This window comes from Nocardia sp. NPDC050175, from assembly GCF_044459885.1.
GTDB lineage: Bacteria > Actinomycetota > Actinomycetes > Mycobacteriales > Mycobacteriaceae > Nocardia.
This window is the reverse complement of record NZ_JBITJI010000005.1, coordinates 503286-558804: the sequence shown is the minus strand read 5'-3', so window position 1 is coordinate 558804 and position 55519 is coordinate 503286. Positions and strand designations below refer to the sequence as shown.

The 55519-nt window shown below is 66.8% G+C and carries 57 protein-coding genes; 24 read left to right on the top strand and 33 right to left on the bottom strand.

Annotation, left to right across the window (positions count from 1 at the left end; genetic code table 11):
- Positions 1–198: 198 nt before the first annotated feature.
- The 6 genes from ACIBK2_RS20360 to ACIBK2_RS20335 form a co-directional block, all read right to left on the bottom strand.
- The gene (locus tag ACIBK2_RS20360) at positions 199–1500 is read right to left on the bottom strand and encodes an MFS transporter (RefSeq protein ID WP_396969234.1); all 1302 of its coding nucleotides are present in this window, start codon (positions 1498–1500) and stop codon (positions 199–201) included.
- Between the two features lie 323 nt (positions 1501–1823).
- Positions 1824–3233 carry a nitrilase-related carbon-nitrogen hydrolase gene (locus ACIBK2_RS20355; RefSeq protein ID WP_396969069.1) on the bottom strand — a complete coding sequence of 470 codons (1410 nt, stop codon included), beginning with the start codon at positions 3231–3233 and terminating at the stop codon, positions 1824–1826.
- A gap of 75 nt (positions 3234–3308) precedes the next feature.
- Positions 3309–3977 (bottom strand): response regulator, encoded by a 669-nt coding sequence (locus ACIBK2_RS20350; RefSeq protein ID WP_396969068.1) that lies wholly within the window; start codon positions 3975–3977, stop codon positions 3309–3311.
- Positions 3974–5137 carry a sensor histidine kinase gene (locus ACIBK2_RS20345; protein WP_396969067.1) on the bottom strand — a complete coding sequence of 388 codons (1164 nt, stop codon included), beginning with the start codon at positions 5135–5137 and terminating at the stop codon, positions 3974–3976. The genes ACIBK2_RS20350 and ACIBK2_RS20345 overlap by 4 nt, the downstream gene beginning before the upstream one ends.
- Positions 5138–5229: 92 nt before the next feature.
- The gene (locus tag ACIBK2_RS20340) at positions 5230–5622 is read right to left on the bottom strand and encodes a hypothetical protein (protein WP_379288080.1); all 393 of its coding nucleotides are present in this window, start codon (positions 5620–5622) and stop codon (positions 5230–5232) included.
- Positions 5623–5717: 95 nt separating this feature from the next.
- The gene (locus ACIBK2_RS20335; protein ID WP_396969066.1) at positions 5718–6284 is read right to left on the bottom strand and encodes a TetR/AcrR family transcriptional regulator; all 567 of its coding nucleotides are present in this window, start codon (positions 6282–6284) and stop codon (positions 5718–5720) included.
- 100 nt (positions 6285–6384) lie between these two features.
- Here ACIBK2_RS20335 and ACIBK2_RS20330 point away from each other — a divergent pair, with 100 nt between their 5' ends.
- The gene (locus tag ACIBK2_RS20330) at positions 6385–6822 is read left to right on the top strand and encodes a hypothetical protein (protein WP_396969065.1); all 438 of its coding nucleotides are present in this window, start codon (positions 6385–6387) and stop codon (positions 6820–6822) included.
- An 85-nt stretch (positions 6823–6907) separates the two neighbouring features.
- On the opposite strand, the gene ACIBK2_RS20325 is transcribed toward ACIBK2_RS20330, so the two are convergent.
- The 6 genes from ACIBK2_RS20325 to ACIBK2_RS20300 all read right to left on the bottom strand — a co-directional run bounded on the left by ACIBK2_RS20325 (position 6908) and on the right by ACIBK2_RS20300 (position 12274).
- Positions 6908–7309: a PaaI family thioesterase gene (locus ACIBK2_RS20325; protein ID WP_396969064.1), complete on the bottom strand. Its 402-nt coding sequence runs from the start codon at positions 7307–7309 to the stop codon at positions 6908–6910.
- Between the two features lie 36 nt (positions 7310–7345).
- Positions 7346–8569 carry an MFS transporter gene (locus ACIBK2_RS20320; protein ID WP_396969063.1) on the bottom strand — a complete coding sequence of 408 codons (1224 nt, stop codon included), beginning with the start codon at positions 8567–8569 and terminating at the stop codon, positions 7346–7348.
- Between the two features lie 75 nt (positions 8570–8644).
- On the bottom strand, positions 8645–9811 hold the full coding sequence (locus ACIBK2_RS20315) for a transcription termination factor Rho, short form (protein WP_396969062.1): 1167 nt from the start codon (positions 9809–9811) through the stop codon (positions 8645–8647).
- Between the two features lie 367 nt (positions 9812–10178).
- The gene (locus tag ACIBK2_RS20310) at positions 10179–10871 is read right to left on the bottom strand and encodes a hypothetical protein (RefSeq protein WP_396969061.1); all 693 of its coding nucleotides are present in this window, start codon (positions 10869–10871) and stop codon (positions 10179–10181) included.
- Positions 10872–11125: 254 nt separating this feature from the next.
- Entirely contained in the window at positions 11126–11875 is a 750-nt protein-coding gene (locus ACIBK2_RS20305; RefSeq protein ID WP_396969060.1) for an SDR family oxidoreductase, read from the bottom strand.
- 27 nt (positions 11876–11902) lie between these two features.
- Positions 11903–12274 carry a hypothetical protein gene (locus ACIBK2_RS20300; RefSeq protein ID WP_396969059.1) on the bottom strand — a complete coding sequence of 124 codons (372 nt, stop codon included), beginning with the start codon at positions 12272–12274 and terminating at the stop codon, positions 11903–11905.
- On the opposite strand from ACIBK2_RS20300, the gene ACIBK2_RS20295 reads away from it, so the two are divergent.
- From ACIBK2_RS20295 to ACIBK2_RS20280, 4 genes are all read left to right on the top strand, one after another.
- Complete coding sequence (locus tag ACIBK2_RS20295; RefSeq protein WP_396969058.1) at positions 12273–13043, top strand: sigma-70 family RNA polymerase sigma factor; 771 nt, start codon at positions 12273–12275, stop codon at positions 13041–13043. The genes ACIBK2_RS20300 and ACIBK2_RS20295 overlap by 2 nt on opposite strands.
- Before the next feature lie 143 nt (positions 13044–13186).
- Complete coding sequence (locus ACIBK2_RS20290) at positions 13187–14701, top strand: N-acetylmuramoyl-L-alanine amidase (RefSeq protein WP_396969057.1); 1515 nt, start codon at positions 13187–13189, stop codon at positions 14699–14701.
- Between the two features lie 75 nt (positions 14702–14776).
- Positions 14777–15820, top strand: coding sequence for a CobW family GTP-binding protein (locus ACIBK2_RS20285; RefSeq protein ID WP_396969056.1), 1044 nt, complete (start codon positions 14777–14779; stop codon positions 15818–15820).
- 203 nt (positions 15821–16023) lie between these two features.
- Positions 16024–16215, top strand: a complete 192-nt coding sequence (locus ACIBK2_RS20280) for a hypothetical protein (protein ID WP_396969055.1) — start codon at positions 16024–16026, stop codon at positions 16213–16215.
- 4 nt (positions 16216–16219) lie between these two features.
- Here the strand turns inward: ACIBK2_RS20280 and ACIBK2_RS20275 are convergent, their stop codons facing one another.
- The 4 genes from ACIBK2_RS20275 to glp form a co-directional block, all read right to left on the bottom strand.
- Positions 16220–17227 carry an AraC family transcriptional regulator ligand-binding domain-containing protein gene (locus ACIBK2_RS20275; protein WP_396969054.1) on the bottom strand — a complete coding sequence of 336 codons (1008 nt, stop codon included), beginning with the start codon at positions 17225–17227 and terminating at the stop codon, positions 16220–16222.
- A gap of 89 nt (positions 17228–17316) precedes the next feature.
- Positions 17317–17751 (bottom strand): molybdenum cofactor biosynthesis protein MoaE, encoded by a 435-nt coding sequence (locus tag ACIBK2_RS20270; protein WP_396969053.1) that lies wholly within the window; start codon positions 17749–17751, stop codon positions 17317–17319.
- Entirely contained in the window at positions 17738–18781 is a 1044-nt protein-coding gene (gene moaCB, locus ACIBK2_RS20265) for a bifunctional molybdenum cofactor biosynthesis protein MoaC/MoaB (protein ID WP_396969052.1), read from the bottom strand. Before moaCB ends, ACIBK2_RS20270 begins: the two co-directional genes overlap by 14 nt.
- 24 nt (positions 18782–18805) lie before the next feature.
- Positions 18806–20053, bottom strand: coding sequence for a gephyrin-like molybdotransferase Glp (gene glp, locus ACIBK2_RS20260; RefSeq protein WP_396969051.1), 1248 nt, complete (start codon positions 20051–20053; stop codon positions 18806–18808).
- A gap of 139 nt (positions 20054–20192) precedes the next feature.
- Here glp and moaA point away from each other — a divergent pair, with 139 nt between their 5' ends.
- From moaA to ACIBK2_RS20225, 7 genes are all read left to right on the top strand, one after another.
- Positions 20193–21251, top strand: a complete 1059-nt coding sequence (moaA, locus tag ACIBK2_RS20255) for a GTP 3',8-cyclase MoaA (RefSeq protein WP_396969050.1) — start codon at positions 20193–20195, stop codon at positions 21249–21251.
- Complete coding sequence (locus ACIBK2_RS20250; protein ID WP_379288052.1) at positions 21244–21486, top strand: MoaD/ThiS family protein; 243 nt, start codon at positions 21244–21246, stop codon at positions 21484–21486. The genes moaA and ACIBK2_RS20250 overlap by 8 nt, the downstream gene beginning before the upstream one ends.
- Before the next feature lie 106 nt (positions 21487–21592).
- The gene (locus ACIBK2_RS20245) at positions 21593–21988 is read left to right on the top strand and encodes a DUF1003 domain-containing protein (protein ID WP_396969049.1); all 396 of its coding nucleotides are present in this window, start codon (positions 21593–21595) and stop codon (positions 21986–21988) included.
- A 96-nt stretch (positions 21989–22084) separates the two neighbouring features.
- On the top strand, positions 22085–22792 hold the full coding sequence (locus tag ACIBK2_RS20240; protein WP_396969048.1) for a YciI family protein: 708 nt from the start codon (positions 22085–22087) through the stop codon (positions 22790–22792).
- A gap of 2 nt (positions 22793–22794) precedes the next feature.
- Positions 22795–24042, top strand: coding sequence for an RNA polymerase sigma factor (locus tag ACIBK2_RS20235; RefSeq protein ID WP_396969047.1), 1248 nt, complete (start codon positions 22795–22797; stop codon positions 24040–24042).
- A 141-nt stretch (positions 24043–24183) separates the two neighbouring features.
- A complete protein-coding gene (locus ACIBK2_RS20230) occupies positions 24184–24807 on the top strand; it encodes a methyltransferase family protein (RefSeq protein WP_396969046.1) in 624 nt (207 codons plus the stop codon).
- A gap of 134 nt (positions 24808–24941) precedes the next feature.
- Positions 24942–26423 carry a M28 family peptidase gene (locus ACIBK2_RS20225; protein ID WP_396969045.1) on the top strand — a complete coding sequence of 494 codons (1482 nt, stop codon included), beginning with the start codon at positions 24942–24944 and terminating at the stop codon, positions 26421–26423.
- Here the strand turns inward: ACIBK2_RS20225 and nadE are convergent.
- Both nadE and ACIBK2_RS20215 read right to left on the bottom strand, forming a co-directional pair.
- On the bottom strand, positions 26420–27247 hold the full coding sequence (gene nadE / locus ACIBK2_RS20220) for an ammonia-dependent NAD(+) synthetase (protein WP_396969044.1): 828 nt from the start codon (positions 27245–27247) through the stop codon (positions 26420–26422). The two genes, ACIBK2_RS20225 and nadE, sit on opposite strands and share 4 nt — an antisense overlap.
- A 22-nt stretch (positions 27248–27269) precedes the next feature.
- Positions 27270–27893 (bottom strand): TetR/AcrR family transcriptional regulator, encoded by a 624-nt coding sequence (locus tag ACIBK2_RS20215; protein WP_396969043.1) that lies wholly within the window; start codon positions 27891–27893, stop codon positions 27270–27272.
- A 125-nt stretch (positions 27894–28018) separates the two neighbouring features.
- Here ACIBK2_RS20215 and ACIBK2_RS20210 point away from each other — a divergent pair, with 125 nt between their 5' ends.
- The 4 genes from ACIBK2_RS20210 to nrdE all read left to right on the top strand — a co-directional run bounded on the left by ACIBK2_RS20210 (position 28019) and on the right by nrdE (position 31858).
- Positions 28019–28588 carry an NAD(P)H-dependent oxidoreductase gene (locus ACIBK2_RS20210; RefSeq protein WP_396969042.1) on the top strand — a complete coding sequence of 190 codons (570 nt, stop codon included), beginning with the start codon at positions 28019–28021 and terminating at the stop codon, positions 28586–28588.
- Between the two features lie 391 nt (positions 28589–28979).
- Positions 28980–29213 carry a redoxin NrdH gene (locus ACIBK2_RS20205; RefSeq protein WP_069163300.1) on the top strand — a complete coding sequence of 78 codons (234 nt, stop codon included), beginning with the start codon at positions 28980–28982 and terminating at the stop codon, positions 29211–29213.
- 33 nt (positions 29214–29246) lie between these two features.
- Positions 29247–29714, top strand: a complete 468-nt coding sequence (gene nrdI / locus ACIBK2_RS20200; protein ID WP_379322183.1) for a class Ib ribonucleoside-diphosphate reductase assembly flavoprotein NrdI — start codon at positions 29247–29249, stop codon at positions 29712–29714.
- A 38-nt stretch (positions 29715–29752) separates the two neighbouring features.
- On the top strand, positions 29753–31858 hold the full coding sequence (gene nrdE, locus ACIBK2_RS20195) for a class 1b ribonucleoside-diphosphate reductase subunit alpha (protein ID WP_379288037.1): 2106 nt from the start codon (positions 29753–29755) through the stop codon (positions 31856–31858).
- Between the two features lie 7 nt (positions 31859–31865).
- On the opposite strand, the gene ACIBK2_RS20190 is transcribed toward nrdE, so the two are convergent.
- Positions 31866–32465: a hypothetical protein gene (locus ACIBK2_RS20190; RefSeq protein ID WP_396969041.1), complete on the bottom strand. Its 600-nt coding sequence runs from the start codon at positions 32463–32465 to the stop codon at positions 31866–31868.
- 413 nt (positions 32466–32878) lie between these two features.
- Here ACIBK2_RS20190 and ACIBK2_RS20185 point away from each other — a divergent pair, with 413 nt between their 5' ends.
- Positions 32879–33277, top strand: coding sequence for a VOC family protein (locus ACIBK2_RS20185; RefSeq protein ID WP_396969040.1), 399 nt, complete (start codon positions 32879–32881; stop codon positions 33275–33277).
- Positions 33270–34157 carry a sigma-70 family RNA polymerase sigma factor gene (locus ACIBK2_RS20180; RefSeq protein ID WP_396969039.1) on the top strand — a complete coding sequence of 296 codons (888 nt, stop codon included), beginning with the start codon at positions 33270–33272 and terminating at the stop codon, positions 34155–34157. The genes ACIBK2_RS20185 and ACIBK2_RS20180 overlap by 8 nt, the downstream gene beginning before the upstream one ends.
- A 44-nt stretch (positions 34158–34201) precedes the next feature.
- On the opposite strand, the gene ACIBK2_RS20175 is transcribed toward ACIBK2_RS20180, so the two are convergent.
- The 13 genes from ACIBK2_RS20175 to ACIBK2_RS20115 form a co-directional block, all read right to left on the bottom strand.
- Entirely contained in the window at positions 34202–35047 is an 846-nt protein-coding gene (locus ACIBK2_RS20175; protein WP_396969038.1) for a hypothetical protein, read from the bottom strand.
- Between the two features lie 4 nt (positions 35048–35051).
- Positions 35052–36452 (bottom strand): Si-specific NAD(P)(+) transhydrogenase, encoded by a 1401-nt coding sequence (gene sthA / locus ACIBK2_RS20170; protein WP_396969037.1) that lies wholly within the window; start codon positions 36450–36452, stop codon positions 35052–35054.
- A gap of 473 nt (positions 36453–36925) precedes the next feature.
- The gene (locus ACIBK2_RS20165; protein WP_396969036.1) at positions 36926–37918 is read right to left on the bottom strand and encodes an LLM class F420-dependent oxidoreductase; all 993 of its coding nucleotides are present in this window, start codon (positions 37916–37918) and stop codon (positions 36926–36928) included.
- Between the two features lie 123 nt (positions 37919–38041).
- Positions 38042–38980 carry a TauD/TfdA dioxygenase family protein gene (locus tag ACIBK2_RS20160; protein WP_396969035.1) on the bottom strand — a complete coding sequence of 313 codons (939 nt, stop codon included), beginning with the start codon at positions 38978–38980 and terminating at the stop codon, positions 38042–38044.
- Positions 38981–39091: 111 nt separating this feature from the next.
- Positions 39092–39418 (bottom strand): 4Fe-4S dicluster domain-containing protein, encoded by a 327-nt coding sequence (locus tag ACIBK2_RS20155; protein ID WP_396969034.1) that lies wholly within the window; start codon positions 39416–39418, stop codon positions 39092–39094.
- Positions 39415–40995: an FAD-dependent oxidoreductase gene (locus ACIBK2_RS20150; RefSeq protein ID WP_396969033.1), complete on the bottom strand. Its 1581-nt coding sequence runs from the start codon at positions 40993–40995 to the stop codon at positions 39415–39417. The genes ACIBK2_RS20155 and ACIBK2_RS20150 overlap by 4 nt, the downstream gene beginning before the upstream one ends.
- A complete protein-coding gene (locus ACIBK2_RS20145) occupies positions 40992–42332 on the bottom strand; it encodes an LLM class flavin-dependent oxidoreductase (protein WP_396969032.1) in 1341 nt (446 codons plus the stop codon). The genes ACIBK2_RS20150 and ACIBK2_RS20145 overlap by 4 nt, the downstream gene beginning before the upstream one ends.
- Positions 42333–42361: 29 nt before the next feature.
- Positions 42362–43240, bottom strand: coding sequence for an ABC transporter permease (locus ACIBK2_RS20140; RefSeq protein WP_396969031.1), 879 nt, complete (start codon positions 43238–43240; stop codon positions 42362–42364).
- A complete protein-coding gene (locus tag ACIBK2_RS20135) occupies positions 43233–44084 on the bottom strand; it encodes an ABC transporter ATP-binding protein (protein WP_396969030.1) in 852 nt (283 codons plus the stop codon). Before ACIBK2_RS20135 ends, ACIBK2_RS20140 begins: the two co-directional genes overlap by 8 nt.
- Positions 44081–45163, bottom strand: a complete 1083-nt coding sequence (locus ACIBK2_RS20130) for an ABC transporter substrate-binding protein (protein ID WP_396969029.1) — start codon at positions 45161–45163, stop codon at positions 44081–44083. Before ACIBK2_RS20130 ends, ACIBK2_RS20135 begins: the two co-directional genes overlap by 4 nt.
- Positions 45164–45461: 298 nt before the next feature.
- A complete protein-coding gene (locus ACIBK2_RS20125; protein WP_396969028.1) occupies positions 45462–46196 on the bottom strand; it encodes an IclR family transcriptional regulator in 735 nt (244 codons plus the stop codon).
- Between the two features lie 92 nt (positions 46197–46288).
- Positions 46289–47020, bottom strand: a complete 732-nt coding sequence (locus ACIBK2_RS20120) for a class I SAM-dependent DNA methyltransferase (protein ID WP_396969027.1) — start codon at positions 47018–47020, stop codon at positions 46289–46291.
- A 66-nt stretch (positions 47021–47086) separates the two neighbouring features.
- Positions 47087–48487, bottom strand: a complete 1401-nt coding sequence (locus ACIBK2_RS20115; RefSeq protein ID WP_396969026.1) for a glycosyltransferase — start codon at positions 48485–48487, stop codon at positions 47087–47089.
- Between the two features lie 307 nt (positions 48488–48794).
- Between ACIBK2_RS20115 and ACIBK2_RS20110 the strand changes: the two genes are divergently transcribed.
- The 6 genes from ACIBK2_RS20110 to ACIBK2_RS20085 all read left to right on the top strand — a co-directional run bounded on the left by ACIBK2_RS20110 (position 48795) and on the right by ACIBK2_RS20085 (position 54305).
- Positions 48795–49385 (top strand): DJ-1/PfpI family protein, encoded by a 591-nt coding sequence (locus tag ACIBK2_RS20110; RefSeq protein WP_396969025.1) that lies wholly within the window; start codon positions 48795–48797, stop codon positions 49383–49385.
- Between the two features lie 62 nt (positions 49386–49447).
- On the top strand, positions 49448–49957 hold the full coding sequence (locus tag ACIBK2_RS20105; protein WP_396969024.1) for a hypothetical protein: 510 nt from the start codon (positions 49448–49450) through the stop codon (positions 49955–49957).
- A 279-nt stretch (positions 49958–50236) separates the two neighbouring features.
- A complete protein-coding gene (gene mgtE, locus ACIBK2_RS20100; protein ID WP_396969023.1) occupies positions 50237–51595 on the top strand; it encodes a magnesium transporter in 1359 nt (452 codons plus the stop codon).
- Between the two features lie 252 nt (positions 51596–51847).
- Positions 51848–52924, top strand: a complete 1077-nt coding sequence (gene mraY, locus ACIBK2_RS20095; RefSeq protein ID WP_396969022.1) for a phospho-N-acetylmuramoyl-pentapeptide-transferase — start codon at positions 51848–51850, stop codon at positions 52922–52924.
- A 162-nt stretch (positions 52925–53086) separates the two neighbouring features.
- Positions 53087–53614 carry an RICIN domain-containing protein gene (locus ACIBK2_RS20090; RefSeq protein WP_396969021.1) on the top strand — a complete coding sequence of 176 codons (528 nt, stop codon included), beginning with the start codon at positions 53087–53089 and terminating at the stop codon, positions 53612–53614.
- 217 nt (positions 53615–53831) lie between these two features.
- Positions 53832–54305 carry a hypothetical protein gene (locus tag ACIBK2_RS20085; RefSeq protein ID WP_396969020.1) on the top strand — a complete coding sequence of 158 codons (474 nt, stop codon included), beginning with the start codon at positions 53832–53834 and terminating at the stop codon, positions 54303–54305.
- Between the two features lie 98 nt (positions 54306–54403).
- Here the strand turns inward: ACIBK2_RS20085 and ACIBK2_RS20080 are convergent, their stop codons facing one another.
- Positions 54404–55459 (bottom strand): helix-turn-helix domain-containing protein, encoded by a 1056-nt coding sequence (locus tag ACIBK2_RS20080; protein WP_396969019.1) that lies wholly within the window; start codon positions 55457–55459, stop codon positions 54404–54406.
- Positions 55460–55519 lie beyond the last annotated feature (60 nt).

The following is a 55519-nucleotide window of genomic DNA, read 5'->3' as shown; positions in this document are numbered from 1 at the left end:
AGGACGCCGGTAGGCCAGGCAAGTCACTTGCGATCACGACCCCGGCAACCCACCGGGCCGGAATTCGAATTAATCGAGTCCGGCCATTTACCGGGCGAGGTCTGTTCCCGAATCGAACGAAATTAAACCCGTGAATCGCGAATAATTGGCAGGGCACGGACGTGGCAAAGACGCTCTGCCATGTCCATGCAATGCCGGTTATGGGGCTACGGCGGCCTTGTGGGGCAGCAATGAGTCCAGCGAGAGGTCGTCGCCCGCGTCGGGGACCTCCGTGCCGCGCAGCGACGTGCCCGCCGTCTCGCGCAGGAAGCACCAGGCGACCAGGCCGACGAGGCTCGCGCCGACCATGTAGGCGGCGGGGAACAGCGACCAGCCGGTCCATTCGATCGCGGCCTCGTTGACCAGCGGAGCGGTGCCGCCGAAGGCCGCGGTGGACACGTTGTAGGCCAGTGCGAAGCCCGCATAGCGGACCTGCGTCGGGAAGATCGCGGGGAAGGTCGAACTGATCGTCGACAACTGCGGGACGTACAGCAGGCCGAGCACGATGAAGCCGGTGATGGCCCACCCGGTGCCCTGGCCCATCAGCCAATACATCGGGATGGCGAGCAGGCCGAGGCCGACCAGCGAGAACAGCCACATCGGGCGGCGGCCCACCCGGTCGGACAGCTGGCCGAAGAACGGCAGCACCAGCATCATCACCGTCTGGCCGATCAGCATCATGGTGGTGGCGGTCGACTCGTCCATGCCGATGGTCTTCTGCAGGTAGGTGGGCTGATAGGTGAGCAGCGTGTAGTTCACGACATTGAGGGCGACGACCAGCCCGGCCATGGTGAGCAGCTCGCGCCGATAGGTGGTCACCAGCTCGCGCAGGCCACGCAGGCCGCCGGGCGGATGCTGCTTGTCCTCCTCGGCGACCTCGCTGAACACCGGGCTCTCGTCGAGTTTCGAACGCAGGTACCAGCCGACCAGACCAAGCGGAACGGCGAGCAGGAACGGGATGCGCCAACCCCAGCTGTGCATCGCGTCGGAGCCGAACGCGAGCTGGCAGACGAGCACCGTCGCGGAGCCGCCGACAAAGCCTGCGAGCGTGCCGAATTCGAGGAAGCTGCCGAGGAAACCGCGTCGCTTGTCGCTCGCGCATTCGGCCAGATAGGTTGCGGCGCCGCCGTATTCACCGCCGGTCGAGAAGCCCTGCACGACGCGCAGCGAGATCAGTAGGATCGGCGCGAGCACGCCGACCTGAGCGTGCGTTGGCAGGATGCCGATGGCGCCGGTGGCCGCGGCCATCAGCAGAATCGTGGTGGCCAGCACGGCTTTTCGGCCGATCCGGTCGCCGAGCGGGCCCCACACCATGCCGCCGAGCGGGCGCAGCAGGAACGAGACCGCGAAGCCGAGCATGGTGCCGAGCGTGCCGAGATTCCCAGGGAAGAAGGCATCGGTCAGGTAGGTGGCCGTCGCGGCGTACACCCCGTAGTCGAACCATTCGGTGGCATTGCCCATCGCGGAAGCGGCGACCGATCGCCGTAGCGGAAAACTCTCCGGGTCCCCATCAGTCACGTGCGTGTCCTCTCCAGCCCGTCGAGCGGACCTCGTTTCGTCCTACCTCCGGGTCCTGACACCAGAGACTGGGCACGAATTAGACCGGTACCCACGTTTCAATCGGCGCAAACGGTGACCCCCCGGTGCGTACGCACCGGACGAACGTCACGACCTGCGGTGAAGTGCACGTATGTCAGAAGGGTAACGAATTGATAACGGACCCGCAACCGGGCAGCGCTGATCCCGCCGAGGTTTGCCCGGTCGGCGGGGCCGAACTTCGATGGTCAGACTGTGCGTCGTCGACACATCGTCGCGCCGAGCGCGACACCGAACAGCGCGACGCAGGTCCAGCCGAACCAGTCGCCGAATCGCGCGTACACGGTGTTGTCCGAGGTCAGCGGGATTTCCGCGAGAACCGCCCTGGTCACCGTGACATCCGTTGTCGCGGAAGCGAGTATCCGCCCGCGGGAATCGCTGGCCACGAGTTCACCGAGTTGCGGTGCCCGCGCGACACCCATCCCGGATTCGACGCCACGCAGCACCGCCATCCGGCTGTGCAGCCAGTAGTCGTCGGTGAAGTCGAGCGCGGGAACGAGCAGTAACGTCGCGCCGCGGCGTTGATCGGCCAGGACGAGGTTCGGATGGTCCAGGTCGTAGCAGATCGCCAAAGCCCAGGGCTTGCCGGGAACGCTCTGCCACTCGGTGCCCGGCTGGTGCTCGTCCTCCAGTCCGGGAATCAGGTAGTGCTTGGCGTAGCGCACGCCGGAGGGGTAGTCGATCGCGGCGTTGTAGCTGATGCCACCCGTGGTGAGGATCAGTCCGGCGACCACGTCGATGTTGCGGCGAGTAGCGACCTCCGTCAGTGGTCCCGACAGCGCCGCGATGGTGGAATCATCGGCGCGCCAAGCCTTTTCCGGCAGAACCACTACCTGTGCGCCCTGGTCGGCCAGTCGTTCGATCTCGACGACGACCCGCGCCACCATGTCGCGGCCGTCGGCCGAATCGACCGGAACATAGTCCGGCGGCTGCGCCACCGCCACCAATCCGACCCGCACCGCGGCCCCCTCCTGCGGCGCGGCCAACCGCCAGAAGCCGAAGGCGCCGAGCGCGATCAGCGCCGTCGCCGTCGCGCCGACCACCCGAAGGCGTTGCGTCCGAGTAACTTCCGGCGCGACCAGCACCGCGATCGCCGACGGCACCAGCAGAATCAGAAAGGTGATACCCCACGCGCCGGTGAGCGAGGTCGTCTGGATCACCGGCAGCACGTCGGCCTGGGTGTAGGCGATGCTCCACCACGCGCCGAACGGACCCGCCACCGCGAGCAGGAATTCCACGCTCACCCAACCGGCGGGCAGTGCGAGCACCGCGAGACCGGGGCGCCCGCGCCCCAACAGCGCCCGCGTCACGGCGACGATCCCGCCGAACAGCAGGGCGGTTCCGCCCAGCAGCAGCACCGTCACCGGGACCGGCTGTTCGAGGGTTTCGGTGAAGTAGGACCACATGGGGAGCTCGCCACCCAGCCAGGACAGGACTCCGGCGAGAAAAGCCGTCGCCGCGGACACTCGCGGAATCAGCAGCAATACCGGTAGCGGGGCCAGGAAGGCCAACCCGGGCAGCGGCCGCAGACCGGTACCGAAATGCCACAGCAGCGCGGAGATCAGAATCGCCGACACGGCGAGCGGAAAGCGTTTCACCCCTTCGATATTCGGTGCGCGACCGGTCGAGCACATCGCCGAGACGACCGAATTCGATCTCCCTCGTGCGGTGGGTCAACTCGGTTGCGCGGCCCCCGGCTGCACCAGACCCGCCTCATACGCGAACACCACCGCCTGCACCCGATCGCGCAGGCCGAGCTTTGCCAGCACCGAGCTGACATGGGTCTTCACCGTGTGCTCGCTGACCATCATCGCGGCGGCGACCTCGGCGTTCGAGAGCCCACGCGCCAACTGGCGCAACGTGTCTCGCTCCCGCTCGGTCAGCTCGTCGAGGCGCCGCGCGAGCTCGGGTCGCGGGTGCCCGCGCTCGGTGAGCTCGGCGATCAGGCGCCGGGTCACTGTCGGCGCGAGCAGGGCCTCGCCCTTGGCGACGACGCGGACCGCCTCGACCAGTTCCTCGCGGCGAACATCTTTGAGCAGGAACCCGCTGGCCCCCGCGCGCAGGGCATCGAAGACATACTCGTCGAGGTCGAACATGGTGAGCACCAACACTTTCGCTGAGGTCTCGGCACAGATGCGGTGGGTAGCGGCCACGCCGTCGAGCCGCGGCATGCGGACGTCCATGACCACCACATCGGGTGCCAGGGTGCCGGCTTTCTCGATCGCCTCCAGTCCGTCGGCGGCCTCGCCGACCACGGTGATATCCGGTTGGGCGTCGAGGATCAGGCTGAAGGCGGCGCGGAACAGGTCCTGGTCGTCGACCACCAGTACGCGCACGGTCAACTCCTTTGTCCGAGCGGCAGTTCGGCGGCGACGTCGAAACCGTGGTCCGAGGGGCCGTGTCGCAGCGTTCCCCCGTTGCCGGTGACCCGTTCGCGCATCCCGAGCAGTCCGTAGCCACCGGGTTTCGGGTGCACCGGTTCCGAGCCGTCATCGGAAACCCGCACCGTCAGTAGCTGATCCGACCAGCGCAGCGAGACCCGCACGCCGGTGGCCCGCGCATGCTTCATGGTGTTCGTCAACGCCTCCTGCACCACGCGATACGCGGTGACGCCGACATCGTCGGACACCGCGCGTCGTGGTCCGTTCTCGTCCAGCGACGCGGCGAGCCCGCCGCGCCGCGACAGCTCGACCAGGTCCGCGATCGCCTCGATCCCCGGTTGGTGGCGCGGGTCGGCGGATTCGCCGCGCAACGTATCGAGGCTGCGCCGAAGTTGGTGCACCGCAACACGACCCGTCTCCGCGATGCTCGCGAAGGTAGCGTCCGCCCGCGCCGGGTCGGTGCCGGTGAACAGCGGGCCGGTCTCGGCCTGCACGATCATCGCGCCCACCGAGTGCGTGACGATGTCGTGCATGTCCCTGGCGATCCGCAGGCGTTCCCGGTCCAAGGCGGCCTGGCGTTCCTCGTCGAGTCGGCGGGCGCGTTCCTCGAGCATCTCGATCTGCGCCCGTCTGGCCCGGACGCCGGTGCCGAGCGCCCACGCGGTGAGGAAGGACATGGCCGCGTAGGCGTAGGAATCCGGGCTCTCGTTGGGGATGATCAGGGAGACCAGGATGCCGACGATGCCCGCTACGAAGGCGGTGCGTCGCCGCACGGGTGGGCTGTACGCGGCGATCGTGTACGCACAGACGATGGTGCCGTAAGGCAGATCGGACAGGGCGTGCAGGCAAGCGAGCACGGTGATCGCCGGACCGACGATGAGGAAGATGGTGACCGGCGCGCGCCGCCGCCACAGCACCGGCACGGACGCGACCGCCGACAGCACGATCACCCACCACGGCCGACCGGCCAGCACGGCGGGCCCGACGGTGGCAATGGTGATCACCACGGTCAACACGAGATCGACCGCACCGGCCGGGAATCGCTCGAACCGTTCCGTCACCCGCCGGGTCGCGTCGTCCACCGCACTCGCGGTCCGGGTAACCGCATCGATAGACCTCACAAACATCAGTCTGGACTGTCTGCGGGCTTTCTGGCCTCACTCTCCGGGGTGATCCCTACTCACCCCTGCGGATGAGGTGGTGGTCGCCGTAATCAGCTACTCGCGGGCCAGGTTTCCTCGATGATCAGCCGGTCGGTGCGCACCGCCGCCGCGTGGTGCTCGGCGACCAGGTCGGGCGGGTAGGTCGGCCAGAGGGTGATGGCGCCGCTGGCCTTGTCGATGGTGCTCACCGTGCCGCCGATGGGCAGCGGGCTTGGCGGAGTGCGGGTTTCGGTCGGCGGTGGCGGGGTGAAGATGGCGACCACCACGAAGCAGCTGTCGAATTCGGTGATCCTATTGGTGATCCCGCGTCCGGCGTCGTCGTCGAAGGCCAGGTAGCGCTCGGTGAGGCGTTCCGCTTCGGCGAGCGTCACCGGAGTGGTGCACTCGGTCGGGTAAGCATGGATGTCCATGGTGTCGACGGCGGCCACCGGTGGTGGCGCCAACTCCTTTCCGCAATCCTGGTGCCCCACTGTGCCGTACGCGCGCGGCGGTTGCTCGCGTTGTCCGGGATTTGCTGCCGGACGGTGGAGTTTGCCGGTCAGTCGAAGCGCACGGTGGCGAGCATACGGCGGGCAAGGACTTCGGGGTCGGTGTCGGCGGCCAGGCTCGAATTATCCAGCGCTCCTTCGCGCCACAGCGCCGCGAAACCGTGCACCAGCGACCAGGCGGCCAACTGGGTGGCCTGCTGCTGGTCGGCGTCGGCCGGGTGGATGACGGACACGCCGGAGCGGAGCGCGCTCGCGGCCCCGAGGCGGGCCGCGTCCAGGCGCGGATCGTCGGCGCGCAGCAGGCTGTGCCGGAACATCACGTCGAAATGCCCGGGGTGCTCGCGCGCGAAACGAATGTAGGCGACGGCGACCTCGCGGAAGTCGGCCCCGGCCTGCGCGAGTTCCGCGGTGAGCAGCTCGAAACCCTCGATGGCCAGCGCGGTCAGTACACCCGCGCGGTCGCCGAAATGGTGTGCGGGCGCCGCGTGCGAGACGCCCGCCCGGCGGGCCAGCTCGCGCAGCGAGACCGCGTCGACGCCGTCGCTCGCGATCTGATCGGCCGCCGCGGCCAGGATGGTCGCCCGCAGATCCCCGTGGTGATAGCCGCTTTTCGCCATGCCTCGATGGTGCCCGAGAATCTAGGCATTGACAAGTTTGCGCGGCGGATCTAATCTTTCCACTGTCAAGATTGATCGTGAGAATACGTAGGAGACCCTGATGGCACCGCTGGTTGTACTCGCCGTCGTCACCGCACTGGCCCGGCTCATCGGCTGGCTGGCCGGACCCGAGTGGCTGGATTCCTGGCCGCACGCCGTCGCACTCGGCCTCACCGCCATGTTCGTGCTGACCGCCAGCGCGCACTTCCTCTCGCCGCGCCGCGAGGCTCTGGTGGCGATGGTGCCGCCGAAACTGCCGAATCCGGCCGCGCTGGTCGCCCTCACCGGCGTCCTGGAACTGGCGGGAGCGGCCGGACTGCTCATCCCGGCCACCTCGAAACTCGCCGCCGGCGCACTGATCGTGATGCTGATCTGCTTGTTCCCGGCCAACATTCGCGCGGCGAAGGCGGAACTCGGCATCAAGACCATGCCGCTCCCGCTGCGCACCCTCGTCCAGGTCATCTTCATCGCGGCCCTGGGTGTCGTCCTGTTCGCCTGAATGCGAGAAGCCCGTCTGGCAACGAGAACCGTTGCCAGACGGGCTTTGTCGTGCGCTGCCGGACTCCGAGGACCGGCTCGACGGCCTACAGCACGGCTTGGGTTTGCGTCACCTTCCCGACGAGCTTGCCTGCGTCGTCGCGGATTTCGGTTTCCACCACGATGAACGAGCGGCCCGCGTGCAGCGGGGTCGACGAGGCGGTGGCGTAGCCGGCGCGGACCGCCCTGACGAAGTTGGTCTTCGATTCGACGGTGGTGGTGCCCGCCTTGCCGTCCGGCAGATTCAGGTAGGCACACACCGCGCCGGTGGCGTCGGCCAGCGACATCAGCACGCCACCGTGCAGCACGCCGCCCAGCGTGCACAGCGATTCGTCCCAGGCGATCCGGCTGCGCACCAGTTCGGGCCCGTGCTCGAGCACCTCGAGGCCGAGTCGCTCGGTGAACGGCATGGTCTGGTGGAACAGCTTGGTGCCCGTCTCATCGATCATGTTCGCGATCCTGCCCGATCCGGTGCCGCTGGTCGATTACCCGCGAGGTAAGTCCTGCCGGTCCGGCCAGGTCCGACGCTGCCCGGCGTGGGTTACCACCGCGACGATCGCCAGCGCCGCGGTGAGCCCGCCGAGCAGCATCACGGTGGCGGGCGAGCCGCGGTCCACCACCAGCCCGCCGGTCAGCGCGCCGAGCGCGAACGTCGCCTGGAACGCGGCGGTGAACAGCACCGAGGCCGCCTCCGGCGCGTTCGGCACGGCCTTGGCGAACCAAGCCTGGGTGGACACCGGGACGGCACCATACCCGATGCCCCAAATGATCAGCAGCACAAGCGCGCCCGCCTCCCATCGGCCGAGGACGGGCAGCGACAGTGTGGCGATCGCCATCATGGCCGCCGCGCAGCCGAGGGTGGCGCGCGGTCGCCGCGTGATCGCGGCACCGCCGAGGAAATTGCCGAGAATGCCTGCGACGCCATAGATCAGGAGCAGCAGCGTGATCATGCCCGGCCCGACATGGGTGACCTGCTCGAGGAACGGTGTCACATAGGTGTAGGCGCCGAACTGTGCGAGCACGACGAGAAACGTTGCCAGCAAGGCGAATCGGATGTTGATGCCGCGAAGCAGCCCGCGCAGCACGGACGCCCGGGTGACCGCCCGAGCGGGCAGCGGCGGCAGAAACGTCAGCAACATGCCGAGCACGGCGGCCGAGAGCACCCCGACCACCACGAATGCCGTTCGCCAACCGGCGATCTCGCCGAGCAGCGTGCCCGCGGGCACGCCGAGCACGGAGCCGAGCGGCACCGAGGAGAAGATCACCGCGTTGGCTCGGCTCGCCGATGCCGCAGGCACCAGGCGTTCGGCCAAACCGGCCGCGATGGACCAGAATCCGCCGATGGTGATGCCGATCAGCACCCTGGACGCCAGCACGACCCAGTACTCGGGCGCGACCGCCATCAGCGCGTTGGCAAGAATAAGCAGAAACATGAACAGGCACAGCATGATTCGCCGATCGATCCGCCCGGTGGCGACGGTCGCCACCGGCGCGGCGACGGCGGCGATCAGTCCGGGCGCGGTCATCATCAGCCCGGCCATGCCGTCGGAGATGGTGAAGTCGGCGCCGATCGAGGTGAGCAGGCCGATCGGCAGGATCTCGGTGGTGACGATCGAGAAGATCGCGATCATCACCGAGACAACGGCGAGCCAGCCGGTCAGTGTGCTGCGGGCGGGCGCCGGGGCGGGAGTGGCGAGAAGTGTGGACACGTCGCCAAGTCCACCAGCGGCGGGGTCGCGGCTCTGGCGGGTTTACGCCACCGCCGTATGACGGCGAAAACCCGCTCAGCCGCGCCCGGCGCGCATCGGGGCGAGGAACTCGGCGTTCGTCTCGGACTTGCGCAGGCCTTCCAGCAGGAGGTCGAGAGCCTGCTGGTTGTCCAGTGTGGCAAGGGTTTTGCGCAGGGTCTGGGTCGCGGCGAGCTCGTCGGGTGCCAGCATGAGTTCGTCCTTGCGGGTGCTGGACTGGTTGATGTCGACGGCGGGGAAGACCCGGCGGTTCGCGGCGGCGCGGTCCAGTTTGAGCTCGGCGTTGCCGGTGCCCTTGTATTCCTCGAAGATCACCGTGTCGGCCAGCGAGCCGGTCTCCACCAGTGCGGTGGCGATGATGGTGAGCGAGCCGCCGTTCTCGATATTGCGGGCCGCGCCGAGGAAGCGCTTGGGCGGGGCCAGAGCGGAGGCCTCCACGCCGCCGGACAGTACCCGGCCGGAGCCCGGGCTGGCCAGGTTGTAGGCGCGGGCAAGGCGAGTCAGTGAATCGAGCAGGACCACGACGTCGCGGCCCATTTCGACGAGTCGTTTGGCGTGTTCGATGGCCAGTTCGGCGACCGCGATGTGCTCGCGGGCGGGCTGGTCGAAGGTGGCCGCCGCGACATCGGCGGGCACGGCCCTGGTGAGGTCGGTGACCTCTTCCGGCCGCTCGCCGACCAGTACCAGCATGAGCTCGCATTCCGGGTGGTTCTTCGCGATGCCGTGCGAGATGGCTTGCAGCACAGAGGTTTTGCCCGCTTTCGGCGGTGCGACGATCAGTGCGCGTTGACCTTTGCCGATCGGCATGACCAGGTCGGTGACCCGGGTGGTCATGGCGTGCTGTTCGGTTTCCAGGCGCAGGCGTTCGTTGGGGTAGATCGGCACCAGGTCGGCGAAGGCGGGCCGGTGCCGGATTTTGTCCGGCTGTTGCCCGTTGACCGTGCCGACGGTGTGCAGCGGTGCGGGCTTGCCGTTGGCGCCTGCGGATTGTGTTGTGCCGGTGAGGAAGTCGCCGCGCCGCAGGCGGTGTTCGCGGATCAGCCGTTGTGGCACGGTGATGTCGTCCGGTCCGGGCAGGTAGCCGTCGAGGCGCAGGGTGCCGCGGTTGTCGTGCAGGTCGAGGATGCCGGTGACGGTGCGGATCGAATGCTGTTCGGCCGCTGGGTCGTCGGTGGTTGTTTCGTTGATTGTGTTGGTGTTCATGGGATTTCCTTCTGGGGAGTGAGTTTTTGGGTACGGCGAACAGCCGTGAATGCGACGGCGTAGGGCACGTCGCGGGGCAGGATCCTGAGTGATATTCCGGAACGGCTCTGTTGACCGGGTCGGAAGGGGATCTCGGAATTCTTGTGGGAGAACTACCTACATCCACAAGTAGAAGACGTGGCCGAGAGTACAGGTTCGATCTTCGGCGCGCAATGGTCTCGTTGGGCTCAACGACGTTCGAGGCAGAAGTATTCCCAAGCGGCGAGCACTGGGTCCTGGCGCTGAGCGGCAGAGGTCAGACAACGACGACAAGGCCCGGCAGGCGACGAAGAGTCACCTGCCGGGCCTCGGCGGTATTCGGTGTTATTTACCCATACACCGAGCTGAAGAACTGGACCGCGCTGGCGATGCCGACCGGAACGCCGAGCAGGATCATGCCCGCCGCCGCGCCGAGCGCGATGCCGACGCCGGCACCCGCGATGCACAGGCCGATCGGACCGGCGAAGAACGTCGGCACGACCAGCGGTGCGCCGATGATCGCACCCGCGACACAGCCGAGCGCGCCGCCGACGATGGTGCCGACCAGCGTGCCGATGGCGGTGGCCAGGCCGAACTGGGTGGCCGCCGTGCTCAGCGCGGTGTTGAAGTCGACGCCCGCGACGTCCTTCGCGTCCACCGGCTTCAGCATCGCGGCGGGGTGCGCGTCCGCCGCGTTGGTGCTCGGCGTGAAAGTGGCGGTGTTGCCGTCGATCCGGGCCGCAATCGGCCATTCCATGCCGTCTTTGAGATAGGTGAGAGGCATGCCAGCAACCAGATGTCCCTGGTTATCCAGAACCTGGAATTGTGTGCCCTGTGTCGTCAACGACCCGGCCTCGGTCTTCAGTACAACCGAGTTGTCCACCACATTCGCGGTGTAGTGGATCCCGGGCAGAATGTCGGTCTGCACGGTCGACCCCGGAACGGGGGCCGGTGCGGCAGGCTCTGCGTAGGCGGTGCCGCTAGTGATCCCAACAGCCGCGATTACCAGTGTGGACGCGGCAGCGAACTTCTTGACCCTCATACTTTTCAAACACTTTCCTCAGCAGGAGCACCTTCGGCCCTTCGTTGGGACTCGAGCTGGCGCGGCCCATCGTTACGAACCTCCGCAAAGGTTCGTCGTAATTTATTACGAAGATGTAACAGCGGACGCAAGGGAAGCGTCAAATAGAACAGGAATGTGTTAAAGAAACATAAATTCGGACATTTGGCTAACTTTTAGCATCCGATTATGTGGCGCGCGACACGTTATTTCGTGTTTTTGCCGAACGCGCGGATTCAGCTGATGCGAGAAACTACCGCGCCCGGCAGCACCGGCAGCACCAGATCGAGCACGCGCCACGGCCATGCCGGAACGCACGCCCGCCGCTGCTCCTTCTCGATCGCGCCGACCATCGCGGCAACACCCCTGTCCAGCGGCGCCACCAAGCGGGTGTCGCCCGCCTTGGCCGCCATGTCGGTGGCGATGAACCCGGGCAGCAGCGTGGTGACCGCGATCGGCGACTTCGCCAATTCGGTGCTCAGCGCCTGCCCGAGCGCGGCCAGGCCCGCCTTGCTCGCCGAGTACGCGGCCTTCTTGCCCGGCAGTCCGCGCACCGCGCTCATCGACGACACCAGCACCAGGTGCCCGGAGTTCTGCGCGCGGAAGATCTCCAGCGCCGCCTCGGCCTGCGCGAGGGCGCTGACGAGATTCGTTGTCGCCGTAGCGATATTGGCGGCGGCCCGGCCGGTGCCGATCACCGCGCCCTTGCCCAGACCCGCATTGACGATCACCCGGTCCAGTCCGCCGAGTTCGTCGCGCAGCTCGCCGAACACCCCGGGTATGGCCGCATGCTCGTCGACGTCTAGCGCGCGGACCGCAACGGTGATGCCGGGATGGGCCGCGATGAGCTCGTCGCGCAGCGCCTCGAGCGCGGTCTGCCGCCGGGCGCACAGCGCGAGATCGCGGCCCTTGCTCGCGAAGTCGCGTGCCATCGCGGCGCCGAGGCCCGCGCTGGCGCCGGTGATCAGAATCTTGGTCCTCGTCATGGGCCTGACCCTAGCGAGGCGCCGGCCTCAGCCGCCGAACGATCCGGTGCGCGGCGGCGGGGGCAGCAGCCGCCACGGCCCGCAGTTGGTGGTCTTGAAGGCCACGTCGGTCGGCTTGATCTCCGCACGGATCGGGCCGAGCCGGGTGAAGTTGTTCCCGATGATGTATTCCATCTTGGTGTTGTCGCCCTCCACCTTCCACAGCCTGCGCCAATCGCAGCCGTAGGCCGGGTCGGGCGTGCCGGGTGCCTCCCAGATGCCGGGGAAGATGTCGACGCCCACCAGGTAGACGCCGTCCGCGGGCATCGTGTTCGCGGGTTCGGCCGCCGCCGTCGCGGCTCCGAGCATGGTCATCGCGGACGTCATGGCGCCGGCGATGAGGAGTGTGCTTGCGCGCATGGCGATGTTCTCCTCGAATCGTGCTGCAACCGCTGCACGGCGGCTGACCTGGGAGATCCCCGGAATCTCCGGGGCCAAGGTCTACCAGACCGCCCGGCTGAATGTGCCGCATTCCACATTTCTTGTGCGGATGCATTATTTAATCGCGCACGATGTTGTCATCGGCCGGGCGTGCCGCGATATCCGAGGTATGACATGCGCTCGGCTCGAGTCCGTCCGGACGGTGCGGCAGCCCACCTCATGCGGCGCGCAGTGCGCGGGACTCTGCACCGACGACGGGCTAGCCGCCGTGCTGGCAACCGACCGGGCGTTATTGCATTGGCGGGCCATGCGTGCGCTGGGCGATAGCGGGCTGGCCGAGCAGGCGGTGCAGGAGTCGCTGCTCAGGGCGTGGCGTTCATGCGCGTACTTCGACAACACCAAGGGCAGCGTGCGGACCTGGCTGCTGGCGATCCTGCGCAACGTCATCATCGACACCGTGCGCGCGCGGGCGTCCCGGCCGGGGGACACCGGCTGGGACGAGATCGGCGAACTCAGCGACATCCGCTACGCGCATCCCGATTTCTCGGACGGGCTGGTGGACGGCCTGCTGGTCGCGGAGCTGCTGGCCCGGCTGCCCGACCCGCAGCGCCAGGCCGTGGTCGAGGTGATCCTGCGCGACCGCGCCTATCAAGAAGTAGCCGACGACATCGGTGTCCCGGTCGGCACCGTGAAGACCCGCGTGCACTATGCCCTGCGGTCGCTGCGCAGCCTGCCCCGCGGCGCCTGATTGCTCCTGAACACGCCGCGCCAGCGGTAACGGTTGGATAACTGGGGTTGCTATGCTGATGCTCGCGTTGCGAGAGTGAACCACTGGGTTTGGTGTTACTAATGGGAAGGGAGGGGTGCCCTGTCCCGGGGCACCGACCGAACATGAAGCAACCAAGCATCATCAGGGCCGGAATCTGTTCCGCCGTCACGGCCGCGGTCACGGTGACGCTGTCCGGGTTGGTTCCGGTAACCGCCGCCGCCGATCCGGCCCAGCCGGACCTGACCACCAAGCTCGCGGGCAAGACCGTGTTCCTCGATCCGGGCCATCAGGGGCCCGGCCACGGCGAGAACGTCGCCAAGCAGGTCAGCGACGGTCGCGGTGGCACGAAGGACTGCCAGACCACCGGCATGGTCACCGTGAACGGGGTGCCCGAGCACACCATCAACTGGAATGTCGCGCAGTTGGTGAAGACCGCGCTGGAACAGTTCGGCGCGCAGGTGAAGTTGAGTCGCCTGGATGATCAGGGCTGGGGCGGTTGCATCGATGACCGCGCCAAGGCCGCCAACGAGTCCGGTGCTGCCGTCGCGGTGAGCATTCACGCCGACAGTGCGCCCGCCGACCAGCGTGGCTTCCACCTGATCGTGCCCGAGCTGCCGATTCCCGACCCGGCGATCAACGCGATCCAGTCCAATGCCGGATTGGCCGCGTCGACCGCGATGCGCGACGCCTACCTCGGGGCCGGGTTCCGTCCGGCGCAGTACGCGAGCGCGGATGGCCTGATGCCGCGCAAGGACATCGCCGGACCCGCGCTGACCGCCGTGCCGGATGTGTTCATCGAGATGGGCAACGGCGCCAATGCCGAGGATGCCGCGGAGTTGGAGAGCAAGGAAGGTCAGCTCAAGCACGCCGTCACCATCACCACCGGGCTGGTGGGTTATCTGCTCGGGTCGCACTCGGTGACGCCGAACGTGACGGGCGAGCGGCCCGCCGCGGCACCGCTGCCGCAGCAGCATCCGGCATCGACCGAACCGCAGGCGGGCGCACCGGCGGCGATAGAACCGCCCGCGCAGTCGGCACCACAGGCGCAGTCGGCGCCGCAGGAGTTGGCCGGGCCGCAGCCGCAGTCGAATTCGCCGCAGTTGCAGCCGTATCCGGCGTCGACCGAGCCCCCGGCGGGCGCGGCGGCACCGCAGGCGCTGGACGCACCGCAGGTGCAGTCGAATCCGCCGCAACCGCAACCGCAGCCGTATCCGGCGTCCACTGAACCTCCGGCAGGTGCTCAGGCACCGCAGGCGCTGAACGCACCGCAGGGCCAGGTCGCACCGCAGTTCCAGACCGCGCCCCAGTTCCAGACCGCGCCTCAGGGGCAGACCGCACCCCAGGGTCAGGCGTCGCCCTTCACGCCACCGGCGCAGACCAGCCCGGGCACGTGGCCGGGCACCCAGCAATCGCCGACTGCCCCCGGTACCCAGCAGAGCCCGACCATGCCGGGCACCCAGCCGACCGTGCCCGGCGAGTCGAGCGACATGCAGTCCGTCCGCGAGATCATGGACATGGTCCTGACCTTGCTGATGCCGCTGGCCAAGTCTCTCGGCGTGGACAACAACCTGGTCACCGCGGAGCTGATCAACCTCGCCTACGCCCTGGCGGCCAAGTTCATCGCTCCCGCCAAATAGCACCCACCGCACGGCCGAACGTCACCCCCGCCGAGGGTGACGTTCGGCTTTTCCGGGCCTATCGCGCCGCCAAGTATGGTGGTCGGCGTGGCTGACCGGATTCCTGTTGTGATCGTCGCGGGGTTTCTCGGTTCCGGGAAAACAACCCTGCTCAACCACCTCTTGCGCAACAGTCGAGGCACTCGAATCGGCGTGGTTGTCAACGACTTCGGCGCGATCAACATCGACTCGATGCTGGTCGCCGGGCAGGTCGACGCCATGGTCTCGCTCGGCAACGGCTGCGTCTGCTGCGCGGTCGACGTCAGCGAATTGGACGAGCTGTTCACCCGGCTCGCCCAGCCGCGCGCCAAGATCGACGTGATCGTGGTGGAGGCCAGCGGCCTCGCCGAACCGCGCAACCTCATCCGGATGGTGGTGGGCAGCGACAACCCGCGCATCCGCTACGGCGGTCTGGTCGAGGTGGTCGACGCCGAGCAGTTCCAGGCAAGCAGCGCGCGTCATCCCGAGCTGACCACGCATCTGCGGCTGGCGGACCTGGTGGTGGTCAACAAGGCCGACCGGGTGCCCGCCACGCAGCTGAGCGCGTTGCGACAGGACATCGCGGAGTTGATCGGCCAGGTACCGGTGTACGCGACCACGCACGGCCGGCTCGAGCCCGGCCTGCTGTTCGACGAGCCGTTGCGCGAAACACCCACGGTCGCCGAGCAATTGAGCTTCGACGCACTGCTCGACAAGCACGACCACGACCACACCGAGCACCGTCATTTGCACGACGACTACCTCAGCGTCTCCTTCACCAGCGAGCAGCCGCTCGACCCGCGCGGCTTGATCGGTTTCCTGGAAGACCCACCGCCCGGCCTGTTCCGCGCCAAGGGCTTCGCCGCCTTCGCCGTCGCGGACGAGCGCCGCAAGTTCGTACTGCACCTGGTCGGCCGCCATCTCGTGTTCGAACCGGCGAACTGGGCGCGCGGCGAACCCCGCACGACCCAGCTGGTGCTGATCGGTGCGGGCATGGACGCCGAGGTGGCTACGAAACGGTTGCAGGACACCGTGCACCTCGACGACGCCCCGCTGGACCCGCAGTCCATGCTCGGCGTGTGGCGCTACACGCCGCACTGAGTCCCCCTGCGCGACGAGTTTGGCGCATTCGGCCACAATCTGGCGCGTTCGGTGCTAGCGGCGGCGTCGGGCGGACACGAGACTGTCCTGGTGCTCGCCGCGTCGGCACGTGCGCAAAGGTGCGAACGTACCGAGCGTGGTGTCGGGTCGGCGCACCGATTCATGATCGAGCAGATTCGTTTTGCGACCGATGGGAGTTTTCCGTGTCAGATTCGCTGGAGAGCGCCACCGCGTACGTGATCGAAGCGCTGGAGGCCAAGGGGACCGCTACGCGCTACGACTTCGACGTTCCCGGCATTGTTGCCGAATCGCATGCCATCGCCAATGGCTGGGATTTCCGCGCGATCGAGGACACCACGTTCTGGGGAACCGTGGCGCGTTTCCTCAGACAGTGAGGTGTCAGTCGAAGCGGGCGGCTTGTTGCCCGCGGGGCGCCACCGTCCAGCGCCGGGCCGCGCGGCGCATTGAGCCCGCGTCGGAGTAGCCGAGCAGTTCGGCCTGCCGTGATCTGGTGAGCGGACCGGCCGACGTCGCCTCGTTGAGCCGCGCCGTCCGCGCCCGATCCAGTTCGTGCCGCCACGTGGTGCCCGCCTCCATCAAACGGCGCTGCAGCGTGCGCGGACTGGTGGCCAGCCGGTGCGCCACCTGATCGAGCGAGACATCGCCGGTTTCCAGCGCGTCGGCCAGCGCGGCCGCGACCCGGGCCGGCCAGGCGGAGGCCAGCGGCGGCGGTGGCGGCAAGGCCTCGGCGAGTGGCTGCAGCACCGCGGCGAGCACCGGATCGCTGGTGGTCAGCGGCAGGTCCATATCGCTGGCGCGAAAGACCATCGCGTCGAACGGTGCGTCGAATTCGATGGCGGCGGTGCCGAACACCTCGACGAACGTCGCCACCTTGACCGGCGCCGATTGGCGCAGCGAAATCCGTAGCGGGATCACCGGCTCGCGGACCACTCGCCTCGCCCGGCTCAGCACGGCGGCCAGGCCCCACAGCTGAGTGAGGTCGCGGCCACGGCCCTCGCCTTTGATCATGTCGAGGTAGAGCGTCACCTCGCCGTCGTGCTCGGCGACCAGGTCGAAGCGGTGGTTGGTGGTGACCGCGGTGACATACGGCCCGCAGGTCGCCAGACCCGCGCCGAGGGTGGGCGCGGTGGAGAACAGATAGTCGTACAGGCCGAGCGTGGGCAGTTGGTAGCGCTTGGCCACGTTCAGCGCGACGTCCGGATCGCCGAGCCCGTGCTCACCGATCTCCCACAGCCGGGAGAAGGTGTGGCTCGGCAGGTGCACCTGGTCGTCGGCCAGCGTCCACTCGGGCAGCCCGGTCTCGCGGATCAGTCGATCGCGATCGAGACCGGCCGCGCTGAGCTGAGAGATGACGAACCGGTGCAGCAAAACCTGATCGGTACCCATCGCGTCCTCCCGCGCCTCCGGCGAACTGCGTGTGCGGAAACGCTATCTCCGGCGTGTTGATTCGTCATGGGGTTCTTGTCACGGATCGGTTAACCGCAGGCGCCGACCCATTCGGACAACCCGTCGGCGAACAGCTGTCTTTTCCAGATCGGCACCTCGTGCTTGATCCGGTCCACCAGGGCCGCGCAGGTGGTGAAGGCCTCGGCGCGATGTGCGGCGGCGACCGCGACGACGATCGCGTCGTCACCCACGGTCAACGCGCCGATCCGGTGCACGGCGGCGACCGGCAGGCCCGCAGATTCGGCCAGCTCGGCACAGACCTTGTGCAAGAAGCGCTCGGCCTCGGGATGCGCCGAGTACTCCAGCGCGGAAACGGCCTGTCCGCCGTCGTGGTCGCGGACCTTGCCGGTGAACACGACGACGGCGCCGTAGTGCGGCCCGGTCACCGCGGCCTCGACCGCGGCGGCGTCGAGCGGCCGGTCGCTGATCCGGGCCAGCCGGACGGTGGGTTCAGTTGTTGTCATGGCTTCCGCCTCCGGCTACTTGCGCGAGCAGATGATCGAGCAGCGGTTCGAGCACCGCGATGCCGTCCTTGACGCCGCCGGGAGAGCCCGGCAGGTTCACGACCACTGACCGTCCGGCCAGCCCGGCCACGCCGCGGCTCAGCGCTGCTAGGGGGAACTTCGCGGTGCCGCGCTGCCGGATCGCCTCGGCGACGCCCGGCAGCTCGCGGGTCAGCACGGCGAGGGTGGCCTCCGGGGTGGCATCGGTGGGCGAGGCACCGGTGCCGCCGGTGCTGATCACCAGCGACGGCTCGAAGCGCAGCGCGTCGGCCAGTCCGACGGCGATGTCGGCGTCCGCGTAGACCAGCGGTCCGTGGACCGAAAAGCCGAGTCCGGCAAGCCATTCCGTGAGGACCGGCCCGGTGGTGTCTTCCCGGGTGCCCGCCGCGACACCGGTCGAGGCGACCAGGACAACCGCGGAACGAGCGTCCGAAACGGGTTCCGGCGACGCGGTGCTCGTTGCGGATGCCTCGCTCGGGACGGATTCCGTTGCAGCGCTGACCTGATGATGATCAGCGGACTCGGGACGCACCCAATGTCCATGCTTGCCACCCTCTTTGGTGAGCAGCCGCACTCCGTTCAGCGTCGCCGCCGGATCGACCGCCTTCACCATGTCGTGCAGCGTCAGCCCGGCGACCGCGACCGCGGTCAGCGCTTCCATCTCGACACCGGTGGGCCCCTTGGTCTTTGCCGTGGCCTCGATGGTGATGGCGGACTCGGTGAAGCCGAATTCGACCTTCACCGAGGACAGGGCGAGCTGATGGCAGAGCGGGATCAGCTCCGAGGTCTTCTTCGCCCCGGCGATGCCCGCGATCCGCGCGGTGGACAGCACGTCGGCCTTGGGCATGTCGTCGGCCCGCACCAGCGCGATCACCTCGGCGGTGGTCAGCAGCTCGCCGCAGGCCACCGCGATCCGGGTGGTGTCGGACTTGGCGCTGACATCGACCATGCGGGCGCGGCCCTCGCCGTCCACATGCGACAACTCACTCATCGAAAACTCCTGGGACAGGGCGGATCACAGCGACCACACGCGTACGACGGCCCCCGCGGGCAGCGAGGTGACCTCGGCCGGAATATCGATCAGTACGTCCGCCCACGCCATGCTCGCGACGAGATGGGACCCGGGTCCGGAGACCACCTCCACCGCCTCTGGATGTCGGTGCAGCGCGGGCAGATCGCCGTGCTTCGCGCGAATCAGCTTGCCGCGCAAGAACTGCCGCTTGCCGTGCGGCGAGCGGGCCACCTCGTTGCGCAGCGGCAGCTCGTAGATGTCGACGTGCGGCAGCCCGGCGAGGCCGCGCAGGATCGGCCGGGCGAACACCTCGAACGACACCATGGTGCTGACCGGATTACCGGGAAAGCTGAGCACCGGCACGCCGTCGACCACGGTCAGGCCCTGCGGCCCGCCCGGCTGCATGGCGACCGAGCCGAACGTGCCGCCGAGCGGCTCGAGCACGTCCTTGACCACCTCGAAGTCGCCCTTGGACACCCCGCCGGAGGTGAAAACGACATCGGCGGATCCGGTCGCGTCAGCCAGCAGCGCGCGGAACTGGTCGGGATCGTCGGTGCTGTGCGCGACCGAGACGACAGTGACCCCGTTCGCGGTGAGCGCGGCGGCCAGCGCGATGCCGTTGGAGTTGTAGATCTGCCCCGGCGCCAACGTGCTGCCGGCGGGCACGAGCTCGTCGCCGGTCGTGATGACCGCCGCCCGGACCGTGCGGAACACCGGCACGGTCGGCAAACCGACCGCCGCGAGCGCCGCGATATGCCGGGGATCGAGCGTGGTGCGCGCGTGCACGAGCAGGTCACCGGCCCGCACGTCGGTGCCCGCCTCGCGCACGAATTCGCCTGCGCTGCGGCCGCGTTCGATGGTGATGGTGCCGTTGTCGGCGCGCACGTCCTCCACCGGAACCACGCAGTCCGCGCCGGGCGGGATCGGCGCGCCGGTCATCACCTTGATCGCGGCGCCGGGCGGCAGCGGCGTCTGCCCGGCATTGCCCGCCGCGACGACACCGGCCACCCGCAGCGTGACCGGCGCGACCACCACGGACGCGGCGCGCACCGCGTAGCCGTCCATCGCCGAGTTGCGGAACACCGGCAGGTCGACCGGGGAACGGAGGTCCTCGGCTAGTTGCCTGCCGAGTGCCGCCGGTACCGAGACGTCTTCGATCGAGCGCGCGGCCAATGGCCGCAACAGCTGTTCGATGCTGTCCCGGTAGTCGTCGACGGGCCGGGCCGAGACGCTGGCGGGCCGAGGGTTCATGTGAGCCAGCCTAACGTCCGCCGATCGAGGTCAATCGGCCGTCTGGCTTGTGTGAACCTCACAATCTCGTGGGGCGCGCGGTGCGCGATTCCGTACCTTCTGCGACTGACCAACGGCGGGCAGAGGTCATAATGGACAGGTGACTCTGGTCGAGATGGGGATTCCTGCCGTGCGTTCCGGGCGTCCCTCGCTCGACGGGCGGCCCGATACGCCGTTTCTGCTCGACCGATTCGGGCGAGTGGCCCGCGATTTGCGCGTCTCCATCACCGAGAAGTGTTCGTTGCGCTGCACGTATTGCATGCCCGAGGAGGGGCTGCCCGCGATACCGCACCACGAACTGCTCACCGTCGAGGAGATCGTGCGCCTGGTGACGCTGGCGGTGCGCGAACTCGGTGTGCAGGAGGTCCGGTTCACCGGCGGCGAGCCGTTGATGCGCCGCGACCTGGAAAAGATCATCGCGGGCTGCCACGAACAGGTGCCGGACACGCCCCTGGCCATGACGACCAACGGCGTCGGACTCGAGCACCGCGCGCACGCGCTCGCCGCGGCCGGACTGAGCCGGGTGAACGTCTCGCTGGACACCGTCGACCGCGCCGGATACGCCAAGCTGACCCGGCGCGACCGGCTCGACTCGGCGCTGGCTGGCATTCGCGCCGCCCGCGACGCCGGGCTCGCCCCGGTCAAGGTGAACGCCGTCCTCATGCGCGAAACCCTCTCCGGCGCAGCGGATCTGCTCCAGTGGTGCCTGGACGAATCGTGCTCGCTGCGGTTCATCGAGGAGATGCCGCTCGACGCCGACCACGAATGGGCCCGCGCCAACATGGTCACCGCCGCCGAACTGCTCGGCGTGCTCGGCGCCCGCTTCGACCTCACCCCGGCGGGCCGCGACGATCCCTCGGCCCCCGCCGAGAAATGGCTGGTCGACGGCGGTCCCGCCACCGTCGGCATCATCGCCTCGGTCACCCGCAAGTTCTGCGACACCTGCGACCGCACCCGGCTCACCGCCGACGGCATGCTGCGCTCCTGCCTGTTCAGCGACCAGGAGTACGACCTGCGGCAGGTACTGCGCTCCGGCGCCGACGACGCCGAACTGGCCACGCTGTGGCGCGGCGCGATGTGGAACAAGTGGGCCGGTCACGGCATCGACATCGAGGGCTTCGTGCCGCCGGAACGCACGATGGGAGCCATCGGTGGTTGAGATCCGCTACTTCGCCGCCATCGCCGACGCCGTCGGCAAGGACCGCGAGACCCTCGACCTGCCGATCGGCGCCACCGTCGCCGATCTGCGTTCGACGTTGTCCGCGTCGTATGGCCCGAATCTGGACAAGATGCTGTCGGTGTGTGCCTACCTCGTCGGCGATGAACTCACCCGTGACCCGCACACTGCGCTGACGCCGCGGGTGGACGTGCTGCCGCCGTTCGCGGGCGGCTGAGCCGTCCCTCGGGCGCATTACAGTTTGCGGTTGCGTGCTCGGTCGGCACCAGCGGGTTAGCATCGGCGCGCCAACGCCTTTCGCCGCTCGAGGAGGCCGACCGGACATGTCACAGCCGTCGCAGTTCCCACGCCATCCCGCGATTCTGAAGCAGCAGGAGATCCGGGCGGCCAGCCTGCAACTCCGGCTCGCCGACGCCATCACCAAGTTCGCCGGATCCATGCAGTTCGTCTACATCCACGCCGTGCTGTTCGTCGTGTGGATGGTGTGGGGCGAGTCGAACCCCTGGCCGACCCTGACCCTGATCGTCTCGCTGGAGGCGATCTTCCTGTCCACGTTCGTGATGATCGGCCAGAACCGCCAGGCCCAGTTCCAGCAGATCAAGGCCGACCACGACTTCACCCAGCAGGAGCTCGAGCTCAAGACCAACACCGAGCTGACCAGGGCGATCCACGCGATGACCACCGAACTGCTGCGTCGGGATCACGCGAAACCGGAGTAGAAATAGTTTGGCGGCGGTGTGTATATGGCCGTGTGTTGTTCGTCGTCTGGGTAGGGAAGGGTGACGGACTCTTCCATTCGAGGAAGGTTGGCGACCATGCACTACTTGGCGACGATTGTGGGAGATGGGCAGGGCGCCCAGCCGGGGAGTCCGGAGTTCGCCGCAGGGGTGGCGAAGTACGCGGCCTTCCAGGAGGCGGCGGGCGCGGCGATCGCGGGTGGTGCGGCGTTGTTCCCGTCGGCCACCGCGGTCAACGTCCGGCACAGCGGTGATCGGGCGCTGATCACCGATGGGCCGTTCACCGAGCAGGCCGAGGTGGTCACCGGGTTCTACGTGTTCGACGCGAAGGATCTGGATGAGGCCATCCAACTCGCCCGGCAGATCCCGGCGGCCGCGCGCGGTGCGGTCGAGGTGCGTCCGATGGTGATGTGGGCGCCGCACGACACACCCGCTGCGGACTGGTGGGTCGCGCTGCTGTGGGAGTCGCAGGCGGACGTGATCGCGCCGGGTACCGCGGAGTGGGACGCGATGATCGCCCGACACGGGCAGTTCGCCGAGAAGGTCGGCGACGCGATCCGGGGTGGCGGGGCGCTGCAGCCACCGGCGACGGCGACCACCGTACGGGTGCGCGACGAGAAATTGCTGCTCACCGATGGGCCGTTCACCGAGGGCGCGGAGGTGGTCGACGGTTTGTACGTCTTCACCGCGGCCGGTCCGGCGGAAGCGGCGGACATCGCGGCGCTGATCCCGCGGGGCCCGCAGGGGCGCTCGGAGGTTCGCCGCATCGTCGACGTCGGCTTCTGACGATGGTGGGCCCGGCCGTCTCGATCGACGGTATCTACCGCGCCGAGTTCGGCCGGGCCCTGGCTACCGTCGCCCGGCTGGTCGGCGACATCGGGCTGGCCGAAGACGCGGTGCAGGAGGCGTTCACCGACGCGTTGCGCAGCTGGCCGGACCGCGGTGTGCCTGCCAATCCGGGTGCCTGGATCACCACCGCGGCCCGCAATCGCGCATTGGACCGACTGCGGCGCGAGTCGGCCCGAAATGGCAAGGAGCAGGACGCCTTCCTGCTGACCGCGCCGAGCGAGGAGGCCGACATGTCGGCGGTATCGGACGACCAGCTGCGCATGATCTTCACCTGCTGCCATCCGGCATTGTCGCAGGAGTCTCAGGTGGCGCTGACGCTGCGGCTGGTGTGCGGGTTGCGGACTTCGGAGATCGCCAGGGCTTTTCTGCAGCCGGAACATACGGTGGCGCAACGACTTACCCGTGCGAAGGCGAAGATCCGGCAGGCGGGGATTCCGCTGCGGGTGCCGCCCGCGCCGCTGTTGCCGGAGCGCATGCCCGCAGTGCTGGCGTGCGTCTATCTGGTCTTCACCGAAGGGTATTTCGCTACCGCTGGGCCGACTGCGGTTCGGGATGAGTTGTGCGACGAGGCAATTCGGCTCGGCAAGTTGTTGTGCGGTCTGTTGCCGGATGATTCGGAGGCGCGGGCGCTGCTCGCGCTGATACTGCTCAACGACAGCCGGCGCGCCCAACGGCGCAGTGCGGAAGGGGAATTGGTGCCGATCGAGGACCAGGATCGCACCGCGTGGAATCGGCCGCAGATCGAAGCCGGGCTGCGCTGTCTGATCTCCGCCGCCGCGGACGGTACCGGTCCTTACCTCGCCCAGGCCCGCATCGCCGGTGCGCACGCTATCGCCGCCGGCTGGGAGCAAACGGACTGGGCGGCAATAGTTTCCGCCTACGACGAGTTATTCGAGTACTCCGACTCGCCCATGGTCGCGGTGAACCGCGCGATCGCCGTCGGCTTCCTGCGCGGCTTCGACGCCGGTCTTGCCGCGCTCGACGAGGTAGCCGACCATCCACGGCTGGCCGCCTCGCACCTAGTCCCCGCTACTCGGGCCGACCTGCTCCGCCGCGCGGGCCGCTACGTGGAGTCCGCGACGAATTACCGCACCGCACTGGAACGCACACCGAACGAACAGGTGCACCGCTTCCTGTCCCGGCGCCTCGCCGAGGTGGAGCGCGCGGTATCCCCGCGCCCCCTGTGACGCGGTAGGCGGTGTGTCGCGCGGCAAGTCGCTGGGCGGGAGATCGAGGTGGGAACTGCTGTGCAGCAGAGTATTCCAAGACTGTAGACACATGCGTATTGGTGCATATATGGTGATCGCAAGTCGAGGAAGGGGAGTGCCATGGTGGCAGTCGCACTGGTGTTGTATCTCGTGTTCGCCGCGGCCGCGTTCGGCTGGCGAACCTGGTGGCAATGGCACCGCACCGGATCAACCGGCTTTCACGGCATCGCCGGTCGCCCGGGTTCGCTCGAATGGCTTGCCGGAGTCGGGCTAGTCGTTGTGCTCGTCCTGAGTCTTGCCGCGCCGATCCTCCAACTGGCTGACGTAGTTGCGCCGATTCCCTTGTTGGACAAGCCAATTGTGCAGTGGATCGGTCTCGCCGTCGCGCTCGCCGGTGTCGCGGGCACCCTCTACGCCCAGCACGCGATGGGTGAATCCTGGCGGATCGGCGTCGACGCCACCGAACGCACGACCTTGGTGCGATCCGGCGTGTTCGGCATGGTGCGCAACCCGATCTACACCGGCATGTTCACCTTCGCCGCTGGCGTCACGCTCATGGCGCCTAATCCTGTTGCGGTAGTGGGCTTTCTGCTACTCATCGGCGTGATCGAGCTACAGGTGCGCGTGGTCGAGGAGCCGTATCTGTGCGATGTGCACGGCGATCGCTACCGCTCCTACACCGCCGAGGTCGGGCGGTTCGTCCCGGCCGTCGGCAGGCGATCGCGCGCGCCGCACGTGGGGTGAGATCGGCGGGTGTGCGGGCGGATTGCCCACCGGCTCAACCCATTTCCCCACTACAACTGGGGTTTCATCAGGCTGACACCCCGGCTTAATCTCCGATCCATCGGGATTCATCCGTCCCTTTGGAGGAGCTGACTATGCCCCGAATCTTCCGCAGTGCCACCGCCGGTCGCGTCATCGCCACCGCCGCCGCGCTGCCAGTAGCGTTATCCCTCGCTATCGCGGGGTCGGCGTACGCCGACCCCAGTCCGCCGCCCGGGCGACTGGCCGACTCGATCAAGGCGCCCGCCGTCAAGCAACATCTGGAGAAGTTCCAGTCGATCGCCAATGCCAACGGCCGCACCAGGGCCGCGGGCACCGCGGGCTACGACGCCTCCCGCGACTACGTGGCAGGCGAACTCCGCCGCGCGGGTTACCAGGTGACGTTGCAGCCGTTCACCTTCCAGTCCTTCCGGGAACGGACCACGCCGGTGCTGGAGCAGGTCTCGTCCGCCCGCACGGCCTACAAGCCGACCGCACCGGACCGCAACCAGCTCGGTGACTTCGCCACCCTGACCTATTCGGGCTCGGGCGAAACGAAGGCGACCGTCCAGGGCGTCGATCTCGCCTTGTCGCCCGGTTCGACGGCGAACGCCTCGACCTCCGGCTGCGACACCGCGGACTTCGCCAACTTCACCCGCGGCAATATCGCCCTGCTGCAGCGCGGCACCTGCACATCCGCCGACAAGGCCCGGAACGCCCAGGCCGCAGGGGCTTCCGGCGTCATCATCTTCAACGAGGGCCAGCCCGGCCGCACCGACACCTTCGCCGAGCCGCTCGACGAGACCGGCATCACCGTGCCGGTGGTCGCCACCAGCTACGCCGTCGGCAAGGACCTGGCCAAGGCGAACACGGTCGTCCGGCTCAAGACCGACACTGAGGCCCTCCCCGCCACCACGCACAACATCCTGGCGGAGTCCCCGCAGGGCAACCCGGACAAGGTAGTCATGGCCGGGGCGCACCTCGACTCGGTGCGTGCCGGAGCGGGCATCAACGACAACGGTTCCGGCAGTGCGGGTCTGCTCGAGGTCGCCCTCCAAATGGCCACGACCACACCGAAGAACAAGGTCCGCTTCGCCTGGTGGGGCGCCGAGGAACTCGGCCTGGTCGGCTCCAAGTACTACGTGGCGAACCTGTCCGCGGCCAACCGCGCCAAGCTCGAGCTCTATCTCAACTTCGACATGATCGGCTCGCCGAACTACGCCTACAAGATCTACAGCGGCAGCCAGGGCCCGGCCGGTTCCGCCCAGATCGAGCAGAACTTCGCCCGCTACTTCGATTCTAAGGGCCTGCGGCACAACGGCGCTGCGCTCGACGGCCGCTCGGACTACGGCGCGTTCATGCGTGCGGGCATCGCGGTCGGCGGCTTGTTCACCGGCGCCGAGGGCATCAAGACCCAGCAGGAGCAGCAGATGTTCGGCGGCCAGGCGGGCCGCGCCTACGACTCCTGCTACCACCGGTCCTGCGACACGACCACCAACATCAGTGACAAGGCGCTGACCGACAACACCGGCGCGATCGCCGACGCGATGCAGAACTACGCCGCCAGCGCCGACCCGCCCGGCACCGCGACAAGCTAGTCGCGCCACCAGGTGTCGAGCGGAGTCACCGGAACCGCGCGCTTGTGCCTGGTGTTCAGATAGATCGACTCGATTCGCTCGGCGACCTCGGGGGTGACGTCCTTGCCCTCGAGGTAGTCGTCGATTTCGCGGTAGGTCAGGCCGAGCGCTTCCTCGTCGGGCAGCGACGGCCGATCGTCCTCCAGGTCGGCCGTGGGAACCTTCGACCAGATACTGGCCGGCGCGCCCAACTCCTGCAGCAGCGACGCACCCTGATGCTTGGTGAGCCCGGTCAGCGGGGTCAGGTCGACGCCGCCGTCGCCGTACTTGGTGAAGAAGCCGGTGACCGCCTCCGCCGCGTGGTCGGTGCCGACCACGAGCATGTTCTCCTGACCGGCCAGCGCATACTGGATCACCATCCGCTCGCGCGCCTTGATATTGCCGCGCACGAAATCCCGGAGCTTATCGATCTTCAGCGCGGAGGCCACCTCGCCCGCGGTCGCGTTCGCGCTCGGGCGGACATTCACCGACACCGACCTGTCCGGCTGGATGAACCGAAGCGCGGTGCGCGCGTCGACCTCGTCGGCCTGCACCCCGTAGGGCAGCCGCACCGCGAGGAACGTCACCTCCGCACCGTCGGCCCGCAACTCCTCCGCGGCCAACTGGCACAGCCGACCCGCCAGCGCGCTGTCCTGCCCGCCGCTGATGCCGAGCACGAAACCCTTTGCGGGAGTGGCCTTCAGATAATCCTTGAGGAAATCGACCCGCCGCCGTACCTCGGTCTTCGGTTCGATGGTCGGCTGGACGCCCAATTCCGTGATGATCTGTTCGCGCAGGTTCCGCATGGCAGCCCACTTTACTGACTGTTCACCGCGAAACAACGTGGCGAACCAAGGCGTCCCAGTTGTCGCCGATCTGATCGCGGGTATATCCCTGCGCGCGCATCTGATGCATGATCAGCGCGGCGCTGAGCGCACCGAGCAGGCTGTCGGCGACCAACGGGATCTCGCCGGGCACCCCGGCCTGGCGCAGCAGCATCGACACGTGCGCCTTGAGCAACAGGTAGGGCGCACCCGAGTATCGATCGCGCGCCTCGCCCACCTCCGCGGCGCGATACAACTCGCCTTCCACATCGATATCGAGCAGCCGCGCGCGCCCGAACGCGACGAGCCGCTCCACCGGTGCCGCGCCGGGTCCCAGCGGCGGCGGCCCGAACATGAACGCCTCCTGCGCCTTGCGCTCGGAATGATCGAGCAGCGCGAGCAGCAGCCCGGACCGGCTGCCGAACCGCCGGAAGACGGTGCCCTTGCCGACCCCGGCCCGCTTGGCCAGCGCGTCCATGGTGAGGCCGTCGACGCCCTGCTCGCGCACCAGCTGTTGCGCGGCGTCCAGCAGCAGCTGCCGGTTGCGTGCCGCGTCGGCGCGTTCGGTCGGTCCGGCCGCGCCGGGTGGCGGCGCGCCGATCCCGAGCAGCGGACGTGCCCCGGGCATGGGGAGATCCGATGTGGGGTAGCTCACAGCAGCCACGCAATCTCCGCGGGAAGTAATCGGACCACGGTCCGGTTAGTCATCAGTGAAAGTTCGGACACCACATACTCAGTACACCAGGAGTTGTCATGGGCCAGACCCGCATCCTCGCTCTCGTCGGCAGCCTCCGCGCCGCGTCCATCAACCGGCAGCTTGCCGAGACCGCAGCACAGACGGCCCCCGCGGGCGTCGAGATCACCATCTATGAAGGCCTCGCCGACATTCCCTTCTACAACGAAGACCTCGATGTCGAGGGTGCCGTACCCGCCGCCGCGCAGGCGCTGCGCGACGCGGTCGCCGCCGCCGACGGCCTGCTCGTGGTGACCCCCGAATACAACGGCACGCTGCCCGGCGTGTTGAAGAACGCCATCGACTGGGCCTCCCGTCCGTACGGCGCCGGTGCCATCAAGGCCAAGCCGACCGCCGTGGTCAGCGCGTCGATCAGCCCGAACGCCGCGCAGTGGGCGCATGGCGACACGGTCAAGTCGCTCGGCGTGGCGGGTGCCAGCGTCGTGGAGTCCGCGCATCTGCACTTCGCCACGATCGGTGAGCGGTTCGGCGCGACGCATCCGCGCGAGGATGCCGAGGCGCTCACCAAGCTGGCCGCCACCGTGCACGAACTGGTGCAGGCCACTCTGGGCGAATTCGCCGCCGTGTAAGCTTCGCGTCCGGTCTTCTCGAGGGTCATCTCCGCGCGGCGGAGGTGGCCCTCTTTGTCTGATCCGAGGGTTTGCTGGAAATCAGCTACGGTACGAAATTGTGATCTGCGCCACGGTCGTGTCGGGTTGCGAATCGAGCGTCCAGGTACTTACCGCCTTCGAATTTCATCAATGTGACTCGCAACATGTCGTGTTGGATGAATCTGTCGGCCACTAGGTGTAGTGTCTTCGGTACTGGAAGACGGCATGACACCCCGCTCTGCGAGCATCAGCCCGAAGGGGTTGAGCAGGGGATTTACAGCCAGATCCAGGAGTTTGCGCAGCAAGGCCGATCGTGCACTGCATACGGATCACAGGCTGTGGATCAGGCACAAGGAGAAGAGGGAATCCAATGACCGTCACCGTGTACACCAAGCCCGCTTGCGTCCAGTGCAATGCCACCTACAAGGCCCTCGACAAGGCCGGGGTGGACTACGAGGTGATCGACATCTCCGAGAACGACGAGGCACGTGACTACGTCATGGCGCTCGGCTACCTGCAGGCTCCGGTCGTGGTGGCCGGTGAGGACCACTGGTCCGGCTTCCGTCCCGATCGCATCAAGTCGCTCGCCACCGTGGCGGCCTGACCGCTTCCACTTTCGTTCCTCCGGGAGGAGAGGGTGACCGTGTCCGATCAGGCCGCGCTCGTCTACTTCTCCAGCGCCTCGGAGAACACGCACCGTTTCGTCGAGAAGCTGGGTCTCCCGGCAACTCGCATTCCACTGCACACCGCCGATTCGCTGCGCGTCGACGAACCCTTCGTGCTGATCGTCCCCACCTACGGGGGCGGTCGGCACGTCCTGGGTGGGAACAGATCCGACAAGGATTTCGTGCCGCGGCAAGTCGCCAAGTTCCTCAACGATCCGCACAACCGCGCGCTGCTGCGCGGGGTGGTCGCGGCGGGAAACACGAACTTCGGCGATACCTACTGCTATGCGGGAGACGTGATCTCGCGTAAATGCGGGGTGCCGTACCTGTATCGCTTCGAACTCATGGGAACCGCTGAGGACGTCGAGCGCGTCCGAGAGGGATTGGGATTGTTTTGGCAACAACAACGACAGCACCGGCCGGAAAAACGGCTCGCTTAGAGCAGTCATCGGGCCGCGGTGCGGAGGCCGGCGAGGTCATGGACTACCACGCCCTCAACGCGATGCTGAACCTGTACGGCCCGAACGGCGAGATCCAGTTCGACAAGGACCGCGAGGCCGCGCACCAGTACTTCCTGCAGCACGTCAACCAGAACACCGTCTTCTTCCACAACCTGGACGAGAAGCTGGACTACCTGGTCGACGAGAAGTACTACGAGCCGGAGGTACTCGAGCAGTACAGCCGCGGGTTCATCAAGCAGCTGTTCCAGCAGGCCTACGCCAAGAAGTTCCGGTTCCCCACCTTCCTCGGCGCGTTCAAGTACTACACCTCGTACACGCTGAAGACCTTCGACGGCAAGCGCTACCTGGAGCGGTTCGAGGACCGGGTCTGCATGGTCGCGCTCACCCTCGCCGCCGGTGACGAGGTGCTCGCGGGCAAGCTGGTCGACGAGATCATCGACGGCCGCTTCCAGCCGGCCACCCCGACCTTCCTCAACTCGGGCAAGAAGCAGCGCGGCGAGCCGGTGTCCTGCTTCCTGCTGCGCATCGAGGACAACATGGAGTCCATCGGGCGCTCCATCAACTCCGCGCTGCAGCTGTCCAAGCGTGGCGGCGGGGTCGCGCTGCTGCTCAGCAACATTCGCGAGCACGGCGCGCCGATCAAGCAGATCGAGAACCAGAGCTCGGGCGTCATCCCGATCATGAAGCTGCTGGAGGACTCGTTCTCCTACGCCAACCAGCTCGGCGCGCGTCAGGGCGCGGGCGCGGTGTATCTGCACGCGCACCACCCGGACATCTACCGGTTCCTGGACACCAAGCGGGAGAACGCGGACGAGAAGATCCGCATCAAGACCCTCTCGCTCGGCGTGGTGATCCCCGACATCACCTTCGAGCTGGCGAAGAAGAACGAGGACATGTACCTGTTCTCGCCGTACGACGTGGAACGCATCTACGGCAAGCCGTTCGCCGACATCGACGTCACCGAGAAGTACTACGAGATGGTCGACGACAAGCGGATCCGCAAGTCGAAGATCAAGGCGCGCGAGTTCTTCCAGACCATCGCCGAGCTGCAGTTCGAATCCGGTTACCCGTACATCATGTTCGAGGACACGGTGAACCGGGCCAACCCGATCGCGGGCAAGATCACCCACTCGAACCTGTGCTCGGAGATCCTGCAGGTCTCGACGCCGTCGATCTTCAACGACGACCTGTCCTACGCCAAGGTCGGCAAGGACATCTCCTGCAACCTCGGGTCGCTCAACATCGCCAAGGCGATGGACTCACCCGACTTCGCGCAGACCATCGAGACGTCCATCCGGGCGCTCACCGCGGTGTCCGATCAGACGCACATCTACTCGGTGCCGTCGATCGAGCAGGGCAACAACGAGTCGCACGCGATCGGCCTCGGCCAGATGAACCTGCACGGGTACCTGGCCCGCGAGCGGGTGCATTACGGGTCCGAAGAGGGCATCGACTTCACCAACATCTACTTCTACACCGTGGTCTACCACGCGATTCGGGCATCGAACCTGATCGCGAAGGAGCGCGGCAGCTACTTCGGTGGCTTCCCCGAGTCCAAGTACGCCAGCGGTGAGTACTTCGACAAGTACACCGAGCAGGTGTGGGAGCCGAAAACCGAACGGGTTGCTCAGCTTTTCGCCGACGCCGAGGTGCGGATCCCGACGCAGGACGACTGGCGTGAGCTCAAGGCCTCGGTCATGGAGCACGGCATCTACAACCAGAACCTGCAGGCCGTCCCGCCGACCGGCTCGATCTCCTACATCAACCACTCCACCAGCTCCATCCACCCGGTGGCGTCGAAGATCGAGATCCGCAAGGAAGGCAAGATCGGCCGCGTCTACTACCCGGCCCCCTACCTCGACAACGACAACCTCGAGTACTACGACGACGCCTACGAAATCGGCTACGAAAAGATCATCGACACCTACGCGGCCGCCACCCAGCACGTAGATCAGGGCCTGTCGCTGACGCTGTTCTTCAAGGACACCGCCTCCACCCGCGACCTCAACCGCGCCCAGATCTACGCCTGGCGCAAGGGCATCAAAACCCTCTACTACATCCGCCTGCGCCAAATGGCGCTGGAAGGAACCGAAGTCGAGGGCTGCGTCTCCTGCATGCTGTAGTCGCCACCTAGGGCCGACCGACGCCGCGCACGAATTGTCCTGCCGCGCACGTAATTGCCAGCAATTTCGTGCGCGCCGGACCACAACGTGCGCGGCGTCGTTCCACACCGGGGATCAGGCGCGGAGGCAGGCCTTGAGGTCTTGAGGTCTTGAGGTCTTGACGAGCTTTTGCTCGGGCCTGTTGGCGCTGCGCGAGCTGATGCCTGGCGCCGTTCCTGGAGCTCTCCAGGTTATTCGAGGCGTCTAAGGAGTTACCGTAAAGCTGCGATGGGCTCTTGTGCAGCTCGTCCAGCTCCTTCTTTTCGGCCTCGGACAGGGGCTCGAACGGCGAGTCGGACCTGCTGTTGAGGCCTTCGTACCGATCGATCTTCTTCCAGGCGTCGTCGACAGCTTTCTGCGCTTGCTGGACTTCGGGGACGGTGTCGATGTTGTAGTCGGAGACAGCGTCCTCGGCATCCATCATCGCCAAGGTCTCCGCGGCACAGGGGCTTTCAGCGGCCGATGACGGAGCGGCACAGGCCGTATCGATCGCGGTACAGGACAACGCGGCGATCAGGGTTGTCGCGACAAGTAGGCCTGTCCGACGAGTGATGGTGCGGTGGTTCACAATTGGCCTCCTCGGCGGAGAGGATGCCGTGACCGGCACGGTACGCGCACGATCGGTACACGATCCTCCTCCATGGCAGTGGTCCCTTACGGTCGTTCGGTACGACCATCTATTCGGACCCGCGTCCAGCTTGGATCGGTCATCTCGTTGAACTAGTGATCCATGCCACTGTGACCGTTCGGTAAGCGGTCAGCGACTGTGCATCCGACCCGAGACCGTCGTACATTCGACCAATCCCGAAGATGGGCAGCCGATTTCGGACGTCACCAGCCCAGTGCGCGCACACACCGAGTTCCGGACGTCGTGCTGGAAGTGTTGTCCGTCGGTTACCTTCTCCCGTCGGCACCCGTCATATAGCCGACGACCGAATATGTCCGGGGTCGTCTGAGCGACAATGGGAGTGGAGAACAACGGTGCTGACGAACATCATGTACACGACGATCTATGTGACCGATCAAGACCGGGCGCTGACGTTCTATACGGAAGCGCTCGGGATGGAGAAGCGGATCGACGCCCAGGGGCCTGGTGGGCGGTTCCTCACCGTCGGTGTTCCCGGTAGTCCGGTCGGGATCATTCTGTGGTCGCATGCGGCGTCTGCGCGGCAGCCGGTTGCCGCGGCCGCGGATGAGGTTCCCGGGCCGGTCGTCCTCGAATTCGATGACCTGAGGAGGGATTTCGAGGTGCTCCGGCAGCGCGGCGTGACCTTCACGCAGCCCGAGCCACAGGACTATCCGTTCGGCGTCCGCATCGACGCGCTGGATCCGGACGGTAACCGGATCGCGCTCCGTCAACAGCGCCGTACCGATGGCTGACCGTCCGGATCTGGTGGCCACGGCGTTCGAGGCTCAGCGCGATCGGCTGCGCGCGGTCGCTTATCGCGTGCTCGGCTCGCATGCCGACGCCGAGGATGTGGTGCAGGAAGCGTGGCTGCGGCTCGCGCGGCAGGACGCGGCGGCGATCGATAATCTGGCGGGTTGGCTGACTACAGTGGTCGGCCGGATCAGCCTGGATGTGTTGCGGTCTCGGCATACTCATCCCGAGGCGTCCTACGGCGACAGGTTGCCGGAGCTCGTGGTGACGGCCGATGACGCGCCCGAGCCGGCCGAGCACGTCGCGCTCGCCGACTCGGTCGGCCTCGCGCTCCTCGTCGTGCTCGACTCGCTGAGTCCAAGCGAGCGGCTGGCCTTCGTCCTGCACGACATGTTCGCGGTGCCGTTCCACGAGATCGGCCAGATCCTCGGCAAGTCCGCCGACGCCACCAAGATGATCGCCAGCCGCGCCCGCAGGAAGGTGCGGTCGACCGCACCGCCGACCGCCGCCGGACGCGAGCAGCGCGCGGTGGTCGAAGCCTTCCGCGCGGCGGCGTTCGGCGGCGATTTCGCGGCGCTACTGCGGGTGCTCGACCCGGAGGTGCGACTGACGGTCGCCACGCCGGGCGGGGTGATCGTCACCCTGGGTGCCACCGAGGTCGCGGCCGGCGCGCAACTGTTCGCGGGCGCGGTCGCACAGCAGCGGGCGGTGCTCGTCAACGGCCTGCCCGGATACGTCTCCTGGCGAACAGACGGTTCCCTGCTCTCCGTCATCTCGTTCACCGTCACCGACAATCGAATCACTGCCATCGCGATCGTGTCCGACCCCGCCGAACTCGCATCGCTACACCTCCCGGACCCGCCCGAGTACCCCGTGTCCTGAGGTTCCGCAGTTGGCCGACGCGCACCAGTTCGGTGGCGCGGGCCTCACCAGCCTCCGTCGAAAAAGGCGGCGAGCGCCGGGCCGGGGTCCGCCGCGGTGCCCGTGTTCGCCACCGCGACAAGGAGAACCGCCACCGACGTCGCCGTGGCGAGAACGCCCGATGCCGCCGATACGCGCCTCGTCCGCCGGTCGGTCGACCCCGTTCTGGCGAACCTTCTCCAGAACATCACGCTCATGCCGACAAAGATGAGCGCGACGACCGCAGCGAGCACCGCCATTGCCAGGTGATATCGAGAAAAGTCGCTGATCATCACTTCGAGGGCGGGCGAGGTTCGGCCGCCCGCATTCCTGGAGTCGGCCAGTTGCTGCCGGATTTGTTCGAGCGCCGGGGCGAGCGCTCCGTCCGCGGTGCTGGCCGTCAGCATCGGTAGCAGCGAGGCGAACGGCGCTGCCGCACCTTGAATATTGGCCATTACCAACACCATTGAGCACAGCGCCAGTATCGTGGCAAGACCGCAGCCCGATGCGAGAGCGACCCGCTTGCTCACCCGTACTCCATCGGCGCGCAGGAAGGCCTGCCAGAGCAGAACGCCGAGCGCAACGAGCACGATCAGTAAGGCCGCCGCGGTCACGGCCTTGGCCACGTGATAGCGAAACCAGTAGTCCACTACCCGCGCCAAGCTCGGCGGGAAATCCCGATCACCGGCACCCCAGTACTCGACGAACGCCACGCGCAGCGCGTCGCGGAGCTCACCCTCATCGGCGAACCCGCCGCTCGACCCGCCCGCCGCGAGCAGGCGCGGGGCGAAAACGAAGGCGCCGGCGAGTGCCACAGCGAGGGCGACGAGCGCCGTGAGTATGCGGCCGGAGATGCCCGCGGAGCGTGCCACCCGGTCAGTCCATTCGCTCGATCTGCCGGATCTTGTTCATCGCGTCCAGGGCGGCGACCTTGTAGGACTCGGCCAGCGTCGGGTAGTTGAACACCGCGTCCACCAGATAGTCCACCGTGCCGCCGCAACCCATCACCGCCTGGCCGATGTGCACCAGTTCGGTTGCGCCGGTGCCGAATACGTGTACACCGAGCAGCGACCGGTTCTCGCATGAGACCAAAAGCTTGAGCACGCCGTAGGAGTCGCCGATGATCTGGCCCCTGGCCAGCTCGCGATACCGGGAAACGCCGACCTCGAACGGAATTCGCGCCGCGGTGAGCTCGTCCTCGGTCTTACCGATGAAGCTGATCTCCGGAATCGTGTAGATGCCGATCGGCTGCAACGACGACAGTGCCTGCACCGGTTCGCCGCACGCGTGGTGCGCGGCCAGCCGCCCCTGCTCCATCGAGGTCGCGGCCAGCGCGGGGAACCCGATCACGTCGCCGACCGCGTAGATGTGCGGCACCTCGGTCCGGAAGAACTCGTCCACCTCGATCCGGCCACGCTTGTCCGCGCTCAGCCCGGCCTTCTCCAGCCGCAGGCTCGCCGTCATGCCCTGCCTGCCCGCCGAATACATGACCACCTCGGCCGGAATCTTCTTGCCGCTCGCCATGATCGCGATGGCCCCGCGCGGATGCCGCTCGACCGCGGTAACCGTCTCCTGGAAGCGGAAGGTCACCGCGAGATCGCGCAGGTGATACTTGAGTGCCTCGACCACCTCGATATCGCAGAAGTCCAGCATCCGCTCCCGCGATTCCACCACGGTCACCTTGCACCCGAGCGCCGCGAACATCGACGCGTACTCGATGCCGATCACCCCCGCGCCGACCACGATCATCGACTGCGGCACCCGCTCCAACTCCAGAATGCCGTCGGAGTCGATCACGGTCTTGCCGTCGAAGTCCACCGTGTCCGGCCGGGCGGGCTGAGTGCCGGTGGCGATCACGATGTTCGCCGCGGTCACCTTCGCTTCCTGACCGGTGCCGTCGATCACCTCGACGGTGTGTTCGTCCACGAAGGCGCCGAGCCCGGGCAACAGGGCAACTCGGTTGCGGGACAACTGATTACGGACCACATCGACCTCACGGCCGATCACATGCTGCGCCCGCGAGAGCAGATCGGCGACGGTGATGTCGTCCTTGACCCGATAACTCTGCCCATACATCTCGCGCTGACTCAGCCCCGTCAGGTACAGCACCGCCTCGCGCAACGTCTTGGACGGAATGGTGCCGGTATTGATACACACCCCACCGACCATGTCCCGCCGCTCCACCACGGCCGCCCGTTTCCCGAGCTTCGCGGTGGCGATCGCCGCCTTCTGGCCGCCGGGCCCCGACCCGAGAACCAGCACGTCGTAGTCGTACATGCGCCAAGTCTGACAGTGGAATATGAAATCCACGGTCGCTTCGAGTAACCGATCGAGCGAACACGCGGGACCGCCGCCGGCTATGCCACCGCCCGCACCTCGGTCACGGCGTACTCGAGCGGTTCATGATCGGCGTAATTAGCGATGCCGACACCAACGAACCGACCAACGTGTTCGACAGTCATCCGCGCCCTCCCGCCAATCGACCGACCGAGAATAGTCCCGAGCACGCCGCGAAACCGGGAGATCACGAACACCGGCAGCTGTTAGCGGATTTCGGGCCATGCGACCGAGTCGGCCATCATCAACGTGACGGTACGCCCGGCGCCAGCACATCGGTATCGGCTGTTCGCACGACCGGCGGAGTCATTTATGCAGATCAAACTTGCGGGCGACGGGCCTCAACAAGGAGGGTCGTACGTGAGCCGCGGTGCCGCCGGACCCGGCGGCACCGCGAATGAAAACCTCTTCGCTCAGGCGAGGGCGGGAGCTACTTCCTTCTCGAAGAGTTCGATGCCGGAGGTGTCGTAGGCGGCCTCGGGGAAGTTGAAGATGGCGTAGCCGAGGCCGAGGTCGCGGATTGCGGTGAGGCGTTCGATGACCTGTTCCGGCGTGCCGACCGCGAAGGAGGGACGGTACATGTTGTCCACGTACGTCTTTGCCTCGTCGTCGCCGATCGCCGAGGCCAGTTTGGCCTGGACCTCGGCAAGTCGTTCCTCGACTTCGGCTTCGGTGGACGCGATCACCGCGTTGAAGTTCGAGGAGCGGACGATGGCGTCGAAATCGGTGCCGACGTCGGCGCAGTGGGCGCGCAGGATCTCGGACTTGGCCGCGAACTCGTCCGGCGCGCCGCTGAAGTTGGTGTACTGGGCGTACTTCGCCGCGATCTTCAGGGTCTTCTTCTCGCCGCCGCCCGCGATCCACACCGGAATCCCGCCGTCCTGCAACGGAAGTGGCCGCACGATGGCCTCGTCGACCTGGTAGTGCTTGCCGTCCAGGGTGGCCTTACCGGTGGTCCACGCCTGCTTGAAGATCTGCACGCCCTCGTCCAACCGGCCGAGCCGCTCGCCCGCGCCGGGGAAGCCGTAACCGTAAGCGCGCCATTCGTGTTCGTACCAGCCGCCGCCGATGCCCATCTCGACCCGGCCGCCCGAGATCAGGTCGACGGTGGCCGCGACCTTCGCCAGGTAGGCCGGATTGCGGTAGCTCATCGCGGTGCACATCTGCCCGAGCCGGATCCGCGAGGTGGACGCCGCGAACGCCGACATCAGGGTCCACGCCTCGTGCGTCGCCTCCTCGGTCGGCACCGGAACGGTGTGGAAGTGGTCGTACACCCACAGGGACTCCCAGGTGTCACTGGCATCCGCGCGTTGCGCGAGATCCCGCATCACCCGCCACTGGTCCGCCGGGTCGATGCCGACCAGGTCGAGCCGCCAGCCCTGCGGGATGAAGATGCCGAAGCGCACAGATTTCTCCTTCGTGTGTTTGCCCCAAACCTAGTCAATCATCCCGTGATGGGTCGATCGCGGCTTGGCGGCAGCGCAGTGCCCGGCCGAGCGCAGCCCGGCCGGGCACCTACCTGTCTACTCCTACGCGCCGGTGAACTGCGCCCCGGCGATGGACGTGGACGGCGCACCGTCCACGCCGACCGGGATGTCGCCCTCCAGCGTCGTCCGGTACAGCACCCGGGTGACGTCGAGATGATCGAGGTCGCTCGGCGCGAGATGCGCCGTCACCCGGTTGTCCCAGAACGCGATGCTGCCTTTCGCCCAGCGGAACCGGACGGTGTAGGCGGGGTTGGACACCTCGTCGAACAGCAGCTTCAGCAGCGCGTCGCTCTGATTGGGGCTCAATCCGACGATGCGGGTGGTGAAGCCCGGGTTGACGAACAGTGCCCGCTCGCCGGTCACCGGATGCACCCGGACCACCGGATGCTCGGTGACCAACGGCGCGGCGGCCACCTTCTTGGCGTAGTCGCTGTCCTCCTGCCAGACCGGCCTGCGCCCGCCGAACCGATGCTCGGCGCGCAGCCCCTCGACGAAACGCTGCAGCGATTCCGGCAGGTTCTCGTAGGCGGCGACCAGGTTCGTCCAGCCGGTGTCGCCGCCCTGTGCGGGCGCGATCTCGGCCCGCAGGATCGAGGCGGCGGGCGGGTTGATCAGCGGCGAGACGTCGGTGTGCCAGAAGTTGGTGTAGCTGAATTTCTTTACACCGAAACGTTTTTCGTACAACCGGCTGTCCACGGCGAGGATCTCCGGGAACTCGGTCGGCGCGTCGGTGTCGTAGGGATGCGACGGGGTGACCGCGCCGAACCGCCGGGAGAAGGCGATCTGCTCGGCGTGCCCGATGTGCTGGTCGCGGAAGAACAGCACCTTGTGCTTGTGCAGCGCGGCGGTGATCTGCTCGACCTGCTGGTCGGTGAGTGTCTCGCGCAGATCGACACCGGCGATATCTGCGCCGATGTACCCGGCGACCGGGGTGATCCGCAGGGTGTCGGTGGTGGCGATCGGTTCGTGCACCGTGGTCATGGGAACCTCGCTAGGGAAAGGTGTGGTGGGGGAGGCGGGTTCGATCGCCGGGACGACAGGCGCTGCGGCACATCCGCATGAAGTCGATCTCGCGGCGTTTCGTCAACGGCGTCATGGCAATTCGGGTCCGATCGCGTAGCGCGCGCCCAGCGGGCCACCGCCCCAGCCGAGCGCCTTGCGGTAGCTGCCCAACAGGCCGTGTTCGATCAGATATGCCTCATCGCGCTGAACATCGTCCGGCGCAAGCGGTTCCGTGCGCGCGGCGACGAACAGCGCGTCGGCCGGGCAGTATGCCTCGCACATGAAGCACGTCTGGCAGTCGGATTGCCGTGCGAGCAGCGGGATTCCGTCCGCGCCACGATCGAAGACGTGGGTGGGGCAGACCTCGATGCACTTGTCGCATTCGATGCATCGGTCGACCGAGACCAGTTCGATCATGCCGACACCAGCTGTGACTGAGCCAGGAACGTCGGTTCCGGTGCGGTCCACAGCTCGTCGAGCCCGCCGGTGATCAGCCGGTGATGCTGGGCCGGATCGAGGTCGGGAAACTCCTGACGCCGCGCCATGCCGCGCGACTCGGTGCGGGCGAGCGCCGCCGTGTACATCCACCGCGCGTGCGCGAGCATCGCCGCCGCCGAGCGCACCTTGGACGGATCCTGTTCCGCGAAGGTCAAACTCGCCCGAGCCTGCTGCCACATCTCGTGCAACGTCGCCAACGCGGGCCGCAGCCGATCGCCGTGCCGGAGGTAGTTCTTGTCGTACGGCAGCACTTCCCGCTGCACCACCGCGACGATGTCGACGGGCCGCAACTCGGTGTCCGGCCGCCCGGTGGGCCGCACACCCGCCCCGCCCGTACCGAACCGTTGCCGATCATCGACCGAATCACCCTGCTGCCGTGCGTATTCCGCTGCTCCCGCGCCCGCCCAACTGCCCGACGACATCGCCCACGCGGCATTGTGACTGCCGCCGCCGGTGAAACCGCCGCAGATCAGTTCCCGGGTCGCGACATCGCCAGCGACATACAGTCCCGGCACGCTGGTCGAACAATCCTCGCCCGCCACGCGAACCCCGCCCGTGCCACGCACGGTCCCTTCGAGCAGCAGCGTGATCGGGAACCGATCGGTGAACGGATCGATCCCCAGCCGGTCGAAGGTGAGGAAGAAGTTCGGCTGCCCGAGCCGCATCGCCCGCCGCTGCGCCGCGTCCGCCCGATCCAGCGTGCAGTACACCGGCCCGTCCAGCAGTGCCCGCGCGATGGGCGAGCGGCTCTTGCCGGACGCACCCGCCAGCGGTTCACCATTGCCCAGGTAGAAGGTCGCGAACGAGTAGTAGGCCGTCTTGGTCACCGAGGTGAACTCCGGCGCGATGGCGTAGGCATTGGAGAACTCCATGCCGGAGAGCTCGGCACCCGCCTCGACCGCCATCAGGGCACCGTCGCCGGTGTTGACGTTGCAGCCCAGCGTCTTCGACAGGAACGCGCAACCACCGGTGGCGAGCACGACTGCCCGCGCGGTGATATCGACGAGTTCACCGGTAGCCAACCGTTGCAGGCGTGCTCCTCCCACCGAACCGTCTGCGGCGGTGAGCAATTCGATCGCCGGAGCATGGTCGAGGATGGGCACTCCGGCGCGTTGCACCCGGAGCCGTTGGCGCCGCATGTATTCCGGCCCTTGCACGCCGGTCCGCAACGGTCGCCCCTCGCGATCGGTCGGAAACGGATAGCGACCGACCTCGGCGAGTTCATTGACCCTGGCATAGGTCTCGTCCAGCACCCGGGCCATCCACCCGCGATCGGCGAGATACCCGCCGAGCGCCTCGCGACTCGCCATCGCCTTCTCGCGCAATTCCGGCTCGGGCTGGACGTACCAGATCCCGGTTCCCGCAGCGGCCGTCGCACCGCTGGAACCGCAGAAACCCTTGTCGGCCAAGACAACCGAGCCGCCGGTGGCCGCGGCCTTCAGCGCCGCCCAGGTACCGGCCGGGCCGCCGCCGAGTACGAGGACGTCGACGGTCATGCGCTCGCCTCGGTCCGTTCTTGCGTGTGCCTGCTTTCCACCGGCCCGAGCCCGTAATGCCCACGCAGCGTGTCCGCCTGGTAGTCGGTGCGGAACAGCCCGCGCTCCTGCAGAATCGGCACCACCTGGTCGACGAAGTCCTCCAGCCCGCCGGGCAGATACGGCGGCATGATGTTGAACCCGTCGGCGGCCCCGTTGTCGAACCAGCTCTGCAACTCGTCGGCGATCTGGGTCGGCGTGCCCGCGAACGTCCGGTGCCCACGCCCACCGCCGAGCTTGCCGATCAACTGCCGCACGGTCAGGTTCTCGTTCGCCGCCAGCTCCTTGACCAACGTGAATCTGCTCTTGTGCGTTTCGATCTCGTTCTCGGTCGGCAGCGGCGGCAGTGGCGCGTCGAGCGCGTGCTCGGTGAGATCGACACCGAGCATGGTGGACAGCTGGCGCAGCGCGTAGTCCGGCGAGATCAGATCGGTGAACTCCTGCTCGAGCGCCTGCGCCTCCTCGGTGGTGTCGGCGATGAACGGCACCAGGCCAGGCAGCACCTTGAGCTCGTCAGCCGAGCGGCCGTACTTCGCCATCCGTGACTTCAGATCCTGATAGAACGCCTGCCCCTCCGCCAAGGTCCGCTGCGCGGTGAACACGGCCTCGGCGTGCCTGGCGGCGAATTCCTTTCCGCTCTCCGATGATCCGGCCTGCACCAGCAGCGGCCGGCCCTGTGGGGTGCGCGGCGAGTTCAACGGTCCACGCACCCGGAAGCGCGGCCCGTCGTAGTCGATGGTGTGCACCTTGTCCGGGTCGGCGAAGATGCCGGACTCCGCGTCGAGCAGGATCGCCTCGGCCTCCCAGCTGTCCCACAGCTGGTTGACCACCTCGACGAACTCCTGCGCTCGCTCATAACGTCGCGCATGCTCGGGCACGCCGTCGTAGCCGAAGTTGAACGCCTCGTCCTCGCCCGCGGACGTGACGATGTTCCACCCGGCTCGACCACCGCTGATGTGGTCGAGCGAGGCGAACTTGCGGGCCAGGTTGAACGGCTCGTGGTAAGTCGTCGACGCGGTCGCGATCAGCCCGACATGCGTGGTGGCGGCGGCGATCGCGGCCAGCAGCGTGATCGGTTCGAAGACCGCGAGGGTGTTGCGCTTGATCCGCGGACCGACCGCGAGCCCGTCGGCGAAGAACACCGAATCCAGCTTGCCGCGTTCGGCGATCTGACCCAACTCCTGGAAGTGCCGGACATCGAGCACCCGGTGCGCCTCGGTGCGCGGATGCCGCCACGCGGCCTCGTGATGACCGACGCCCATCAGGAAGGCATTGAGGTGGAACTGTTTACCAGACATGGTTCTTCCTTGCGTTGCGGAGCGGATGGTCAGGCGTTCGGTTCGGTGCGCCAGCGCGAGAATCGGCGTTCGAGGGCGACCAGCAGGCCGTTGAAGGCCAGCCCGAGCAGTGAGATGGCGATGATCCCCGCGTACATGTTCGGGATCTGGAAGTTCTGCTGTGCGGCGGTGATGAGATAGCCGAGTCCCGCTCTGGCGCCGAACATTTCGGCGGCCAGCAGCACCAGGATCGAACTGGCCGCCGCCATCCGCAGGCCGGTGAAGATGGATGGCAGCGCGGCGGGCAGGATCACCTTCTGGAACAACCGAATCGGCGAGAGACCGAGCGACACAGCGGATTTGATCAGCAGCGGCTCGACGGTACGGACACCGCTGATCGTGTTCAGCAGGATCGGGAAGGCGCTCGCGTACACCACCAGGGCGATCTTCGAGGTCTCGCCGATGCCCAGGATCAGGATGAACACCGGCAGCAGGGCCAGCGCCGCGGTGTTGCGGAACAGCTCCAGGATCGGGTTGAGGAAGTCCGCCACCGGCTTGTACCAGGCGATCGACACGCCGAGCGGGATGGCCACGGTCAGCGCGATCGCGTAACCGGCCAGCGAGCGACTCAGGCTGGCCGAGATGTGCGTCCACAGCTCACCGCTCACGACCAGGTCGACGAAGGCCTGCGCGACCACCGAGAACGGCGGCAGGAACACCTCGTCCACCAGTCCGAGCGCGGGCGCGACCTGCCACAGCAGCAGGAACAGCGCGATCACGATGGTCGGCTTGAACACCCGCCAGGCGAAACGACCGACCAGCCGGACCGCGCGTGCTCCGGCGTCGAACGACCGATCCGTGGCGGGGCGATCAGGTGGGGCGACGCTCACCACGATCGAACGCTCGGTGAAGTCCACTGCACTAGACATGGGTCAGCCTCTCGATATTCGCTTCGGCCTGGGTTGTTTTGTCCGACAGCGACTCTCGCTCCAGCGACGCCGCCCGCTGCACCTCGCTCTGCAGCAGCGTCCAGATCTCGTGGCGGTAGTCCCGGAACCGCTCGGACGAGCGGATATCGCCGCCCGCCTCCCGGTCGATCGCCACCTCGACGACCGCCTTGATTCGACCGGGCCGCGAGGTCAGCACCGCAACCCGCTGGCCGAGGTACACCGCCTCATCGATGCCGTGCGTGATGAAAAGCACGGTCTTGCCGGTGGCCCGCCAAATACGTAACAGCTCGTCCTGCAACGACTCCCGGGTCTGCGCGTCGAGCGCGGCGAACGGCTCGTCCATCAGCAACACCTCCGGATCGAAGGCCAGGCTGCGCGCGATGGCGACCCGCTGCTTCATGCCGCCGGACAGCTCGTGCGGGTAGCGATCACCGAACCCGGTCAGCCCCACCAACTCCAGGTAGTGCTCGGCGATCTCGCGCCGGGCCCTGCGGCGTAATCCCTTGGCCTCCAGGCCGAATTCGATATTGCTGCGCGCCGTGCGCCACGGCAGCAGCGCGTACTGCTGGAACACGACGCCGCGATCCAGTCCCGGCCCGGTGATCGGCTTGCCATCCAGCAGGATCTCGCCCGAGGTCGGCTTGCTCAGCCCGCCGAGCAGATCGAGCAGGGTCGACTTCCCGGATCCGCTCGGACCGACCAGCACGAGGAACTCGCCCTCGCGCAGCTCCAGCGAAATGTCTTCGATGGCAGTGAATTTCTCGTTCGAGCCGCGGATGGCGAACTGCTTGTGCACCCCGGTCAGCGACAGTTTCGCGGTCATTTCGACGCCACCGCCTCGCCGGTCGGGCCGCTCTGCGGGGTGAAGGTGCCGTTGGCGTACGGGTTGTCCTTGTTGGTGAACAGATCCGTTGCCTTCAGCTGGCCGTCCTTCAGCTCGCCGTTGCGCACCAGCCAGTCGATCCAGATCTGCAGTTCCTTCTCGGCGATCACGGCGCCGGGCACCGGAATCCCGGAGCTCTTCCAGTACTTGATCAGCCCGGTGTTCTCGTTGCGCGCGCGCTTTTCGATGATCGAGGTGAACCGCGCGAGCACCTGGTCACGGGGCGTGACCTGCAGCCAGCGGGTCGCGCGGGCGGTGCCCTGCACGAAATCCTTGACCGCCTCCGGGTTCTTGGCGATGAAGTCGTTGCGGAAGACGTACGTGCCGTAGTCGAAGGTGCCGAACAGCCCCTTGTCGGTGAACAGCGGGTGGATACCGCCGCGCTCGACCGCGGTTTCGCGGAAGATGCTGCCCAGCGTGCCCACCTCGATCTGGTTCTTGCGCAGCGCATCCTCGGTGTTCGCCGGCGGCACCACCGTCAGTTCCACCTGCTTGATCTCCTTGTCGGACAGGCCCTGCTGGTGCAGCCATTCCCGGGTGATGAACTCGTGGTGCGCGCCGAGGGTGTTCACGCCGACCTTCTTGCCGATGAGGTCGCGCGCGGAATTGATGCCGGAATCGTCACGGACGAAGTAGCCGGTGAACGAATCATCGTCCGAACCATAGGAACTGAGCACCGCGGTCACCTTCGCGCCGCCCGCGATCAGTTTCACCACCGCGCCATTGAACGCGCTACCGAATTCCACCTGATTCGTCGCCGCCGCCTGAATATTGGCCGGGCCGCTGGTGGTGTCGCCCTCCCAGCGCAGCGCGATTTTGCTGAAATAGCCGAGATCCTCGGCCAATTCGTAGGCGGAGACCTGACCGGTGGCACCCTGATAACGGAGCACGGTCTTGCCGTCGGCGGTGCTGCCCGGCTCGGACTTGCCGCAGCCTGCGAGTACGGAAACGCCGGTGAGCAGGGCGAGGGCCACGGCGAACGCGCGGACCGCGCGGCGTGGGGGAGCGGAGGAGGGCATGCTGGAAGTCCTTCGAATAAATGCGCGTGCGAATGGGAAAAGGGCACGGCGACAACAGAAGAGAAGCGACAATGGAATGCGGACGCCGGGAAACTGGCGTCAGCGGCGACAGATCCCGTGCGGCACCCGCATCAGGTCGATCGCGCGGCGGCGGATCAGCGCGGTAGGTGTCAACTCTTCGAGACTTCCGTGAACTGTGGCGGGCGCCGGATTAGGTGCCCCATGGCCTTCTATGGTGTTGCCCTGCGCTGCGCCAGACAACGGCCATTCCACATTGTGAAAACCGCGGTGAGTTTAATTACGGCGTGTATATCCCCTGGGCGGAGCTGTTCTGCACGACCCCGCCGATCCGGACGGCGATCTGACGCATCGCGGGCAGGATCTCGCGCACCAGTTCATCGTTCAGCCGCGCCGAACGCGCCTGCACGCTCAACGCACCCCACACCTGCTTGTCCGCGCCGAACACGGGCACCGCGACGGACCGGATCGGATCGTCCGCACCCTCGAACTCCTCGACCGCGAAACCCTTGCGCCGCACCAGATCCAACTCGGTGGCGAGATAGGCGGCGGCGGGCAGATGGGCGAGCAGCGCCCGCCCCGACGCGCTCGAACCCAGCGGTTGCCGCAAACGCGGCAGCTGATGGGTGCAGAACCGCACCGGCGGCCGCGCCTGCAGCACCGTCACCGCGTCCCGCGCATCGGCGACGCTCAAACTCGTCGTGATCCGGATCCCCGCCGCGAGGGCATACATATGTGGTGCGGCCGAGTCGATCCCGAGCCTGGTCAGCGCGGGCCGAGCCAGCGTCGCCAGCCCCTGCCCGACCCGATACCGGTCGGTGACCGGATCCTGCTCCAGCAGCCGCCCGCGCACCAACGCCTGCGCGAGCCGATGCGCCGTACTCACCGGCACCCCCGCCAGATGCGCCAACTCGCTGATCGACAGCTCCGGATCGTCACCCTCGAAGCAATTCAGCAGATGCACCGCCCGCTCGACGGCCTGCGATCCCGAACGTGGCTGGTCGGCAGTAGCCATAGCGCCCTCCTGGCTGTTTCGCTCCAACCGGCCAACTCTCCCGTGGCACGGTCGCGCGAACAACCCTTCGACGCCGGATGCGTCTAACCCTGTCAGCCGATGGGCTTTTCCCAGATCGACACGTGTTTGCGGCTCTCGTTGGTGATGGGTTCGCGCAGCCAGCCACCCCAGCGCTCGCGCAGTCGCAGCCCGGCGAGCTGGGCCATCAGATCGAGCTCGGCGGGCCACACGTAGCGGAACGGGATCGATCGGTATTCGCCTCGGCCGTCGGCTATTTCGAGGTAGTTCGAGCTCATCTGCTGGGTGGCGACGTCATAGCGGTCGAAGGCCCAGCTGGTCGGGCTGTCGTGGAACGGGACCATGGTCTGACCGGGCGGCAGGCTGCGCAGGTCGGGGACGCCGACCTCGATGACGAAGCAGCCGCCTGGTTCGAGATGGGCGGCGACGTTGGCGAAACACGCGACCTGCTCGGCTTGTGTGGTCAGGTTCATGATGGTGTTGAAGACCAGGTAGGCGACGGAAAACTGGCCGTCCACCCGAGTTGTCGCGAAGTCGCCGATCGTCACGCCGATCGCGGCGCTGTCGGGTTTGGCGCGCAGCCGGGTGACCATCGCGGGCGACAGTTCGATGCCGTGCACCGGGACGTCGCGGCGCGCCAGCGGTAAGGCGATACGCCCCGTGCCGATGCCGAGTTCCAAGGCCCGGCCGCCGTCCGCGAGCCGCACGAGCAGGTCGACCATCGGTCCGACGACATCCGGCTCGAACAATTCCGCGTACGACTCGTCGTATTTGGCCGCTACCCGCTCGCCGAAGTGGTCGTCCATGGCCGGACCGTACCGCGCCAAACCCACACGGCGCACATGCTTTTCACGCAGCCGCCGACTGTCTGGTCAGCGATCGCGGCGCTGCCAGGTGGTCCAGTAGCGGTCTTCGGTGGGCGGGGAGTCGTTGGGCGGGAGGACAATCGGGTCCGGCTCGCCCTGAGTGATTTCCGGCGCAACCTCATTGGTCGGGTAGGGATGGGAACTGTGGATCGGCGTGGCACCGGTCTTGGCCGCGTGTCCGATCGGGTGCCCGGCGAAATGTCGTTCCAGCAGTTCGGCGCCGCGCAGCGTGCCACCGGCCGCCGCGAACCCGGCGGCCACGCTGGCCGCGCCTGTCCGGCAGGCCATCGCCTTGTCGATACCGGCGCGCAGGGTGGCTACGGTGAGCCGCTTCGCGGACACCCAGCTGCCCGCCTCGTTGGTGACCACCCGCCGTGCCACCTCGGACTGGCCACGGCCGAACGGCACCACGCACACCGGAACGCCTGCGGCCAAGGCCTTTTGGGTGATCCCCGTGCCGCCGTGCGAGACGACGACGGCGGCCCGGTCGAGTAGCAGGTGGTGCGGCACGAACTGCTCGACCCGCGCGTTCGGCGGGACGGTGAACGTTTCAGGGTCGATGGCGCCGGAGGTGACGACCGTGTACAGCCCGCTGTCGGCCAGCGCGTCCATCGCGGCCTGCGCGAGTTTGCCGTCGTCCTGGAACTCGGTCGAACAGGTCACCAGCGCCAGCGGCCGATCGATCTCGTCCAGCCAGGCGGGCGGTTCGACGTCCGGTGCCCACAGGCCGGGCCCGATCTGGTGCACTGTCAGCGGCCAGTCGCCGCGCGCGTCGTCGAACGGCGGCGCGGTGAAGTTGAGCATGAGGGGTGGCTGCCGCAGGTAGTCGACGGTGTTGTCCAACTGATCCAGCCCGTAGTACTGACGCATGTGATTGAGCTGCGGCAGCACCTCGTTCCATCGGCGATTGAGGAACCAGGCCAGGCTGTTGTCGCGGGCCCGGCCGAGCAGGCCGGTGCGCGGCCGCAGTCCGGGGCCGAAGGGCGGCGCGTCGCGCGAGGGGATCGGCAGCAGCGCCGGTGCCCACGACGCCCACGGCAGCCCGCTGGCCTCGGCGAGGATGTGCGCGCCGGGCGCGGTGACGTCGATCAGAAGCGCGTCCGGTCGTTCGGCGATGATCGCGCTGCGCAAGGCCTGGATCTCGTCCGGGATGCGGCCGATGAGGGCGCGCAACGCCGCGCGCAGCGTCGCGATCCGCGAGGTGGTCGCCCAGTCGTCGAGGGTGTCGCGCGCCAGCGCCGGCGGCAGGTCGCGCACCGTGATGCCGAACGGTTCCAAGGCCTCCTCGCTGCCGGGCAGCGTCAGCACGGTCACGTCGTGGCCCCGCGATACCAGCTCCGCCAGGACCGGCGCGACCGGATACAGGTGTCCTTTTGCCGGTGAGGTGAATGCCAGTATTTTGGTCATGCCACAGGCTAACTTGCAGCTAATAGCCACGTCACCTGTTCGAAGATAACGTTATGGGCCATGGAAGAGGGTTGCGGTCCGTGATTCGCTGGACCATAACGCGTGATGCCAGCGGCTTTTTACCGGAATGCCGTGATGGTCGGTCCGCCCGTCGGGTGGGAACCAAACTTGAGGTACGAGAAAGCCACTAGCCCGTTGTGAGTTTCTTGGCAAATGATTGGCTGACAGTTCGGGACACGGTGTCGTCCGCCATCGACCGCTACGGTCGATAGGAGATCCAGCGAGTGCTTCCGGCATGAGGAGAGCTATGACGCGCACCATCGGCCTGCTGCTGTTCCCCGGAGTCGAAGAGCTCGACGCGGTCGGTCCCTGGGAGGTGCTCGCCTTCTGGACCCAGTTCTACCCCGACGACGGCTACACGGCCTTCACGTTCTCGATGGACGGCGGACCGATCAAGTGCGCGAAGGGGATGACGATCGAGGCGGAGTACTCGTTCGACACCGCGCCGCGCCGGGACGTGCTGATCTTCCCCGGCGGCATGGGCACCCGGCCGATGATCGACGACGAGGCGATGCTGACCTGGACCAGGGCGCAACGCGCAACGACGCCGCTGATCACCAGCGTGTGCACCGGTTCGCTGGTGCTCGCGTCGGCTGGGCTGCTGGCCGGTCGACCGGCCACCACGCACTGGAAGTCACTCGATCGGCTCGCCGAATTGGATCCAACCATCGAGGTACGCACCGAGGATCGGTACGTCGACGACGGCGACATCATCACCTCGTCGGGTATTTCCGCCGGCATCGACATGGCACTGCACCTGGTGCGACGGCTGGCGAGCGCCGAGCGCGCCAAAGAGGTGCGCCGCCTCATCCAATATGACCCGATGCCGCCGGTCTGACCGCTGTGCGGGCAGAAATTCGCTCGCCTCAACCCAGTTGTCCGAGTCATGCTGGGACGGAAATGACTACAGAAAGACAACCAAGACTCGGCGTAGATTTCGGCCGGGTCATCCAGGGGGCGGCCTTGCAGGCCGGTGCCGCGGACACGGTATTCCTCGCAGGCGGACTCGACGAGGCCCTGCGAACTCCGGCCAGCCCCAACGCTTTCGACGTCCTGCCCCGGCTGGTCCAGCTGTTCGAGGGCAGGGTGTGGGTGATCTCCAAGTGCGGGGAGCGGATCGAACAACGCACCCGGCAATGGCTCGACCATCACGACTTCTACGACCGCGCCGGGATCCCGCGCGACAACCTGCGCTTCTGCCGCAAGCGCGCGGACAAGGCGGGCCACTGCGCCGATCTCGGCATCACGCACATGATCGACGACCGGATCGACGTGCACCACGCGCTGCGTGACCTGGTGCCGCACCTCTACCTTTTCGGCGTGCAGTCGGACCCGGTGCCCGACTGGGTGCAGCATGTGCCCGCCTGGCGCGACGTGGAGACCGCGGTCACAGCCACGCTGGTCGACTGACCATCGCGCTCGTTCGTGGTGAGAACTTCAACCATTTGGCTGTATCCTGCACAAGGATGCTTTCGCATCCGATCAACGTTTCACTGATGGTGCAGGCGAGTCAGGTCTGCGGCAGCGACGAGAAGGAGGTGGGGTTGTCATGCGCAACGAACCTCCCAGTCGAAGGCCGCGCGGCGTCGCCCCTTCGCACTCCTGAGTAGTCAGCGACGGATGGGGCCGGCGCCCGCGGTGTGAATTTCGCGCTCCCATTCACTCACGCGTATTTGCTGAGGACATCCCATGTCGCAGATCATCGAAGTACGTCCGTCGCTGTCCGAATCACTGCAGGACATCGACGACAGCCACCGCGTCGACGCCGCGCTCGCCTGGCTCGACAACCACCCGCCGCATGTCATCGCCGATCAGCTCGCCCGGATGGACGCCGTCCAGGCCGGGATGGCGTTCCGGCTGCTCGACAAGGACCTGGCGCTGGCGGTCTTCGAAGAACTCGAACCGGTCGACCAGCAGCAGATCCTGCAGGGCCTGCGGGACCAGAGCTTCCGCGACCTGATCGAGGGCATGGCACCCGACGACCGGGCCAGGATGCTGCGTGAGGTGCCCGCCAAGGTCGCCAAGAAGGTGCTCGCCGGACTGAGCCCGCGCGAACGGCGGATGACCGCCGCGCTGCTCGGCTACCCGGAGGGTTCGGCGGGCCAGTACATGACCCCCGAGGTCGTCGCGTTGCCGCAGAACCTGACCGTCGCCGAGGCGCTGGCCATGGTGCGGGCCAAGGGCGCCAACGCCGAAACCGTCTACACGCTGCCCGTTGTCGACGCGGGCCGACGGCTGACCGGCATCGTCGAACTGCGCGAGCTGGTGCTCAGCAAGCCGGACACGATGATCGCCGAACTGGTCGTCACCGAACCGGTCTGCGTCCGCGCCACCGACTCCGCCGAGAAGGCGGCCCGGCTGATGCGCGAGACCAACGACCTCAACATGCCTGTGGTGGACAGCGAGAACCGGCTCGTCGGGCTGCTCACCATCGACGACGCGGTCGAGGTCATCGAGGCCGCGGACAGCGAGGACGTGGCCAGGCAGGCGGGCTCGGCACCCTGGGAGGGCCACTACATGGCCGCAGGCGTGTTCCAGCTGGCCCGCTATCGCGCGATGTGGTTGCTGCTGTTGCTGTTCGCCGCGACCCTCACGGTCAGCGTCACCGACATGTTCGAGGGAACGCTGCAGCAGGCCGCGCATCTCGCGCTGTTCATTCCGCTGCTCATCGGCGCGGGTGGTAATGCGGGAGCGCAGGCCGCCACCTCCTGTGTGCGGGCGCTCGCCGTGGGCGAGGTGCGGGTATCCGACCTGTTCAAGGTGATCTGGCGCGAATGCCGGGTCGGCCTGGTGCTCGGATCCATGCTCGCCGCAGCCGGATTGGTGATCGGTGGGCTGTTCGTCGGGCCGCGCGTCGCGGTGGTTGTCGGCATCACCCTGGTGCTGATCTGCGGCTGGGCCGCGACCATCGGCGGCACTATGCCGTTGCTCGCCAAGAAGTTGCGAATCGACCCTGCCGTGGTGTCCGCACCCATGGTCACCACGCTCGTAGACGCCACCGGCCTGATCATCTACTTCACCACCGCCAAGCTGGTCCTCGGTATCTGAGCCGACGCCTCCCGCTGCCGCGGCCGTCCTCTGCGACGGTCGCGGCAGCGGCGTTTAGCCCAGCTTCAGGAGTCCGCATCGATCCGTTCGGCTTGCTAACGTCGGAGCGATTCGCGAGGGACGATGGCGGGTTCGGTGGACGGCAGCGGTACGAGCACGCGTCGGGTATCGACCAGGCCGGGCAGTGAAAAGACGCCCGTGCGTTGATGTTTCAATTACTCGACTTTCCGATGACGGCCGCATGAGGGGCGCATGAGACAGATTTTGTACTCGGCGATGATCGCGCTCGCGGTCTCGATCACCTTGACACCCTTATTGATCAAGGTGATGACCAGGCGAAAGGTCGGGCAGGAGATCCGGGCCGAGGGGCCGGCCAGCCATCAGGCCAAGCGTGGCACGCCGACGATGGGTGGCATCGCCATCCTGATCGGACTGTGGGCGGGGTATCTCGGCGCGCATCTGATCGGCATCCGGCATGACGCGGAAGGGATATCCGTATCGGGGCTGCTCGTGCTCGGCTTGGCCACCGCGCTGGGTTTGGTGGGTTTCCTCGACGACTTCATCAAGATCCACAAGCGGCGCAACCTCGGGTTGACCGCGACCGGCAAGTACATCGGCCAGCTCGCCGCCGCGATCATCTTCGGCGTGCTCGCGCTGCGGTTTCCGGACAGCACCGGGCTGACGCCGGGCAGTCGGCACATGTCCTACGTGCGAGACGTGGAGACCGTATCGTTCGGGCTGATCGGCTTCCTGCTCGTGGTCAGTTTCCTGGTGGTGGCCTGGTCCAACGCGGTCAACATCACCGACGGTCTGGACGGTCTGGCCGCCGGATCGATGAGCTTCGCCCTCGGCGCCTACGTGATCATCACCTTCTGGCAGTACACCAACTCCTGCGCGGCCACCCCCAACGCCGGTTGCTACAACGTCCGCGACCCACTCGACCTCGCCGTGGTCTGCGCCGCCGGCGCAGGCGCCTGCATGGGATTCCTGTGGTGGAACGCGGCCCCGGCCAAAATATTCATGGGCGACACCGGTTCCCTGGCCCTCGGCGGCATGCTCGCCGGCCTGTCCATCACCACCCGCACCGAACTACTCACCGCGGTAGTCGGCGCCCTCTTCTTCGCCGAAATCCTCTCGGTCCTACTCCAAATCGTCGTCTTCCGCACCACCGGCAACCGCCTATTCAAACTAGCCCCCTTCCACCACCACTTCGAACTCAGCGAATGGGCCGAAACCACCGTAATCATCCGCTTCTGGCTACTAGCAGGCATAGCCTCCGCAGTAGGCCTGATGCTCTTCTACGGCGAATACCTCGCCGCCATCGGCTGACCGAACGAGAACGCTCAGCGTCGGCGGTCCACCCTCGGGGGTGATTTCCGCACCCCGCAGCGGCCGGGCAACCGCCCAAGGGTGCCTTACGGAGTGGTTGCGTTTGCTCGAACATTGGTTCAGACAAGCAACGCAACACCTTCCACCAGAGAGATCAGTCCTTTGACTCACTTCATCAGCCGCGCAGCAGCAGGACTGCTCTTCGGAACCCTGACCGCCGTCAGCATCGTCGCAGTTCCCGCCACCGCGAACGCCGCACAGCCGGACGACGTCGTCACCATCCAGCAGGTATCCAGCGGCCGCTATCTCGATGCGTGGGCCGACGGCTCGCACGATTACAACGTCGTCACCCGGCCGAAGCAGGGCGACGCCAGCCAGCAGTGGCGCATCCACTGGGATCAGAGCGGCACCGGGACCGGAACCGTGCAGCAAGTGAGCAGCCACCGCTACCTCGACGCCCACGAGATCGAGTCCCTCGACTACCACCTGGTCACCCGCCCCGCCCAGAACAACCCCACCCAGGTCTGGCACATCAACTCCATCGGCGCAGGCAAGTACACCATCCAGCAAGCCTCCAACAACCGCTACATGGATGCCCACGAGTACGCCGAAAAGGACTACGGCGTAGTGAGCCGCCCCGCCCAGAACAACCCGACCCAGCAGTTCGTCCTGGTAGTAGTCGGCCACTGACCTGCTCGACCAGTTCACCAGTGCCACCGCGTTCGACGTGGCACTGGTGAACTTCATTGCGGCTGACAATGCTGAAAAGTATGTGGCTGCCGATGCCGTGCGGCAATCGCACACTTCCTGAAAACCGCTCTCTCGCATAGCAATTAAGTGTCGGTGCCCGGAGATACGATCCGCTCGTAATTTTCGATGCAGTAGCGAACGAGGGGAGAGCTCGACCATGAGTAGCAAGGAGTCTCTGGAAGCTCGTGTTTGTGAGCTGGAAAGGTGGCGGGATCAGCAAATCACGCGCGATACTGTCACAGTGACCGGATTCGGAGAGAAGTTCGACGCCGTCCACGCTGGCCTGCGAGAGATTCGGGCCAGCATCGCCCTCGTGGACGGCCGTATCGATGGCTTGAGCAGCCGTATCGATGGCTTGGACAGCCGTTTGAGCAGCCGTATCGATGGCTTGGACAACCGTATCGGTGATTTGGACAGCCGTATCGGTGATTTGGACGGGCGCTCGGTTGCGTCCCGGTTGATTTCGATGAGTATCGACATCGGCAACCTGACGTCTCGGCAGGAGTCGATGGACGCCCGGATCGGTTCGATGGATGGTCGGCTGGCGACAGTGGAGTCGGGTGTCGGCGATATCAAGACCGATGTCGCACAGATCCTGAAAATTTTGCGGAAGCCCAACGGCGACAAGTAGTTCGACTTAGCGCACGAGACCCCCACGGGAAGTGGGGGTCTCGTGTGTCGAGTAGATCTATGAACGGCTGAAATCGCCGTGGACGCCGGCGGCGATGTTCATGCGCCGAATTCCTTTGCGATATCGAGGATGAGGGCTTGGCTATCAGCCGCACTCGAGGCCAGGCGATCGAGGTCTGTGTGCGCCGATCGATACATCGCAACCTCCTCGGGGTTCTCCAAATACAAATCGTCGGTGAAGCCTTGGACGTACACCACCGGCGGCTCCGTCAGGTGTGCGACAGGGTGTGGCGGGAACTCGAGCAGGACGAACGTGCCGAACGTCAGCGCCTGATAGGTACCTGCCGAAGTCGGCACCACCCGCACTGAAACATTCGGCCGCTGTGCGGTTTCGGCGAGATGCGTCAACTGGCCGACCATGACTCCCGCGTCGCCGGTCGAACGGCGTAGCGCCGATTCGTCGATGAACACATCCAGCGTCAGGGGATTGTCATCACTGAACAGCCGAGCCCGTCGCAGTGCCACGATATTGATCGCCGTCTCGACATTCGATTCCGGCCTGTTCGGCTTTTCGATCCACAGCATTGCGCGGCGGTACTCGTTGGTTTGCAACATTCCAGGCAGGAACGTTGTCTGATATGAAATGATCCGGTCGGCCGCGTCTTCCAGTCCGAGGAACAGCTCGAAGCTCTTGGGGATCGCCTCATCGAACGCATGCCACCACCCTTTGTCCTTGGTCTCTTCGACGAGCGTGAGCAGTACCTGCGTCAGGTCGGCCGGTATCCCATAGATTTCGCATAACCGCTTGACGAACAACGGATTCAACCGGGTCGGGATTCCGTTCTCCATCCGCCAGAACGTTTGTTTGCTGACACCGATCTGATTCCGTGCGGCTTCCGAGCTCATACGCGCCGCCGCACGGGCGTTGCGAAGCTCGCGGGCCAGTAGCCTGCGCGGAAGGGTCGAACCAGTCGTCATGGTGGCATCTCCGAAGGTTGCTGAAGCGGGTCTGTTGTGGAATTCATATGCGGCAGCAACTGTGGAACATTCCAGAAATGCTGGCGAGCTCAGTCCTGGAATGTTCCAAATGTTTGGCTGCGAAAGTTGCACTGCTGGTCTGTCAAAAAGCCGACCCCAATCGGCTTCCGTGCTCATACAATCAGCTGACTGTAATGGAGGTGCACCGAATTGCCGAATTGCTCAGTGCCGCACGAC

Excerpts from the sequence above, each read along its gene's own strand:
- ACIBK2_RS20105 (WP_396969024.1), top strand. The coding sequence starts at position 49,448 with ATGACTACAGAAAGACAACCAAGACTCGGCGTAGATTTCGGCCGGGTC.
- ACIBK2_RS20085 (WP_396969020.1), top strand. The coding sequence starts at position 53,832 with ATGAGTAGCAAGGAGTCTCTGGAAGCTCGTGTTTGTGAGCTGGAAAGG.
- ACIBK2_RS20140 (WP_396969031.1), bottom strand. The coding sequence starts at position 43,240 with ATGTCTAGTGCAGTGGACTTCACCGAGCGTTCGATCGTGGTGAGCGTC.
- ACIBK2_RS20215 (WP_396969043.1), bottom strand. The coding sequence starts at position 27,893 with ATGCCCGGGGCACGTCCGCTGCTCGGGATCGGCGCGCCGCCACCCGGC.
- ACIBK2_RS20180 (WP_396969039.1), top strand. The coding sequence starts at position 33,270 with ATGGCTGACCGTCCGGATCTGGTGGCCACGGCGTTCGAGGCTCAGCGC.
- glp (WP_396969051.1), bottom strand. The coding sequence starts at position 20,053 with ATGAACCCTCGGCCCGCCAGCGTCTCGGCCCGGCCCGTCGACGACTAC.
- sthA (WP_396969037.1), bottom strand. The coding sequence starts at position 36,452 with ATGTACGACTACGACGTGCTGGTTCTCGGGTCGGGGCCCGGCGGCCAG.
- nrdE (WP_379288037.1), top strand. The coding sequence starts at position 29,753 with ATGGACTACCACGCCCTCAACGCGATGCTGAACCTGTACGGCCCGAAC.
- ACIBK2_RS20305 (WP_396969060.1), bottom strand. The coding sequence starts at position 11,875 with ATGACGAGGACCAAGATTCTGATCACCGGCGCCAGCGCGGGCCTCGGC.
- ACIBK2_RS20150 (WP_396969033.1), bottom strand. The coding sequence starts at position 40,995 with ATGACCGTCGACGTCCTCGTACTCGGCGGCGGCCCGGCCGGTACCTGG.
- ACIBK2_RS20360 (WP_396969234.1), bottom strand. The coding sequence starts at position 1,500 with ATGGGCAATGCCACCGAATGGTTCGACTACGGGGTGTACGCCGCGACG.
- mraY (WP_396969022.1), top strand. The coding sequence starts at position 51,848 with ATGAGACAGATTTTGTACTCGGCGATGATCGCGCTCGCGGTCTCGATC.
- ACIBK2_RS20205 (WP_069163300.1), top strand. The coding sequence starts at position 28,980 with ATGACCGTCACCGTGTACACCAAGCCCGCTTGCGTCCAGTGCAATGCC.
- ACIBK2_RS20160 (WP_396969035.1), bottom strand. The coding sequence starts at position 38,980 with ATGACCACGGTGCACGAACCGATCGCCACCACCGACACCCTGCGGATC.
- ACIBK2_RS20285 (WP_396969056.1), top strand. The coding sequence starts at position 14,777 with ATGGTGGTCGGCGTGGCTGACCGGATTCCTGTTGTGATCGTCGCGGGG.
- ACIBK2_RS20080 (WP_396969019.1), bottom strand. The coding sequence starts at position 55,459 with ATGAGCACGGAAGCCGATTGGGGTCGGCTTTTTGACAGACCAGCAGTG.
- ACIBK2_RS20210 (WP_396969042.1), top strand. The coding sequence starts at position 28,019 with ATGGGCCAGACCCGCATCCTCGCTCTCGTCGGCAGCCTCCGCGCCGCG.
- ACIBK2_RS20325 (WP_396969064.1), bottom strand. The coding sequence starts at position 7,309 with ATGATCGATGAGACGGGCACCAAGCTGTTCCACCAGACCATGCCGTTC.
- ACIBK2_RS20135 (WP_396969030.1), bottom strand. The coding sequence starts at position 44,084 with ATGACCGCGAAACTGTCGCTGACCGGGGTGCACAAGCAGTTCGCCATC.
- ACIBK2_RS20145 (WP_396969032.1), bottom strand. The coding sequence starts at position 42,332 with ATGTCTGGTAAACAGTTCCACCTCAATGCCTTCCTGATGGGCGTCGGT.
- ACIBK2_RS20270 (WP_396969053.1), bottom strand. The coding sequence starts at position 17,751 with ATGACAACAACTGAACCCACCGTCCGGCTGGCCCGGATCAGCGACCGG.
- nadE (WP_396969044.1), bottom strand. The coding sequence starts at position 27,247 with ATGCGGAACCTGCGCGAACAGATCATCACGGAATTGGGCGTCCAGCCG.
- ACIBK2_RS20120 (WP_396969027.1), bottom strand. The coding sequence starts at position 47,020 with ATGGACGACCACTTCGGCGAGCGGGTAGCGGCCAAATACGACGAGTCG.
- ACIBK2_RS20110 (WP_396969025.1), top strand. The coding sequence starts at position 48,795 with ATGACGCGCACCATCGGCCTGCTGCTGTTCCCCGGAGTCGAAGAGCTC.
- ACIBK2_RS20155 (WP_396969034.1), bottom strand. The coding sequence starts at position 39,418 with ATGATCGAACTGGTCTCGGTCGACCGATGCATCGAATGCGACAAGTGC.
- ACIBK2_RS20310 (WP_396969061.1), bottom strand. The coding sequence starts at position 10,871 with ATGAGGGTCAAGAAGTTCGCTGCCGCGTCCACACTGGTAATCGCGGCT.
- ACIBK2_RS20115 (WP_396969026.1), bottom strand. The coding sequence starts at position 48,487 with ATGACCAAAATACTGGCATTCACCTCACCGGCAAAAGGACACCTGTAT.
- moaCB (WP_396969052.1), bottom strand. The coding sequence starts at position 18,781 with ATGAGTGAGTTGTCGCATGTGGACGGCGAGGGCCGCGCCCGCATGGTC.
- ACIBK2_RS20235 (WP_396969047.1), top strand. The coding sequence starts at position 22,795 with ATGGTGGGCCCGGCCGTCTCGATCGACGGTATCTACCGCGCCGAGTTC.
- ACIBK2_RS20240 (WP_396969048.1), top strand. The coding sequence starts at position 22,085 with ATGCACTACTTGGCGACGATTGTGGGAGATGGGCAGGGCGCCCAGCCG.
- ACIBK2_RS20295 (WP_396969058.1), top strand. The coding sequence starts at position 12,273 with ATGGCGATGTTCTCCTCGAATCGTGCTGCAACCGCTGCACGGCGGCTG.
- ACIBK2_RS20335 (WP_396969066.1), bottom strand. The coding sequence starts at position 6,284 with ATGGCGAAAAGCGGCTATCACCACGGGGATCTGCGGGCGACCATCCTG.
- ACIBK2_RS20245 (WP_396969049.1), top strand. The coding sequence starts at position 21,593 with ATGTCACAGCCGTCGCAGTTCCCACGCCATCCCGCGATTCTGAAGCAG.
- ACIBK2_RS20330 (WP_396969065.1), top strand. The coding sequence starts at position 6,385 with ATGGCACCGCTGGTTGTACTCGCCGTCGTCACCGCACTGGCCCGGCTC.
- ACIBK2_RS20225 (WP_396969045.1), top strand. The coding sequence starts at position 24,942 with ATGCCCCGAATCTTCCGCAGTGCCACCGCCGGTCGCGTCATCGCCACC.
- mgtE (WP_396969023.1), top strand. The coding sequence starts at position 50,237 with ATGTCGCAGATCATCGAAGTACGTCCGTCGCTGTCCGAATCACTGCAG.
- ACIBK2_RS20125 (WP_396969028.1), bottom strand. The coding sequence starts at position 46,196 with ATGGCTACTGCCGACCAGCCACGTTCGGGATCGCAGGCCGTCGAGCGG.
- ACIBK2_RS20275 (WP_396969054.1), bottom strand. The coding sequence starts at position 17,227 with ATGGGTACCGATCAGGTTTTGCTGCACCGGTTCGTCATCTCTCAGCTC.
- ACIBK2_RS20315 (WP_396969062.1), bottom strand. The coding sequence starts at position 9,811 with ATGAACACCAACACAATCAACGAAACAACCACCGACGACCCAGCGGCC.
- ACIBK2_RS20290 (WP_396969057.1), top strand. The coding sequence starts at position 13,187 with ATGAAGCAACCAAGCATCATCAGGGCCGGAATCTGTTCCGCCGTCACG.
- ACIBK2_RS20230 (WP_396969046.1), top strand. The coding sequence starts at position 24,184 with ATGGTGGCAGTCGCACTGGTGTTGTATCTCGTGTTCGCCGCGGCCGCG.
- ACIBK2_RS20300 (WP_396969059.1), bottom strand. The coding sequence starts at position 12,274 with ATGCGCGCAAGCACACTCCTCATCGCCGGCGCCATGACGTCCGCGATG.
- ACIBK2_RS20130 (WP_396969029.1), bottom strand. The coding sequence starts at position 45,163 with ATGCCCTCCTCCGCTCCCCCACGCCGCGCGGTCCGCGCGTTCGCCGTG.